The organism is Thioclava sp. GXIMD4216, assembly GCF_037949285.1.
GTDB classification, from domain to species: Bacteria; Pseudomonadota; Alphaproteobacteria; order Rhodobacterales; family Rhodobacteraceae; genus Thioclava; species Thioclava litoralis.
Window position 1 is genome coordinate 145,001 of sequence record NZ_CP149927.1, and the last position, 57,671, is coordinate 202,671.

48 protein-coding genes (1 of these 48 cut by a window edge) are annotated in these 57,671 nt (G+C 62.5%); 28 read left to right on the forward strand and 20 right to left on the reverse strand.

Going from position 1 to position 57,671, the window contains the following annotated elements:
• Positions 1-1,121 precede the first annotated feature (1,121 nt).
• The 6 genes from WDB88_RS14100 (at position 1,122) to WDB88_RS14125 (ending at position 5,861) form a co-directional block, all read left to right on the forward strand.
• A complete protein-coding gene (locus tag WDB88_RS14100) occupies positions 1,122-1,709 on the forward strand; it encodes a HupE/UreJ family protein (RefSeq protein WP_339109761.1) in 588 nt (195 codons plus the stop codon).
• Complete coding sequence (locus tag WDB88_RS14105) at positions 1,699-2,520, forward strand: hypothetical protein (RefSeq protein ID WP_339109762.1); 822 nt, start codon at positions 1,699-1,701, stop codon at positions 2,518-2,520. Before WDB88_RS14100 ends, WDB88_RS14105 begins: the two co-directional genes overlap by 11 nt.
• On the forward strand, positions 2,517-3,110 hold the full coding sequence (locus WDB88_RS14110; protein WP_339109763.1) for a DUF1007 family protein: 594 nt from the start codon (positions 2,517-2,519) through the stop codon (positions 3,108-3,110). Before WDB88_RS14105 ends, WDB88_RS14110 begins: the two co-directional genes overlap by 4 nt.
• 217 nt (positions 3,111-3,327) lie before the next feature.
• Positions 3,328-4,080: a metal ABC transporter ATP-binding protein gene (locus tag WDB88_RS14115; protein ID WP_339109764.1), complete on the forward strand. Its 753-nt coding sequence runs from the start codon at positions 3,328-3,330 to the stop codon at positions 4,078-4,080.
• Positions 4,077-4,949, forward strand: a complete 873-nt coding sequence (locus tag WDB88_RS14120) for a metal ABC transporter permease (RefSeq protein ID WP_330647265.1) — start codon at positions 4,077-4,079, stop codon at positions 4,947-4,949. Before WDB88_RS14115 ends, WDB88_RS14120 begins: the two co-directional genes overlap by 4 nt.
• A gap of 15 nt (positions 4,950-4,964) precedes the next feature.
• Positions 4,965-5,861 (forward strand): metal ABC transporter substrate-binding protein, encoded by an 897-nt coding sequence (locus WDB88_RS14125; RefSeq protein ID WP_339109765.1) that lies wholly within the window; start codon positions 4,965-4,967, stop codon positions 5,859-5,861.
• Between the two features lie 93 nt (positions 5,862-5,954).
• On the opposite strand, the gene WDB88_RS14130 is transcribed toward WDB88_RS14125, so the two are convergent.
• On the reverse strand, positions 5,955-6,443 hold the full coding sequence (locus WDB88_RS14130; RefSeq protein ID WP_339109766.1) for an Lrp/AsnC ligand binding domain-containing protein: 489 nt from the start codon (positions 6,441-6,443) through the stop codon (positions 5,955-5,957).
• A gap of 125 nt (positions 6,444-6,568) precedes the next feature.
• Between WDB88_RS14130 and WDB88_RS14135 the strand changes: the two genes are divergently transcribed.
• Positions 6,569-7,588, forward strand: coding sequence for a 1-aminocyclopropane-1-carboxylate deaminase (locus WDB88_RS14135; protein ID WP_330647262.1), 1,020 nt, complete (start codon positions 6,569-6,571; stop codon positions 7,586-7,588).
• A gap of 10 nt (positions 7,589-7,598) precedes the next feature.
• Here the strand turns inward: WDB88_RS14135 and WDB88_RS14140 are convergent, their stop codons facing one another.
• From WDB88_RS14140 to WDB88_RS14155, 4 genes are all read right to left on the reverse strand, one after another.
• Positions 7,599-10,130, reverse strand: a complete 2,532-nt coding sequence (locus tag WDB88_RS14140; RefSeq protein WP_339109767.1) for a glycosyltransferase — start codon at positions 10,128-10,130, stop codon at positions 7,599-7,601.
• A 194-nt stretch (positions 10,131-10,324) separates the two neighbouring features.
• Positions 10,325-11,518 (reverse strand): FAD-dependent urate hydroxylase HpxO, encoded by a 1,194-nt coding sequence (gene hpxO / locus WDB88_RS14145; RefSeq protein ID WP_339109768.1) that lies wholly within the window; start codon positions 11,516-11,518, stop codon positions 10,325-10,327.
• A 348-nt stretch (positions 11,519-11,866) separates the two neighbouring features.
• Positions 11,867-12,871: an NAD-dependent epimerase/dehydratase family protein gene (locus WDB88_RS14150; RefSeq protein ID WP_330647259.1), complete on the reverse strand. Its 1,005-nt coding sequence runs from the start codon at positions 12,869-12,871 to the stop codon at positions 11,867-11,869.
• A gap of 60 nt (positions 12,872-12,931) precedes the next feature.
• Positions 12,932-14,989, reverse strand: coding sequence for a PAS domain-containing methyl-accepting chemotaxis protein (locus WDB88_RS14155; RefSeq protein WP_339109769.1), 2,058 nt, complete (start codon positions 14,987-14,989; stop codon positions 12,932-12,934).
• A gap of 365 nt (positions 14,990-15,354) precedes the next feature.
• Here WDB88_RS14155 and WDB88_RS14160 point away from each other — a divergent pair, with 365 nt between their 5' ends.
• Positions 15,355-16,671 (forward strand): DEAD/DEAH box helicase, encoded by a 1,317-nt coding sequence (locus WDB88_RS14160; RefSeq protein ID WP_330647257.1) that lies wholly within the window; start codon positions 15,355-15,357, stop codon positions 16,669-16,671.
• A 43-nt stretch (positions 16,672-16,714) separates the two neighbouring features.
• On the opposite strand, the gene WDB88_RS14165 is transcribed toward WDB88_RS14160, so the two are convergent.
• On the reverse strand, positions 16,715-17,389 hold the full coding sequence (locus WDB88_RS14165; RefSeq protein ID WP_330647256.1) for a hypothetical protein: 675 nt from the start codon (positions 17,387-17,389) through the stop codon (positions 16,715-16,717).
• 477 nt (positions 17,390-17,866) lie between these two features.
• On the opposite strand from WDB88_RS14165, the gene WDB88_RS14170 reads away from it, so the two are divergent.
• Positions 17,867-19,174: an AAA family ATPase gene (locus tag WDB88_RS14170; RefSeq protein WP_330647255.1), complete on the forward strand. Its 1,308-nt coding sequence runs from the start codon at positions 17,867-17,869 to the stop codon at positions 19,172-19,174.
• Positions 19,171-20,274, forward strand: a complete 1,104-nt coding sequence (locus WDB88_RS14175; protein ID WP_330647254.1) for a ParB N-terminal domain-containing protein — start codon at positions 19,171-19,173, stop codon at positions 20,272-20,274. Before WDB88_RS14170 ends, WDB88_RS14175 begins: the two co-directional genes overlap by 4 nt.
• A gap of 51 nt (positions 20,275-20,325) precedes the next feature.
• On the opposite strand, the gene WDB88_RS14180 is transcribed toward WDB88_RS14175, so the two are convergent.
• Positions 20,326-21,009, reverse strand: a complete 684-nt coding sequence (locus WDB88_RS14180; protein WP_339109770.1) for a GntR family transcriptional regulator — start codon at positions 21,007-21,009, stop codon at positions 20,326-20,328.
• Between the two features lie 190 nt (positions 21,010-21,199).
• Between WDB88_RS14180 and aroQ the strand changes: the two genes are divergently transcribed.
• The 3 genes from aroQ to WDB88_RS14195 are packed head-to-tail and all read left to right on the forward strand — an operon-like array spanning position 21,200 to position 23,811.
• Positions 21,200-21,637 carry a type II 3-dehydroquinate dehydratase gene (gene aroQ, locus WDB88_RS14185; RefSeq protein WP_339109771.1) on the forward strand — a complete coding sequence of 146 codons (438 nt, stop codon included), beginning with the start codon at positions 21,200-21,202 and terminating at the stop codon, positions 21,635-21,637.
• Between the two features lie 3 nt (positions 21,638-21,640).
• Positions 21,641-22,747 (forward strand): AMP-binding protein, encoded by a 1,107-nt coding sequence (locus tag WDB88_RS14190; protein ID WP_339109772.1) that lies wholly within the window; start codon positions 21,641-21,643, stop codon positions 22,745-22,747.
• A complete protein-coding gene (locus WDB88_RS14195) occupies positions 22,744-23,811 on the forward strand; it encodes a thiolase family protein (RefSeq protein ID WP_330647250.1) in 1,068 nt (355 codons plus the stop codon). Before WDB88_RS14190 ends, WDB88_RS14195 begins: the two co-directional genes overlap by 4 nt.
• Positions 23,812-23,818: 7 nt before the next feature.
• Here the strand turns inward: WDB88_RS14195 and WDB88_RS14200 are convergent, their stop codons facing one another.
• The 7 genes from WDB88_RS14200 to WDB88_RS14230 all read right to left on the reverse strand — a co-directional run bounded on the left by WDB88_RS14200 (position 23,819) and on the right by WDB88_RS14230 (position 29,691).
• The gene (locus WDB88_RS14200; protein WP_330647249.1) at positions 23,819-24,496 is read right to left on the reverse strand and encodes a nitroreductase; all 678 of its coding nucleotides are present in this window, start codon (positions 24,494-24,496) and stop codon (positions 23,819-23,821) included.
• Positions 24,497-24,523: 27 nt separating this feature from the next.
• Positions 24,524-25,072, reverse strand: coding sequence for a biotin transporter BioY (locus WDB88_RS14205; RefSeq protein WP_330647248.1), 549 nt, complete (start codon positions 25,070-25,072; stop codon positions 24,524-24,526).
• Between the two features lie 2 nt (positions 25,073-25,074).
• Complete coding sequence (locus tag WDB88_RS14210; RefSeq protein ID WP_339109773.1) at positions 25,075-25,710, reverse strand: energy-coupling factor transporter transmembrane protein EcfT; 636 nt, start codon at positions 25,708-25,710, stop codon at positions 25,075-25,077.
• Positions 25,685-26,413, reverse strand: coding sequence for an ABC transporter ATP-binding protein (locus tag WDB88_RS14215; RefSeq protein WP_339109774.1), 729 nt, complete (start codon positions 26,411-26,413; stop codon positions 25,685-25,687). Before WDB88_RS14215 ends, WDB88_RS14210 begins: the two co-directional genes overlap by 26 nt.
• 207 nt (positions 26,414-26,620) lie before the next feature.
• Entirely contained in the window at positions 26,621-27,919 is a 1,299-nt protein-coding gene (locus tag WDB88_RS14220) for a TrkH family potassium uptake protein (protein ID WP_339109801.1), read from the reverse strand.
• Positions 27,920-27,969: 50 nt separating this feature from the next.
• On the reverse strand, positions 27,970-28,632 hold the full coding sequence (locus tag WDB88_RS14225; protein WP_330647245.1) for a TrkA family potassium uptake protein: 663 nt from the start codon (positions 28,630-28,632) through the stop codon (positions 27,970-27,972).
• A 105-nt stretch (positions 28,633-28,737) separates the two neighbouring features.
• Positions 28,738-29,691 (reverse strand): GlxA family transcriptional regulator, encoded by a 954-nt coding sequence (locus WDB88_RS14230; RefSeq protein ID WP_339109775.1) that lies wholly within the window; start codon positions 29,689-29,691, stop codon positions 28,738-28,740.
• A 130-nt stretch (positions 29,692-29,821) separates the two neighbouring features.
• Here WDB88_RS14230 and WDB88_RS14235 point away from each other — a divergent pair, with 130 nt between their 5' ends.
• Positions 29,822-30,406: a hypothetical protein gene (locus WDB88_RS14235; protein WP_339109776.1), complete on the forward strand. Its 585-nt coding sequence runs from the start codon at positions 29,822-29,824 to the stop codon at positions 30,404-30,406.
• A gap of 50 nt (positions 30,407-30,456) precedes the next feature.
• On the opposite strand, the gene WDB88_RS14240 is transcribed toward WDB88_RS14235, so the two are convergent.
• The 4 genes from WDB88_RS14240 to WDB88_RS14255 form a co-directional block, all read right to left on the reverse strand.
• On the reverse strand, positions 30,457-33,615 hold the full coding sequence (locus WDB88_RS14240) for a M10 family metallopeptidase (protein ID WP_339109777.1): 3,159 nt from the start codon (positions 33,613-33,615) through the stop codon (positions 30,457-30,459).
• 284 nt (positions 33,616-33,899) lie between these two features.
• The gene (locus WDB88_RS14245; RefSeq protein ID WP_339109778.1) at positions 33,900-35,114 is read right to left on the reverse strand and encodes an MFS transporter; all 1,215 of its coding nucleotides are present in this window, start codon (positions 35,112-35,114) and stop codon (positions 33,900-33,902) included.
• Between the two features lie 69 nt (positions 35,115-35,183).
• Positions 35,184-35,807: a TetR/AcrR family transcriptional regulator gene (locus WDB88_RS14250; protein ID WP_339109779.1), complete on the reverse strand. Its 624-nt coding sequence runs from the start codon at positions 35,805-35,807 to the stop codon at positions 35,184-35,186.
• Between the two features lie 123 nt (positions 35,808-35,930).
• Positions 35,931-36,692, reverse strand: a complete 762-nt coding sequence (locus WDB88_RS14255) for an IclR family transcriptional regulator (protein ID WP_330647239.1) — start codon at positions 36,690-36,692, stop codon at positions 35,931-35,933.
• A gap of 149 nt (positions 36,693-36,841) precedes the next feature.
• Between WDB88_RS14255 and WDB88_RS14260 the strand changes: the two genes are divergently transcribed.
• From WDB88_RS14260 to WDB88_RS14270, 3 genes are all read left to right on the forward strand, one after another.
• Positions 36,842-38,287, forward strand: a complete 1,446-nt coding sequence (locus tag WDB88_RS14260; protein WP_339109780.1) for an NAD-dependent succinate-semialdehyde dehydrogenase — start codon at positions 36,842-36,844, stop codon at positions 38,285-38,287.
• A 69-nt stretch (positions 38,288-38,356) separates the two neighbouring features.
• Positions 38,357-39,523 (forward strand): iron-containing alcohol dehydrogenase, encoded by a 1,167-nt coding sequence (locus WDB88_RS14265; protein ID WP_330647237.1) that lies wholly within the window; start codon positions 38,357-38,359, stop codon positions 39,521-39,523.
• Between the two features lie 103 nt (positions 39,524-39,626).
• Entirely contained in the window at positions 39,627-40,994 is a 1,368-nt protein-coding gene (locus WDB88_RS14270; RefSeq protein WP_330647236.1) for a hypothetical protein, read from the forward strand.
• A gap of 231 nt (positions 40,995-41,225) precedes the next feature.
• On the opposite strand, the gene WDB88_RS14275 is transcribed toward WDB88_RS14270, so the two are convergent.
• On the reverse strand, positions 41,226-42,518 hold the full coding sequence (locus WDB88_RS14275; protein WP_330647235.1) for an HlyD family type I secretion periplasmic adaptor subunit: 1,293 nt from the start codon (positions 42,516-42,518) through the stop codon (positions 41,226-41,228).
• A gap of 1 nt (position 42,519) precedes the next feature.
• Positions 42,520-44,253: a type I secretion system permease/ATPase gene (locus WDB88_RS14280; protein ID WP_339109781.1), complete on the reverse strand. Its 1,734-nt coding sequence runs from the start codon at positions 44,251-44,253 to the stop codon at positions 42,520-42,522.
• A 307-nt stretch (positions 44,254-44,560) separates the two neighbouring features.
• Between WDB88_RS14280 and WDB88_RS14285 the strand changes: the two genes are divergently transcribed.
• The 11 genes from WDB88_RS14285 to tssH form a co-directional block, all read left to right on the forward strand.
• Complete coding sequence (locus tag WDB88_RS14285; RefSeq protein WP_339109782.1) at positions 44,561-45,106, forward strand: exonuclease domain-containing protein; 546 nt, start codon at positions 44,561-44,563, stop codon at positions 45,104-45,106.
• A 173-nt stretch (positions 45,107-45,279) separates the two neighbouring features.
• On the forward strand, positions 45,280-45,885 hold the full coding sequence (locus WDB88_RS14290; RefSeq protein ID WP_339109783.1) for a hypothetical protein: 606 nt from the start codon (positions 45,280-45,282) through the stop codon (positions 45,883-45,885).
• Between the two features lie 60 nt (positions 45,886-45,945).
• Positions 45,946-47,235: a type VI secretion system-associated FHA domain protein TagH gene (gene tagH, locus WDB88_RS14295; RefSeq protein ID WP_339109784.1), complete on the forward strand. Its 1,290-nt coding sequence runs from the start codon at positions 45,946-45,948 to the stop codon at positions 47,233-47,235.
• 48 nt (positions 47,236-47,283) lie between these two features.
• Positions 47,284-48,624 (forward strand): type VI secretion system ImpA family N-terminal domain-containing protein, encoded by a 1,341-nt coding sequence (locus tag WDB88_RS14300; protein ID WP_339109785.1) that lies wholly within the window; start codon positions 47,284-47,286, stop codon positions 48,622-48,624.
• A 129-nt stretch (positions 48,625-48,753) separates the two neighbouring features.
• Positions 48,754-49,296 carry a type VI secretion system contractile sheath small subunit gene (gene tssB / locus WDB88_RS14305; protein WP_330647229.1) on the forward strand — a complete coding sequence of 181 codons (543 nt, stop codon included), beginning with the start codon at positions 48,754-48,756 and terminating at the stop codon, positions 49,294-49,296.
• Positions 49,293-50,786: a type VI secretion system contractile sheath large subunit gene (gene tssC / locus WDB88_RS14310; protein WP_330647228.1), complete on the forward strand. Its 1,494-nt coding sequence runs from the start codon at positions 49,293-49,295 to the stop codon at positions 50,784-50,786. Before tssB ends, tssC begins: the two co-directional genes overlap by 4 nt.
• A gap of 54 nt (positions 50,787-50,840) precedes the next feature.
• A complete protein-coding gene (locus tag WDB88_RS14315; RefSeq protein ID WP_330647227.1) occupies positions 50,841-51,338 on the forward strand; it encodes a type VI secretion system tube protein Hcp in 498 nt (165 codons plus the stop codon).
• Between the two features lie 117 nt (positions 51,339-51,455).
• Positions 51,456-52,049, forward strand: coding sequence for a type VI secretion system baseplate subunit TssE (gene tssE / locus WDB88_RS14320; RefSeq protein WP_330647226.1), 594 nt, complete (start codon positions 51,456-51,458; stop codon positions 52,047-52,049).
• The gene (gene tssF, locus WDB88_RS14325) at positions 52,046-53,974 is read left to right on the forward strand and encodes a type VI secretion system baseplate subunit TssF (RefSeq protein ID WP_339109786.1); all 1,929 of its coding nucleotides are present in this window, start codon (positions 52,046-52,048) and stop codon (positions 53,972-53,974) included. The genes tssE and tssF overlap by 4 nt, the downstream gene beginning before the upstream one ends.
• A complete protein-coding gene (gene tssG / locus WDB88_RS14330; RefSeq protein ID WP_339109787.1) occupies positions 53,971-55,068 on the forward strand; it encodes a type VI secretion system baseplate subunit TssG in 1,098 nt (365 codons plus the stop codon). The genes tssF and tssG overlap by 4 nt, the downstream gene beginning before the upstream one ends.
• 48 nt (positions 55,069-55,116) lie before the next feature.
• Positions 55,117-57,671, forward strand: partial view of a type VI secretion system ATPase TssH gene (gene tssH / locus WDB88_RS14335; protein ID WP_330647223.1) — the 5' portion only. It continues 154 nt past the right edge of the window; only the first 2,555 of its 2,709 coding nucleotides appear in the window; its start codon is at positions 55,117-55,119; its stop codon lies beyond the right edge, outside the window.

Below are 57,671 nucleotides of genomic sequence, written 5' to 3' on the forward strand. Positions count from 1 at the left end.
CAAAAACAGACCAAAAACCCAAAAAATCACCTAACCAGCTGAAATTAAAGTATATATTTCGAACAGTTTTATGACGCCAATCCCCAACACACCCAAAACCACAGGAATCACCCGCCCCAAAACCACCCCACACACCCCTGCCCCGGCCGAACCCTCCCCAACGCGAAAACAAACCCACCTCAAAGAGCCCCTTAACGGCCAAAACAGAAACGGGCGGCCTCATCGCCGCCCGTCCTCACAAGATCAAACCCGCTCAAGCGCGATGGCAATGCCCTGCCCGACGCCAATGCACATACATGACAGCGACGCGGTCCCCGCGCTGACCCCAGCAAGACCAGCGCCTGCCCAACATCCGCCGGACACCCGCGCGCGATCTGGGCCTCGGGGGACCGCTCCGCAGATCATTGGCCCCTTGCGCCCGTCCCTCTCGATCAGCGGCCCCTGCAACCGGCGGGAACACGGTCCGCAAAGCGCGGCCGGTGCAAAGACCCAAAAGGGCTCGTGGCGCTGTCGCATGGGATATCCGTGTCCAATCGCCCTCAACGGTCAAGGCAGGACCGATTCCGATTGATCGGCGGGTGTGGAGGCGGGTGTGGAACGGATACTAAAAGACGACGGTCCCGTATCCATACGAAACCGTCGTCTTCTATTATAGCACGGCAGAGATGTCCGCCCCCCTGACCCCGCTCGACCCCGAGGCATCGGGACGTGCGGCGCTGACGGTTTTTCTACAGTAGATCTTCCATACGCTCGAAGAAATGGGCAGCGCCCTGACCACGCCGATCGCCGCCCAGACAGCCCTCCCAGTTCCGCGCATATTTCCGGCGAAGCTTCGTCACACAGCCCGAGGCGCTGAGGCTCGAAATCCTGCACCCATGCACGCCGTCGCGGCGAGATCGCAGCGGAATGCGGCCTGTAGATCCTGTCCTATATGATCCACGACCCCTTCTGGTGCCGCGTTCTCAATGGTGACGCGCTGGATAGGACGGTGACGGAGCGGCTGATCGCCACGCTGTTCTCGCTCGGCACAATCGCCGCGAAGTGAAGCCCTCCCCGACAGGCGCGCTTGTTCCGTGGCGTCCTTGCCCGTAAGACATCCAAAACCACACGGGACTTGCACCATGACCTTCCGATCTCTCCCCGTTCCCTTATTGAGTGCGTGCCTACTTTGTGCGCCGACATTGGCCTCGGCCCATATCACGGCGGCGGGGTCCGGTGGCTTCACCGCAGGCTTCGAGCACCCGCTGACAGGATATGACCACTTTCTGGCGATGTTCTCGGTCGGGCTATGGGGCGCACAGATGGGTGGCAAACGGGTCTGGACCCTGCCGGTCACCTTTCCGCTGGTCATGGTGTTGGGCGGCATCGCCGGTATTTCCGGCCTGACCATTTCCGGCATCGAAACCGGTATCGCGCTGTCGATCATCGTGCTGGGTGGGGCCATTGCGGCGGCCTGGCGCCCGTGGGAATGGGTCGCGCTGGCGGTGATTGCAGTATTTGCGCTTTGTCACGGCTATGCGCATGGGGCCGAACTGCCGCTGGCAGCCGATCCGGCAGATTATGCCATCGGTTTCGTGCTGGCCACGGGACTGATCCATGTGATCGGTGTGGGGGTCGGGCTGGTGCTCAACCCGCTCTGGAAGGGGCGGATTTCGCGTCTCCTTGGCGCGGTGATCGCGCTGGCGGGGGTCGGCTTCCTTGTCGGATAAGCCCTCCCCCGCCTTGCGAGCCCGCATCAACGCCTTTGTCCTGTGCTTCACGCTCGGGGGGGCGGCACTGCTGGCGGCGATGCAGCTTTCCGAGGCGATCTCGCTCTGGGTCAGCCAATCGGCGCTGAGCGCCCCGATGCTGCTGACGCTTGCGGCGCTGGGATTTGCCGCCGTACCGCTTGCACGCCAAGGCAAGGCCGCCTCTTTCGTTGGATGGGCGCTCGGGTTCGGGCTTGGTCTTTGGGCGCATGTCGGGCTGATGGCGATGATCGAACCTCTGCCCGGTGCGGTCAGCCACAAATTCTACACCCTGCCCATCGGTGCGCTGGCTCTGGGGCTGGTGCTGGCGCCGGGCCAATGGCTGACACAGCGCCTGCTCCCTGTGGCGGCCCTGATCAGCGGGGGCAGCTATGCCGTGGCGCTGAAACTGTCGGACCCCAGCTCTGGCGGCGATCCGACGATCGCGCTCTCGGGTCTGGGTCTTGGAGTCTGGATCCTGCTTTGCGCCGGCTGTCTGGGCCGGATCATCCCGCCACGCGGCACCGTGATCGGCACGCGGATCATTGGCAGCTGGCTGATTGCAATCGCGGTTCTCTATGGCAGTCTCGGCCTGATCGGCAACCGTCTGGCCTCGCCAGTGCCCGCCGACACGCGCCCCATCTGGAAGATGCCCGCCAGCCCCGTCTCCCCCGCCCAACCCCTGATCCAGCAGGCGATCCCCGAAACCCTGCTGCCCCAGCGACAGATCCCCACGGGCCAGATCCCCGCCCCCGACGCCCATAGCCGCCCCGAACTGGGGGTGCAGCCATGAGACGCGCGGCACTGATTGCGCTTGTGCTCGGGGGGCTTGGCCTGTCCCCGCCAGAGGCGTCGGCGCATCCCGAAGACGAGATCGTGGCGCAGCTTGCCCTCGTCATGAATGGCCCAAACGTCACCGAGATTGACGAGACATGGCTGTTCAGCGCGCAGACCTCGCAATGGCTCGTCCAGTCCCTGAACCAGCCGCAACAAGGCCCGTTAGGCCCCGATGCTTTGAACCAGCTGGTGGCCATCGTGCGCGAAAATACGGCCCCCTCGTTATTTTACACAAGGCTGCTGGACGGCGCGCAAGAGCCGCCGCCTCCGGCCGTCTCGGACTTTGCGGCAGAGCTGACCGCCAGCGGCAGCCTGCGGTTTTCCTTCGTGCTCAGGCCGGTGCAACCGCTCGACGCCCGCACCCTGCGCCTTGTGCTGAGCGATCCCGACGCGCTGATGGATCTGCGCCCCGCGCCCGATACGCCGCTTCGCCTGACCGGAGACGGGGCCTCGGCCTGCGTGCCGATCCTTGATCGCAACGCCCCCTCGCCGTTTGACACGCCCGACCCTGCCTCGCTCATCGCCCGCCTGCTGTGTCGGGAATAAAGCTGATCAAGCGTATGTGACTTCCCTTTTCTGTCATCTTGACGGAGATAGGGAACGCCAGAATATGTAATATTATTACATTACATATCAGAAAGGTCACGGATATGCCCAGCTTCCCTCTTTCCACCTTCTCGGCCAGCGCCCTGCGGCGGGGGCTGTTTGCCTGCCTCATCCTGATGGGGATGTGGGGGCTGATCGGCTGGGCGGTGGCGCTGCCATGAACAACCGGATCACCTTCGAGAATGTCACGCTGAGCTATGACAGGCGTCCGGCTATCCATCACCTGTCAGGGGTTTTCCAGCCAGCCAGCAAGACAGCCATTGTCGGCCCGAATGGCGCAGGCAAATCCACCCTTCTGAAGGCCCTGATGCGCCAGCGGCTCGGGGTCGAGGGCAAGATCGATTTCGGCGGCCTGAGACCGCAGGATTTCGGCTATCTCCCCCAGCTTGCCGAGATCGAGCGCAGTTTTCCCGTCACCGTAGCGGATGTCGTGGCGATGGGGGCATGGCGCAAGACCGGCGCGTTCCGCAGCCTCGGGGCGGATCTTTCCGCCAAGGCCGCCGCCGCCATCGACGCGGTGGGCCTGACGGGGTTCGAGGCCCGCCAGATCGCCTCGCTTTCGGGCGGGCAGATGCAGCGCACGCTTTTTGCACGGCTGATCTTGCAGGATGCGCCGGTGATTTTGCTTGATGAACCCTTCACCGCCATCGACGAGGCCACCACAGCCGACCTTCTGGCCATCATCGAAGGCTGGCACAGGGAGGGACGCATGGTGATGGCGGTTCTGCATGACATCGATCAGGTGCGCGCCGCCTTCCCCGAAACCCTGCTCGTCGCGCGCAGGATGATCGGCTGGGGGCCGACGGCAGAGGTTCTGACCGAGGCGAATTTGCGTCTGGCACGCAGCACGACCACCGCGTGGATGGCCAATGCAGGCCCCTGCGAGCCCGCAAAGGGGCGCGCCGCATGAGCCTGTATTCAACCGTTTTACAGCCTTTCGTCGATTACGGCTTCATGCGACGCGCGCTCGTGGCCTCGGTGGCGCTCGGGCTCGGGGCGGGGCCGGTGGGGGTGTTGCTGATGTTGCGCCGCATGAGCCTTGTCGGCGACGCCATGAGCCATGCGGTCCTGCCCGGTGCCGCCATCGGATTTCTGTTGGCCGGTGGCCTGTCGCAGCTGGCGATGGGGATCGGCGGAGCCGTCGCAGGCCTTGGTGTGGCGTTACTGGCAGGGCTGGTCACGCGCGGCACAGGGCTGAAGGAAGATGCAAGTTTTGCCACATTCTACCTGACCTCTCTGGCGCTCGGCGTGCTGATCGTGTCGCTGAAAGGGTCGAATATCGACCTTCTGCATGTGCTGTTCGGCACCATCCTGTCCATTGACGCCGGCGCCCTTTACATGGTGGGGGCAATCACCAGTTTCACTCTGATCGTGCTGACTCTGGTCTACCGCCCCCTTGTGATGGAATGTTTCGACCCGAATTTCCTGCGCTCGGTCGGCGGGCGGGGCGGGCTGTATCACCTGCTGTTTCTGTTTTTGCTGGTCATCAATCTGGTGGCGGGGTTTCAGGCGCTTGGCACCCTGATGGCGGTGGGGCTGATGATGCTGCCCGCCGCCACCGCCCAGCTCTGGGCGCGCAGCCTGCCCGCGATGGCCGCGCTCTCGGCGATGATCGCCATGATCTCGGGCTTTATCGGCCTGCTGCTGTCTTACCATCTGGGCTTTGCCTCCGGCCCGACCATCATCCTGACCGCCAGCGCCTTCTATGCCGTTTCGCTTCTGGTCGCCCCTCAGGGCTTTCTGGCCAGAACTCTCAATCGCCCCCATCTCGAGGGCTAAGCAAAGGATATTTCCATGACGACACTCCGCTTCCTGAAACCCGCGCTTTCGGCGCTGGCCCTTTCGATGGCCATGATGGGCGCGGCCCATGCCGAAACCCTTGATGTCGTCACCAGCTTCACGGTGCTGGGCGATGTGGTGAAAAACGTGGGCGGCGCACATGTGACGGTCCGCAACCTCGTGCCCGTCAATGGCGACCCCCATGATTACGAACCCAGCCCCGAAGACGCCAAGGCCCTCAAAGCCGCGCCGGTGACCTTCCTCAGCGGCGAAGGGCTTGAGAACTGGTTCGACCGTCTGGCCAAGGCCTCGGGAAGCACGGTCCCTCCGGTCATCGTCTCGGAGGGGATCAAAACCCACGAGTTCGAGGAGGATGGCCAGAATGTCACCGATCCCCATGTCTGGAATTCCATCCCCAATGTGCTGATCTGGGTCGATAATATCGAAGCCGCCCTAAGCAAGGCCGATCCTGCGGATGCCGCCGATTTCAAGGCCAACGCCGCCAGCTACAAGGCCAGGCTCACCGCACTGGACGCCGAGATCCGCGCCGAAATCGAGGCCGTACCCGAAGCCAAGCGCAAGGTGCTGACCAGCCATGACGCGTTCGGCTATTTCGGACAGGCCTATGGCATCACCTTCCTTGCGCCGCAGGGGGTCTCGACCGAGACCGAGGCCTCGGCGGCGGATGTGGCCAAGATGATCGACCAGATCAAGGCCGACGGGGTGAAAACCTATTTCGTGGAAAACTCGAACGACCCGCGTCTGGTGAAACAGATCGCGGCCGCCACCGGCGCGGAACCGGGGGGCGAGCTGTATCCCGAAGCGCTTTCGGATGCCTCCGGTCCGGCCCCCAGCTATGAAGCCCTGATGCGCTATAATGCGGCGCAGATCACCAAGGCGATTTCGCAATAACCCGTCGCGGGCAGGGATCCCCCGGACCTTGCCCGCCACCTCCGTCTCCGCGCTCGACCTCCTGCGGTGCCGGAGCATGTTCCAGAGCCTCCCCTAGAACCTTAGCGGAGCGTCGTCCTTGACCTCTTTGATGGCGAAAAACGTGCGGATCTGACGCACCCCCGGCAGGGTAATCAATTCGCGCCCGTGCAGTTTGTTGAAATCCTGCATATTCCCGACACGGATCTTCATCAGATAGTCGAAATCCCCCGCCACCAGAATGCAATCCAGCACCGAAGGCATCTTCTGCACCGCAGCCTCGAATGCGGCAAAGCTTTCAGGGGTCGAACGGTCCAGCACCGCGCCCACCATCACCAAAGCCCCCAACCCGACATGATCGGGCGAAATCCGTGCCCGCACATCCGACATCACGCCGGTCTCGAAAAGCCGCTGCGTCCGGCGATGGCAGGTCGCGGGCGAGATATTGCACCGGCTGGCCAGCTCCGCATTGGTCAGCCGCCCGTCCTGCTGCAAGAGCCGCAAGATCGCCATGTCGATTCGGTCCAGATCCTGGATGGAAGACTCTTCCGCTTTTGACGCCATATTTTCAGCTTTCCTTTCACGAGACTCGGATTCGAACAGAATTCCCTAAAATCGCAAGCCAAATTAGAAAGCACCTTTCTGCAATGCCTTGCTAGCCTGTGGTCATCGTCCAAAGGAGATCCTGCATGAGCCTGCTCGAAAAATTCGAACGCTACCCCCTGACCTACGGCACAACCCCCATCGAATATCTGCCCCGCCTGTCTGCCGCATTGGGTGGCGAGGTCGAGATCTATGCCAAGCGCGATGACTGCAATTCGGGGCTGGCAATGGGCGGGAACAAGCTGCGCAAGCTGGAATATATCGTGCCCGATGCGCTTGCGTCGGGGGCGGATACGCTGGTCTCGATTGGTGGCGTGCAATCCAACCATACCCGCATGGTCGCCGCGACGGCGGCAAAGCTCGGGATGAAATGCGTTGTGGTGCAAGAAAAATGGGTGCCCCATTACGATGCGGTCTATGACCGTGTCGGCAATATCATGATGACCCGCCTGATGGGGGCGGAATCGCGACTGGTGGAGGACGGGTTCGATATCGGCATCCGGCAAAGCTGGGAGGATGCGATCCAGTCGGTCAAGGATCGCGGCGGCAAACCCTATGCCATTCCCGCCGGAGCCTCGGTGCATAAATATGGCGCGCTCGGCTATATCGGCTTTGCCGAAGAGGTGGCCGAGCAGGAGAAAGAGCTGGGCTTCCAGTTCGACTATATCATCGTCTGTGTGGTCACCGGATCGACGCAGGCGGGCATGATCGTGGGGTTTGCCGCCCAGAACCGCGCCGAACGGGTGATCGGCATCGACGCCTCCGCCACCCCCCAACAAACCCGCGCGCAGGTGCGCGAGATTGCCGATAATGCCGCGACACTGGTCGGTCTGGGCCGGAAAATCCGCGAGGACGAGATCGTCATCCACGAGGAATACGCCTATCCGGCCTATGGGGTGCCCTCGGAAGAGACCAATGCCGCCATCCGCCTTGCGGCCCGCACCGAAGCCATGATCACCGATCCGGTCTATGAAGGCAAATCCATGCAGGGGCTGATCGACCTGACCCGTAAGGGCGCCTTCCCCAAAGGCTCCAAGGTGCTTTACGCCCATCTGGGCGGCGCGCCTGCGCTGAACGGTTACAGCTATTACTACCGCGAAGGGTGACGCGCTAGGCTCAGCTCTGGCAGATCCGCCGGAGAACCTGCGCCACATCCTCATCATTTTGCGGCAGCGGCAGAAGGTGCGCCTCCTGCCCTGCCGCGCGCAAGGCATCCGCCTGCGCGCCAAGATCGAAACACCAGACCGGAAGGCCGGTGGCCAGAGTCTCGCGGGTGGTAAAGGAAAAGGTCTCCGGCCAGATCGAGGGGATCAGCCAGCAATCGATCTTGTAGCGTTCGGCCAGCAGGGCAATGTCCTGCCGCGCATAGCTGCCGTGGATCGTGCAGGCCCTGCCAAGCGGATAATTCGGATCGATATTGCCCAACAGAACCAGACGCGCCGCACCGCTCTTGCCCAGTTGGCGGGCCATGATCTGCAAGATCTCCGCCCCCTTCTGGTAGCCGATATTGCCCAGAATCCCGATTGTACGCGGTGCCTCCAGCGGCACGCGCGCGACAGAGGGCACATCCTCCAGCACATCATGCGGCCGCAGCGTGATCTGCGGGGCCAGATCCGGCCAGCAGCCTTGCACGATCTCGCGGCTATTTTCGGAAAACACCACGATCCGCGCCTGGGCAAGCGCGCGATGCCAGAGGTCCTGCCACGCTTGCAACCCGATCTCGCGGCCCTGCGCATCACGCACCTGATGGCAGGCCTGTCCGCCATGCGTCTCAGGGCGTGGCACGCCTTCGAAACGGCCCGTATCGCCCAGCAGCGTATAAGACGGGCTAAGCGGAAAAAAGTCATGGAATTCCACAACAAGCTCGGACCCTTCCGCCGCGCCACGCCATGCCAGCAGCCTGTCGGGAAGCGTTTCGGGACGGGCATCCCCCACGCCGCAGATATAGACAATCCGACGCCGCGGAACCGCCGCCAGAAGATGCGCCAGCACCGCATCGCTTTCCAGATTGGCGACGGTCTCGCCCAAGGGGGTCATAAGCGTCATCCGGTAAGGTGTCGCCCCGCCCAGTTGTAAAACCACCGCCGACTGGCCTTCGGCACAGAGGCGACTGATATCGCGCCGCATCGCGTCTTCGGCACCGCCCCCCAGAGAATGCACGACAAACACCGATAGCGGGGCCTGCTGCATCGCCCCCGCCCATGCCAGCCCGAGCCCCAAACGCGGGCCAATCATCGGATCACGCGCGATGAACCCCTGCACATCCGCATCGAAATGCGGATAGCGGGCCGTAATCCGGCGCCCGTTTTCCTCGATCAGGCGGCGCTTCTCTTCCGACCCGAACGACGTGCCGCCCCGATGTTCGACAAAAAGGCCCGGCACGCCCAGATGCCGCGCGCCCTCGGCCTGCGTTTTGCGACACCAGTCAACCTCCTCGCCATATCCGCGCCCGAACACAGGATCGAATTCGGGAAAACGACGCAGCCAGTCCAGACCGATGCCCATGCAGAACCCTACGCCCGTCGGCAGCTCTGCCAAGGGGGCTTGCGCGAAATACGTGCGCGCGCAGGCATCGAGCCCCTCCGCCACGCCGTCGGACAAATCCCCGCGCTGGCAGATGACCGGCGCATTCATGATTTCCGCATCATTGCTCATCGGGGTTACGCTCGCCACCCGCGGGTCCGCCAAGGGGGCCACCAAGCGGCTGGCCCAGCCCTCGGGCACCAGAGCATCGGAATTCAACAGCACAACCGGCGCATCCCGCCGCAGGGCTTCGGCAAATCCGCGATTGACCGAACCGATAAAGCCCAGATTGCGCGCGTTTTCCAGCAAGCTCACCTGACCGGCAGGGCGGCTTTCACACCATTTGCGCAAAAAGGGCCGGATCTGCGGATCGGGCGAACCATCCTCGATCAGCACCAGATGCCAGTCCAGATCGGTATGGGCGACAAGCCGCGACAGGCAGAGTTGCAGCAGGTCGAAGGCGTTATAGACGGGCAGGATGATCGTGATCCGCTGGGCCGCCGCGCCCCGCTCGGCAGTCCCTGCGCGGGACAAAAGCGGCGAGTCTTCCGCCAAGCCCAGCTGCCCCGCCCCGATCCGCAGAGGCTGGACCATATCTGTCCGGCCCAGAAACAGCGCTTTCAGCCGCGCTTTGGCACGATCCTTGCGCGCACGGTCTGTGCTGCGCAGATAGATCAGCGCCGCAGGCAAGCCCTGTATCCCCGCCCAAGCGAAGGCCGCCGCCAGACGCAGGGTTTCGACCCCGCGACGCAAAGCCGCCGGATCGCGCAGCGCAATCTCGACCGTCTCGGTCCCCTTGCGGATCACAAGCCGCCCCGTTCCCGCAATATAGGGCAATGTCAGCGAAAACCCGACCTTGCCCGTCCCGCCATAGGCGGCCTGCACATCGGCGCGAAACTGCACCGGCTCCACGGCCAGACGATGCCCTTCGCCGCAGATCAGCCCCACCTCATCAGCCTCGACCCAACCGGAAACGCATCGGTGATTGCCACGGATCTCCTGCGATTCCAGCCAGCCTATCCCCTTGCCGCCTGCCGCCCTGATCGCGCGCGGGCGAAAACCGTATTGCCGATGGATCGAACTATACCGGATGAAAAGGGCCTGAAGGCTCCGCAGAGTAATCACAAAATCCGTCCTTGTCCGTCAAACCCTGTCGCGCCGCGAGTCTGCGCCCCTGCGTCCGCAATCGCAACCGGACAGGGACCCATATAGGGCATTCCAAAGCAAACCTAATCCAAAAAGCATATGGAGAACAAAGAGAATTCTGCGAGCGCCGGACATTCCGCCCGCTCGCCACCCGCCCCGAGGCCAGCAAGGGCTCAGCCGGCAGCAAACTCGGCATAGACAGGGCTGCCTTCCACCGTCTTGGCGATCCCCGCCAGAATCGCCGCGCCGGTTTCGTGCCGCAATTCGTCATACCAGCGCTCGGTCACGGCAGGATCAACCCCATGCGTCACATCGCAACGCGCGCGCGCGCGCAAAACCAGATCAGCGCAGCGCGCGGCCCGCGCCTGCTGATAGGCCTGAAGCGCCGCAGGAATATCGTCGGTCCCGCGCAGCTTTTCTTCCAGCACCACCGCATCCTCAATCGCCATGCAGGCCCCCTGCCCCAGATCCGGCGTCGTGTTATGCGCGCTATCCCCCAACAGGCAGATCCGGCCTTTGGCCCAAGTGGAGAACGGATCGATATCATGGATTTCCACACGGTTGATCGCCCCCGCATCCGCTGCGGCAATCAACCTTTGCACAGGCTCGGCCCAGCCGGAAAAACAACCCTGTAACAAGGATTTATAGTCCTCACGCGCGGGGGTGTCTCCGGCAGGCATCGGTTGATCGAAGAAGAAATAGAAACGCCCCTGCCCGTTTTCCCCCGCCCCGATCGGCATGATCGAGGCCCGCTTGCCCTGCGCGACAAACGTCGTCCAGCAATCGGCGGGGGCAATCGCGGCATCCATATCCACGATCCCGTTCCAGTTGACATAGCCGGCATAGCGCCGCTCGAGCGGGCCAAGCAGATGGTCGCGCACCAGACTATGCGCCCCGTCTGCCCCGATCACAAAATCCGCGCGGCTCTCGGTGCCATCCGCAAAACGGGCAAGCACCTGCGCCCCCTCCTCCTGCAGCGCGACCAGACGCATTCCCAGCGCGATATGCTCGCGCCCGAACACGTCCATCAGCATTTCCTGCGTTGCCGCACGCGCCACCGGATAGCCGCGTATGCCCACGCTGTTCCAAAGCGGGGTCAGCGGAAAGGCGCACATCGTCTCTCCGGTCAGGCCGTCGATATAGGCCATCCTCTCCATCTGCCCGCCCAGATCACGGATCTGCGCGCCAAGACCCAGATGGTAGAGACACTGGATACCGTTGGGCCAAAGCGATAGCCCCGCGCCGACAGGGCGCACCTCGCGGACCTTCTCGAAAATCCGCACCTCGAAACCGATCCGGCGCAGCGCAATGCCCGCACAAAGCCCGCCAATCCCTGCTCCGATAATCATCACCGTTTTCGTGGACATGGCTGGCGCTCCCTGTGCAATCTGTTTTGTTCAGGCTAGCTGTCGGCGCAAGGCAACTCCAGCGTGTTCCGGCAGGATTTTTCACTTGTCCGCAAAACCCGTTGGAATTGCCCGTAAATTCGGCAGCAATCGGCAGGGCAAACAAAGCGTGCCCCGTGCCTTCAAGCGCGCGGCAGGCTCCTGCGTTTTGTAGAGCAGATCGTCTTTGTGGCGACCGGCATACGTCCTGTCGCCAAACCCGCACTCCGAAAGCCCAAGCCTGCAGGATTTCGGATGCCCTATCCGCATGAGCCTATCTGCACCATGGCAGATCGCCCCGCGAACGGGAGCACACGCGACATTTACGGATTACAGCGCGTAATAGCTGCGATACCAGTCCACGAAAGACTGCACCCCCTCGCGCACCGACGTTCTGGGCGCATATCCTGTCAGTGATTTCAGCAAGCTGGCATCCGCCCATGTGGCAGGCACATCTCCGGCCTGCATCGGCATCAGATTCTGGATCGCCTCACGCCCGGTCGCCGCTTCGATCGCGGCAATGAATTCGGTCAACTGCACCGCGTTGTTATTGCCGATATTGACCACGCGATAGGGCGCCACCGGCGACAAGCTATCGCCCGCGGGCACATCGGCACAACGCTCGGGCACCACATCGACCAATAAGCGGATCCCTTCAACCAGATCGTCGATATAGGTGAAGTCGCGCTTCATATCGCCGAAATTATAGACATCGATCGGCTTGTCTTCGAAAATGGCACGGGTAAATTTGAACAGCGCCATGTCCGGACGCCCCCACGGCCCATAGACGGTGAAAAACCGGAACATGGTTACCGGTAGATTGAACAGATGGGCGTAAGAATGGGCCATCGACTCGGTGGATTTCTTGGTCGCGGCGTAAAAGCTCATCTGGTGATCCGCGCGATCGGTTTCGCGATAGGGCATCTGGGTATTGGCCCCATAGGCCGATGAGGTCGAAGCCAGCAGCATATGTTTGGGCGGATAGGCCCGCGCGGCTTCCAGCAATTCGAATGTACCGATGATATTGCCTTCAAGATACGCCCGCGGATTGTCGATCGAATAGCGGACCCCAGCCTGTGCCGCCAGATGGATCACCACATCCGGACGTTCCTCTTCCATGATGGACATCAGCAGACCGGGGGTCTCGACCATACCGATAATGTCACGGAAATCGGGCGAAAGGCGCAGCTTTGCCAGCCGCGCCTCCTTCAGAGTGACGTCATAATAATCGGTCATCCCGTCCAACCCGACGACACGCCAGCCTTCGGACAAAAACCGCTGGGACACGAAAGAGCCGATAAACCCGGCAGCACCCGTCACGAGAAGCGTCGGCATGAAAGACCTCCAAATTACCGAGGCCGTTATTGCCCCTTCGGACTGATGTGGCAAGCCTCCTTAACTTGCCAGACGGTCCTCTTCGGCGCCGAGGTCCAGCTCGCTACAGCGGAAATACCCCACATCCTCGCTCATCGTGTTGATTCCACGCTGCAACATCTGGACAGCGGCGGAGCTTTCCTCGGCCATCGCGGCATTTTGTTGCACGGCACGGTCGAGGTCGCTCACGGCGCTGTTCATCTCGTTCAGACCATTGCTCTGTTCCTGCGCCGAAGAGGCGATCTGCTGGATCGAATCCCGGATACCGGTAATCGATTCATCGATCGATTGCAGCGCCTCGCCTGCCTGCCCGACAAGCTCGACCCCCCGTCCGACCTGACGGGTCGACGCCTCGATCAGCGTCGCAATCTCGCGCGCGGCATCCGAAGACCGTTGCGCCAGTCCCCGCACCTCGGAGGCCACCACGGCAAATCCGCGCCCCGCATCTCCTGCACGGGCCGCTTCGACCCCGGCATTCAGCGCCAGAAGATTGGTCTGGAAGGCAATATCGTCAATCACACTGGTGATCCGCGAAATCGACTGCGAACTTGCGGCGATTTCATTCATCGCGGTGACCGCATCATTGACCACAAGGCTCGAACGGTCGGATTGTTCTTTCGCCTTTTCCGCCTTCGCACGGGCGGTCAGGGTCATATCGGCAGCCCCGCGCACCGAGGTGGTCAGCTCTTCCAGCGCAGCGGCACTTTCTTCCAAGGTCGCAGCCTGCCGTTCGGACCGGCGCGACAGCTCTGTCGTGCCCGCTGTAATCGAGGCGGCTTCCTGCGCAATCGAGGCCGTTTGTTCCAAAACCCCGACAATCACACGTTCGATCCGGCTGATCGCATCGTTGAACTGCTGGCGCAGCGTGTTGAATTCCCCCAGATCCTGATCGATGCGCGTGCTCAGATCGCCTTCGGACAACCGGCCCAAGCTCTCGGCCATAACGCGGTTCATACGCATGTAAGGCGTGGTATCCACCGCGAATTTCACCACCTTCACCACCTGCCCTGCGGCATTCTTGATCGGGTTGTAGCTGGCGCGAATATGGACTTCCTTACCGTTTTTACCAACACGCAGGAAATCGCCCTCAAGGGTTTTGCCCTTCCGCAAATCCGCCCAATGATCCTTGTAGCTCTGGCTCTCGCCATAGCCCGGTTCGACAAACATGCGATGCGACTGACCGATGATCTCGGCGCGCTCGTAGCCCATCACCTTGCAAAACAGGTCATTGGCCGAAACGATCTTGCCATAGGGATCGAACTCGATCACCGCCTGCACCCCTTGAATGGCGTGGATCTGCCCTTCCGCATCGGCGGCCAAGTTGCGCGCTTCGGTGATGTCAAAGGCATATTTCACCACCTTGAACGGGCGGCCCTCGGGGTCAATCAGCGTCTCGTAGGTTGCCTGCAGCCAGCAGAATTCACCATCCTTGCGGACACGTTTCACCTGCCCCGATTCCGACGACCCCTTGGCCAGACGTTGCCAGAACTGCGCATATTCGGGCGTATCAAGCGCGTCCTTGGGCATGAATATCCGGTGAGGTTTACCACGGATTTCCTCAATCAGGTAGCCGGTCGCCTTCAGGAAATGATCATTGGCATCCAGCACATTGCCTTTCAGATCGAACTCGATCACCGCCATCGAACGTTTCAGCGCATCGACCTGGCTCCGGTTGTCGCGACGGCGCATATGCATATAGGTGATCTCGCGGGCGGCAATCAGCACATGCTCGCTGACCCCATCCTTGTTCGTGATCGGCGAATAGGTCGTATCCAGCCAGATCTCCTCGCCTTTGGCATTCAGCCGCGGTTCGATCTTGTTGACGGGCGTGCCCTGCTTGAGAACACGCCAGATCTCGTTGAAATCCTCCTGTTCGAGGTCTTTCTCACGCACGAGGGTATCATAGTTGTTCCCAAGGGCGTCCTCACGAGAAATTCCGAAAGTTTTTGCAAACAAATCGTTTAGATACAAAAACTTACGATCAAAATCCACGCGTGCAACCGCATGGGAGTTTTCGAATGCACTGACTTCGCGTTTCAGCTCGTCAATCTCTTGATGCAGTTTCTTGGACTTGAACATCGGCTCTCCCGCGAGTCGTAAGAATCACTTAGTACCCACCGAGGCTACGCAAAATATGTTAAGCTTAGCTTTCCGGATCACGGGGGCCTGCCCCTTCCCCGCGGGGAAGATTGCAAAGAGCAGAATTGACAAAATCGGAAAAACACCGCATATAGGCATTGGTACCGCGCTGCCGCGTGAGCAAGCCGCGTCCGTTTGACGCATCGGCACCAGACCCACCCGTTCCCCATCACGCAGGGTTCGTATCGTCCGGCCAAAGCAGACGGGATCCGCCCGTGGCTTTCGAGGTCGCGGCGTCACACCCCTCAGGCCGCCTCCCCGCGGCCACGCCCAGCCATGATGGCATCGGGTAGCAAAGGATATTTATGTTCGATTTCGATATGCTGGGGCTGTCCCCGGCGCTGAAAGATGCGCTGAAAGCGCAAGGCTTTACCGAGCCGACCCCCATCCAGAACAAGGCCATTCCGCTGGCCATGCAAGGCCATGACATTCTGGGTCTGGCCCAGACCGGCACCGGCAAAACGCTGGCCTTCGGCCTGCCGCTGATCGACCAGTTGCTGCAGGCCCCGGGCAAGCCCGCGCCGAAAACCGCCAAGGCGCTCATCCTTGCCCCCACCCGCGAACTGGTCAACCAGATCGCCGACGGGCTGCGCGCGCTGACCAAAGGCACCCGCATCCATATCATCACCGTGGTGGGCGGCCAGTCGATCAACCGCCAGATCGGTGCGCTGCATCGCGGCTGCGACATTCTGGTGGCAACGCCGGGCCGTCTGATCGACCTGATGGACCGCGGGTCGGTCGATCTGTCGCAGACCAAACATCTGGTGCTCGACGAGGCCGACCAGATGCTGGATCTCGGCTTCATCCATGCGTTGCGCAAGATCGCGCCGCGTCTGGGCACGCCGCGCCAGACCATGCTGTTCTCGGCCACCATGCCCAAACAGATGGAAGAGCTCTCCAAAGCCTATCTCAACAACCCCCAGCGCGTGCAGGTCAGCCCCCCCGGCAAGGCCGCCGACAAGGTCAGCCAGTCGGTCCAGTTCATGGACAAGGCCGAAAAGCCCAACCGTCTGCGCAAGATCCTGTCCAATGATATGGGCGCGCTGACACTGGTCTTCTGCCGGACCAAGCACGGGGCCGAAAAGCTCAAGAAAAGCCTCGAGAAAGACGGGTATCCGGCCGCCTCGATCCACGGCAACAAAAGCCAGAACCAGCGCGATCGCGCAATCGAGAGTTTCCGTGCCGGTTCGACCACCATTCTGGTCGCCACCGACGTGGCTGCCCGCGGCATCGACATTCCGGGCGTGGCCTATGTGATCAACTTCGATCTTCCCGAAGTGCCCGATTCCTACGTCCACCGGATCGGCCGGACCGCGCGTGCGGGCCGCGAAGGTCAGGCGATTGCCTTCTGCTCCGAGGAAGAAGTCGAACTTCTGGCACAGATCGAAAAGCTGATGAAGATCGATATTCCGGTTGCGGCAGGCACGCGCCCCGAAGGCACCTCCCCTGCCCCGCGTGGCCGTCGTCGCGGCGGTCCGCCGAAAGCCGGTGCCGTGCGGGCCTTCAAACCCGCGAATGAGGCCAATTCCGGTGGCCCGCGTCGGCGCCGGAACAAACCGCAGGGGGCCAAACGGGGCCCCGCCGATCCGGGAGCGGCCAAACGCCGCGCACCGCAATCCTGATCTTTCCTGCGCCCTGCCGGTTCTCTGGCGGGGCGTTTTCCTGTCAGACATGCGCGATAATCTGGACGCGCTGGATCTGGGGGGCCACGCTGCGGATTACCGCCTCCAGCGTCGCCCGCAGATGGGTATCGATATAGCTCGCCTGAAATTCGGAGCCTGCCCGCAGGACAAGCGTCTCACGATCCTCCGAAAGCACCGATAACTGGGCAAACCACGCGCCCCAAGCCGTTGGATGATGGCGCTGCAAACGGCGGGCGACCTCAGACCAGATCCCGTCGCTGGGCATATCGGCCACCCGTAGCGGCACCACATTGGTCTGCGGCGCGCTCTGTTCGACCGGAGCCAGCCGCTCCACCAGATCTGGCCCGATCTTGGCCCAACCCTCGCGCGTGTCTTCAAGGATCTGCACCACGTTCAGCCCGTAAAGCGCGACCCTGCCCCGTGCAGCCGGACGCTTTTCAACAAGCCAGCCGCGTTTACGCAGTGCCGCCATCTCGCGTTTGACGGTGCGCACATCCACCGACCACAGTTTCGAGATCTCGTTCTGGCCAATCGAAAGTTCATCACTTTGCCAGTTATATCGCGCAGTTATCAGGCAAATCAGGCGCAGCGCCTGTTTCTGGACATGCTTGTCCTGAGACAATGCATAGCTTCCCAATACAGAAAGCAAATCGTATTTACGTGTGGCCGCACCGCGACCCACTGCCTTTTTCATCATGACACTGCTCCGGCGCTTTAGGGCGCTTCATTCTTCGGACGCTATTTTGCGCCTCGTTAGCCGAGAGTAGCACGATGGTCCACCGTAAGACAACGCTTTCCTCTCGATGTTGGCTATTTGCGTCCGCCAATCCGATTCTGTCAAGCCCGTGGCAATTTCAAGACCCCAACCGATAAATTCAAATCTGAAAAAATGGTAATTATAGGTTAAGGGGGACGCCCTGTATGTCCCCTAAATCGCCCCTATTTGTCACCTTAACTCTGCAAAACGTCGTGGTTTTGTCCCCTGATCCCGGGCGGGCGATTCATCCAAACGGGCCGAATCGAAACAGATTCGATTCGCATTCGGGCAGCGTTATTTCCTTGGGCGCGGACGCTGTTTGAACTTCTCTCTATATTTATAACTTTCTTTTTGCGTCATTGGCAAATCCGGCGTATTTCTGTTGTCAGAGATAATCAACGTCCGAATGAGGCATATATGTTTACGCATGAAAGTCTGGAGGAGCTGCACTCGCGCTCTCTCAAGATGCAGGCAGCGATCCGCAAGCAAACCTTCTCGCCCGAGCACGAGAAGACCCTGCGCCGGTTTTCCAGCTGGGAGGTCTCCGAGCTGATCCTGAAGGTGAACCAGTCCACATTCCGGGGCCGTCTGGCCTCAGACCCCGACCTTCCCGGCGGGGAAGTCGAGGAAGAGGGGCGCCAACGCTGGTTCACTCTGCCCGAGATCAACGAGATGCGGCGCAAGATGAAGGTGAACCGCCGGTCGCTGCAGCCGCCGCGTCCGCATAACAAGCGCGCCATCCGCGTGGCGATCTCGAATTTCAAAGGCGGCGCGGGCAAATCGACTGTCGCCCTGCATATGGCACATGCCGCAGCGCTTGACGGCTATCGTGTGCTGCTGGTGGATTTCGACCCGCAGGCAACCCTCACCCATTCGATGGGGCTGACGGATGTGTCCGAAGAGCTGACCGTCTGGGGGATCATCGCGCGCGACCTCATCCGCGAAACGGAGCGCATGAATAACGCGCCGCGCGCGGCAGAATCCGGCACCGCCCTGCCCCAGCGCAAGCTGCCTGGCTCGATCCTCGATCTCGGGCTCGATACCCTGCGCATCACCGACTTCATCCGCCCGACCGCATGGCCGACCATCGACATGATCCCCTCCTGCGCCAATGCGGCCTTTGTCGAGTTCGCATCGGCCCAGTATCGGCACCTCAACCCCGACTGGTCCTTCTTCGCCGCCGTCGCGCGCTATCTCGATGCCCTGCCCCATGACAGCTATGATGTCATCGTCTTCGATTGCCCGCCCGCCATCGGCTACCAGTCGATGAATGCGGTCTTTGCCGCCGACGTACTCTATATCCCTTCCGGCCCCGGCTATTGGGAATATGACTCCACCACCTCCTTCATCGGCCAGCTTTCCGAGGCTCTGGGCGATCTGGCGCACGGCTTCGAGGGCACCTTCCCCGCGGGGAATATGACATTGCCGAAGGAATTTCTGGATGTCCGCTTCCTGATGACCCGCTTCGAGCCGGGCAACGACCTGCACCGCGCGATGTTTGAAGCCTTCCGTAATGTTTTCGGGGAACGCTTGGCAGACCACCCGATCGAAATGACGCGCGCCGTCGAACAGTCGGGGCGGTTCCTGTCGTCGGTCTACGAGATCGATTACCGCACGATGACGCGCGAGACATGGCGTCGGGCGCGGGCGTCGTTCGATCGGGCCTATGATGAATTCCGCGCCACCTTCTTGGGCGCATGGGACAAATTGGAGGAGATTGAATGAAGAAGCGTCGGACCTTCGCCATCGACCTTCCCGAAGAGGACGAGGCCGAGACCTTCCCCGCGGGGAATAACACCCCCGAGGTGCCGAGCGCCCATCCGCGGCGGTCGCCGATGGCTGCGGCGATCAGCGAGAATGCCGCCAGCCTGCGCGACCGGACTGCGCTGGAAGCGCAGATCCGTGCGGAAAATGATGCGCTGGCGGCAGAGCATGTGCGCATGAAAAAGCTCGGGCTGATCGTGGATATGATCCCGCTCGGGCAGATCGAGACATGGAAACTGGTGCGGGACCGCGCCAAGGATGATGATTTCGAACTGTCCGAGCTGGTCAAGTCGATCCGCGAGATCGGCCTGTCCAATCCGATCCGTGTTGAGGCGCGGGATGATGGAAAATACGAGCTTATTCAAGGCTTTAGGCGTATGTCGGCCTATAAGGCCTTGCTGGAGGAGACCGGCGATGCCGAACGCTGGGGCGCCATTCCGGCGGGCATTCTTCCCCGCGGGGAAGGTCTGGAGGGGCTCTATCGGCGGATGGTCGACGAGAACCTTGTCCGGAAGGATATCTCCTTTGGCGAGATGGCCGGGCTGGCCTTGAATTATGCCAAGGATCCCGGCACCGCACAGATGGACCCCGACAAGGCCGTGGCGGAACTGTTCGCAAGCGCGGGCTATCAGAAGCGCAGCTATATCCGCAGCTTCATCAAGCTGGTGGATCGACTGGGCGAGGATCTGAAATTCATCCAGCATGTGCCGCGCTCGCTTGGTCTCAAATTCGTGGCGGCGATGGAAGACCGCCCCGAGATCGTGACGCAGGTGCGTGAGGCGCTGAAGGGCTGGGACAACCATTCCGCCACCGACGAGCTGGAGGTGCTGCGTCAGGTGATTGGCGAGGAAACCGAGCGTCCGGGGCTGGTGGCGAAAGCCGCCCCGAAGCAGCGCAGTGGCAAGGCGCGCACCGTGTTTCAGGTGCAGACGCGGACGGGGGCGGCCAAGTGTACGGCGTCGAACGGGCGTCTGGAAATCCGGCTGGATCGGGATTTTTCCACGGTGGACCGCGCCAGTCTTGAACGCGCGTTGCGCGATCTTCTGGATGGTCTCAAATAGAACCTTCCCCGCGGGGAAGACGGGGGCGGCAGATTTCTCTGCCGCCTTTTTTCATGGCCGGGTGGCTGGGCGGTTATCGGGGGCGCTCTGCGCGGCGAAATAGCGTGCCAGCAGCACCTCTGTCTCGGCCGCTACGCCATCGATATGCTGGCGCATCACCTCGCAGGCGCGCTCGGTATCGCGCGCAAGGGCCGCTTCGGCCAAGGCGACATGATCGGCGCTGCGGTCGCTGAGCTTGCGGATGTCGATCAGCCCCCGATAGCGGCGCTGTGCAATGGCGATCTGTCCGATCAGGTCATGCAGGCGCGGCATCTTGCAGGCCGAGACGAGGGTCAGGTGGAAGTCGCGATGCGCCATTTCCCATTCCGGCGACCCGAAATTCGACTCGGTGTTCTGCAGCCGATAGAGCGCCGCCGTCACGTTGCTTTCCCATGTCAGGTCGCCATCGCGGATCGCGCGTTCCAGCGCGAAACACTCGCTGTTGCGGCAGATTTCCATAACTTCACGGAAATCTTCCATCGAGACATCGGCCACGGTATAGCCGCGCTGGTCCTCGAACTGGATCAGCCGCGTCGCCGTCAAGCGCGAGATCGCCTCCCGCAGGGGGCTGATGGACACGCCAAGCTCGCCGCGAAGCCTGTCGAGATTGATCTTCTCGCCGGGTTTCAGCTCATTGGCAAGCAGGCGGTCCAGCAGCGACTGGTAAAGAGCCGAGACAAGCGTTGTTTTACGCATGGTCACCCAAAGATACGAGTTATATACATGTTAGCTGGGCAGTATATAGAAAGCGGGGGCCATCTGGCAATATCATCCACGAAATCGGGATCGTCGATGTTGTCTCACCTGCCTCCGCAGTCCTGCTGATGGGGCTTTGACGCGCGCGCCTGCGCGGGGTAGATCTGGGCGAATGTGAAAGGAACGGTCTATGGCCAAGCTCATCTATATCCTGAACGGACCCAATCTGAACCTGCTGGGAAAGCGGCAGCCGGAGATTTATGGCACCGATACGCTGGCCGATATCGAGATCCGCTGCCGGCAGTTGGCGCAGGCGCAGGGGGCGGAGATTGCGCTGTTCCAGTCCAACCATGAGGGCGAGATCGTCGAGACCATCCACGAGGCGCGCGAGAAGGCGGCGGCGGTCATTATCAACCCTGCGGCCTATAGCCATACCTCGGTTGCGATTCTGGATGCGCTGAACGCCTATGAGGGCAAGGTGATCGAGGTGCATATCTCGAACATCCACAAGCGCGAGAGCTTCCGCCATCATTCCTATGTGTCGGCGCGGGCCGACGGGGTGATCTGCGGTTGCGGCACCGAGGGCTATGAACTGGCGCTGCGCCATGTGCTGAGCCTTCTGGGCTGACGCATGGGCAAGGGGCTGAGGTGGCGCGGGCCGGTTCTGGCCGATGACCGTGGCACGATCCGTCACCTGCAGGAGACCGTTACTGCGGGCGGCGGCGTGCGGGTCGGTGAGGGCGCGGTTTGTGCGATTGCCCCGGGATGGATCGAATGTGCCACCTCCGGCAGCAGCGGTGCCCCGAAACGGATCCGCCGGACCGTTGCAAGCTGGACCACGAGTTTCGCGCTGAACGCTAAGCTTTTCGGCCTCGACGCGCGGTCGGTCGTGGCGCTTCCCGGAACCATGGCGCAATCCCTGACCCTTTATGCAGCGCTTGAGGCGCAGTGGAACGGGGCCGCGCTTGTGGATCTGTCTGTCCATCGCGGGGATCGGCAGCTGGCGCAGATGGCGCGGTGGGGCACCACGCATGTCTATGCCACGCCAGCGCAGGTGGAGGTGATGCTGAAAGGGCAGGGGGGCTGTCCTTCGCTGCGTTATTGGATCATCGGGGGCGGGCGGTTGTCGGCGGATCTGCGGGCGCGGCTTGCGCTGCGTGTGCCTCAGGCGCGGATCATGCAGTTTTACGGTGCCTCCGAGACAAGTTTTATCACGCTTGACCGCGGCGATGCGCCGGAAGGATCGGTCGGTCGGGCCTATCCTCAGGTCGAGATCGCGGTGGGTGCGGCGGGCGAATTGCGGGTGAAAAGCCCCTATCTGTTCACGGAATATGCGCTTGGCAGCAGCCCTGACACCTGCTGGCATGCCGACGGGTTTCTGAGCATTGGCGAGATCGGGCATGTGGATGCGCAGGGCTTTGTCTATATTCGCGGGCGCAAGGGGCGGATCGTGCAGGTGCTGGACCATCTGGTCAGCCCCGAACCTGCCGAGGCGCGGCTGGCAGACTGGTTGGGCTGTGACGTGGCCGTTGTGGCGCAGCCCGATCCGCTGCGCGGGGCACGGCTTTGGGCGATGGTCGGGGAGGGGCCTGCCCCCGAGGCCGTCGAGGCGGCGCTGGTCCGGTTGCGGCAGGAATTGGGGGCGGTGGCCTCTGCGCATGGCTGGCAGCGGGTTGCGCCCTTTCCTCTGCTGCCGACAGGCAAGCCCGACATACGGGCTTTGGAGGCGCGGCTATGAGAGCGGTGCGCGTGGTGGCGGCGCGGCGCTCGGCGGTGGTGCCGCGTGGCGGTGCCTTTGCCGGATTGGACCCGCATCAGCTTGCCGCGCCGGTGATTGCCGCCTGTCTGGCCGATGCCGGTCTTGCGGCGGGGGCGGTTGACGAGCTGATCTGTTCCAACGCCATCGGGCCGGGCGGCAATCTGGCGCGGGTCGTGGCCTTGGCGGCGGGGCTGCCGCAAGAGGTGGCGGGGCTGACGGTTGACCGGCAATGTGCGGGCGGGCTGGATGCGCTTTTGCTGGGGCAGGCGCTGATTGCCGCGGGGCAGGCCGATGTGGTGATTGCGGGCGGCGTCGAGAGCTACTCCCGCCGCCCTTTGCGTGCTTTTGACGGGCCGGAGGGGCCTGAATTCTATACGCAGGCCCCGTTTACGCCCTGGCCAGAGCGCGACCCCGATATGGCCGGAGCGGCGGACCGGCTGGGCCAGATCTGCGATATTCCCCGTGGGGAAGCCGATGCATGGTCCGTAATAAGTCATGAAAAAGCAATGGCTTCGCAATTTCCTGAAATCGTGGAAATAGCCGGTATCGCAACCGACCCCTATCCCCGGCAGATGGCCGCAGGGGTGATGCGGCGGGCTCCGGTTCTGGCCGGAGCGGTCACGGTTGCCAATACGGCGGTGGCGGCGGATGCGGCGGCGTTTTTCGTGCTGATGGCCGAACCGCTGGCGCGGGGCAGGGGGCTTGTGGTCGGGCGCGGGCGCAGCTTGGGCGGGCAGCCCGACCTGCCGGGGTTGGCGCCTGTTGCCGCGATCCGCGCGATTGACGGTGCGGGCGCGGATCGGGCCGAGATCATGGAGGCCTATGCCGTTCAGGCGCTGGCCTGCGTGCGGCAGGCGGGGCTTGATCCGGCGCGGGTCAATCTGAAGGGCGGAGCCTTGGCGCGGGGCCATCCGATCGGGGCCTCAGGGGCGATTCTGGTGGTGCGCCTGTTTCACGACCTGTTGCCGGGGGAAACCGGACTGGCGGCGATTGCCGCCGCCGGCGGGATCGGCACTGCACTGCTTTTGCACCGCGATCCCTGAGACAGGTCTAGTCGAAGCCGCGCAGCGTGGCATAGCTGTCCAGCGGCTCGCGTTCGGTGCGGAAGCCGTTGATCACCGCATGTTCGTCGGGATAGCCGATGGCGATGCCACAGAGCACCATTTCATCCGGCGGCAAAGCCAGCGTTTCATGCACGACATCGGCGTAATTGGCCATCGCGCCGATGCCCACGGTGCCCAGCCCGCGATCCTGCGCGGCCAGCATCAGCGCCATGATGGACATGCCAAGATCCATGAACCCGCCTTCGCCCATGTGCCGGTCGATCGAAACGATGATGCCCAAGGGCGCGTCGAAGAAGCGGTAATTGGCCTTGAACTGCCGCCGCCGCCCGTCGATATCGCGGCGCTCGATGCCGAGTGCCTGGTACAGCGCATAGCCCGCAGCCCTTTGGCGGGCCTTCAGATGTGGCGGGATAGGGCGCGGAAACCATTCATATTCCGCGACCTGTGGCCGGTTGTCGTCGATGGCGGTGGTCAGGTTGGTGACCAGCCCCGCCAGCGCGCGGCCTGTCAGGGCGTGAAAGCTGCCCGGTTGCAGATTGGCCCCCGAGGGCGCACGTCTTGCGGCCCAGAGCAGGTGCTCGGTTGTCTCGCGCGAGACCGGATCGGGCAGGAAGGCGCGGGTGGATTGGCGCGCCTTCAGCAGGTTTTCCACGCTTGTCGGCATGCGGTGGGGTCGTCCTTGTTTGTGGCGTTATTTCGCGCGCGAGAGAACGCTTTGTGGGCGGGCTTTGGCGAGCCCCTGAGTGATGAAGCCCGCCAGCACTGCCTTCACAATATCGCCCGGAATGAAGGCAGTGGTGAGCCATGTGGCTTGCAAAATGGTTTTGTCCAGAACAATCGACATACCGATGATGCCCGCTGCATAAAGCACGACGACCCCGCCCAGTACCGAGCCCAGAATGCCCGAGACCGTCAGCGACAGGCCGCGCGTTTTTTCAACGAAGAGGCCGGTGACGAAGGAGGCGATGGGCCAGCCGATCAGGAAGCCCGCCGTCGGGCTGGTGAAAACGCCCAGACCGCCGCGTCCGCCCGACAGAAGCGGCAGACCAAGCGCGACAAGCATGATGAACAGCAGCGAGGACAGCGCCCCCCGTTTGGCCCCCAGCACGGTGCCGGCCAGCATCACGCCCAATGTCTGCGCGGTGATCGGCACGCCAAAGCCCAGCGTGAGGTTGGGCAACAGGCCCAGAGCGGCGGTCAGGGCGGCAAAAAGCGCCACCAGCGTGATAGAGCGTTCCATAGTCAGTTGTCCTCCCTGACAGGTGGGGATTTGGCGGGCGGAATGACCCCGCCCCGCGCGCGCAGGGCTTCGGCTACATGTTCCGCATCGTCTAATGCCAGAATCCCCAAGGGAAGCACAAGATGCCAGTTGGTCCGTCTTGGCGAGCGGGCGCGCCAGCTTTGCGCCAGAAGCTGGCCTTTCTGCGCCAGAATCGGGGTGAAGCGGATGGTCAGCGCCATCGCCAGTTCCAGCGCACGGGAGTTCAGCCCCAGCCGTGCGACGGGGCGCAGCAGCGTATTGAGCGCGTCGATCATATCTGCCAGCCGCGTGGTCATGGTGACCAGATTGGCCAGCGCCACGGCGGCGCTGAAACGGGCCACGATCCGCAGCCCTTCTGCCCAATCGGCGGTCAGCCCGTGCCAGAGCGCCAGCACCAGCACCAGCGGCCAGAGCGGGCGCAGGGCGCGCAGCCCCGCCCGCGCAAAGCGCCCCCCGCCTGCCAGATACAGCCCCGCAGCCCCCGCCAGCGCCAACAGCGGCGGCCAGAGGCCCGGCGTCATGAACAGCAGGGCCGTGGCCAGACACAGGGCGACCAGCTTGGGGCCTGCGGGCCAGTGATGGGCGCGGGTCTCAACCGGCGAGGTCAGAGAGATCATCGCCCAGCCCCGCTTGGTTCATATAGGCCAGATAGTCGGGAAGCACGGTCTTGGCATGGCCCGAACGGTGGATGCGGCCCTCATGCACCCAAAGCACATGGTCATAGCCCGCAAGGCAGTCCGGATCATGGGTGATATGCACCAAGGCCTGCGGCAAGGTCTCGAACAGGCGCATCAACTGGCCGCGGATTGCCAGATCAAGGCCGGAGAAAGGTTCGTCCAGCACGATGAGCTGCGGCTGCATCAGCAGGATCGCCATCAGGCAGACCAGTTGCTTCTGGCCCTGTGACAGGGTCGAGATCGGGGCCTCCTGCCAATGCGCCTTGCCGAACCGCTGCAGCATCGCCCGAACAAGCTCTGCGGTTTCGGTCTTGCCATGCCCCTGTTGGCGCAGGCCGAAAGACAGCTCTTCCTGCACGGTCGGGAAGATGATCTGGTGATCGGGATTCTGGAACAGGATGCCGATGCGGTTGAGCGCGGCATGGCGGTCCCTGGCGGGATCGATGCCGTCAAGGCGCAGGCTGCCCGCATCGGGGGCGATCAACCCCGAGATCACCCGCGCCAGCGTCGATTTGCCAGAGCCGTTGCGGCCCACGATACCGAGCCTGCGCACCTGTAGATCAAGGGTGATGTCCGACAGAACGGTTTTGCCCGCAAGGTCGAGCCGGAGATCGGTCAGGGTAAGGCGGGGGCACTGCGCCATGAGTATCAAGTCACCGGATCTTGTCAAAAGATGCCCTGTCCTGCCGCAAAGCCGCAGCTTTTGCAAGAAGCGGCACGCTGCGGGCCGCGGTCAAGGGGGGCAAAAGGGGGGGGCAAAAGGGGGGCAGATCCCGCGCCCCGCTGCCGCATGGCGCGAAAGGCCGCCCCGCCGGTGTGACCGGCAGGACGGTTTCGGGGCATGGAGGCGTTACCCCAGATGGATCTCGCCTTTGGGGTAACGCAGCCTTGGCACGGAACGGGTGGCCAGAAAGAAGCCGAGGGTCAGCGGGCCGACCCGCCCGAGGAACATCACCAGAATGATCACCGCCCGACCGAAGCCGTTCAGCTCGGGGGTATAGCCGCGCGACAGGCCGACCGTGCCGAAGGCGCTGGAGACCTCGAAGGCGATATCGAGGAAGGTGCCGTCATGGGTGATCAGGATCAGGAAGGTCGCCACAAAGACCAGCACGGTGCTGATGGCGGTCAGCGCCATGACCTTGAGCACGGCCTCGAAGCCGATCGAGCGGCCAAAGGCGTTGAGCTGGGTCTGGCGGCGGAAGAAGGCGATGGTGGCAAGGATCATCACCACGAAGGTCGTCACCTTGATGCCGCCCGCCGTCGAGGCCGGTCCGCCACCGATCAGCATCAGCGAGATGAACATCAGCACCGTGCTGTCATGCATGGCCCCGATATCGGTGGTGTTGAACCCTGCGGTGCGGGTGGTGACGCCCTGAAACCAGCTGATCATCAGCTTGCCCCAGACCGAATAGGGGCCAAGCGTTCCGGGATTGCTCCATTCGAGCACGGCGAACATGATGACCGACCACGGGATCAGCACACCCGTGCCCAGCAGCATGATCTTGGTCGACAGGCTATAGCGTTTCCAGCCCTTGCCCGAGGCGACCTCGCGCAGGACCGAATAGCCGATCCCGCCCAGAATGAAGAGCGCGGGGATCACCAGATTGATGACCGGATCGGTGGCATAGCCCACCAGCCCGTCGGAAAAGGTGGAAAAACCGGCATTGTTGAAGGCCGAGACCGAATGGAAGACCGCCTGCCACAGGCCGTTCCAGAAACCGAGCCTTGGCACGAAACTCAGGCACAGGAGGGCTGCGCCAATGGCTTCGCAGATCAGCACCGCTTTCAGGATGACCCCGACAAGCTGCATCAGCCGGTGCATCGAATTCTGGTTGAGATCCTCACGCAGGTAGATCTGGCCGGTCAGCCCGATGGGCAGGCCAAGCGCCCCCAGCACCAGAACGGCAAAGGTCATCAGCCCCAACCCGCCAAGCTGGATCAGGAAGGTCAGCACGACCTGCCCGAAAAAGGTCAGTTTGGTGCCGATATCAAAGACCACCAGCCCCGTCACCGTGACCGCCGAGGTGGCGGTGAAGATGGCATCGGACCAGTTGATTTTGGCGGTATGGGAGACCGGCATCATCAGGGCGGCCGCCCCCAGAAGGATCGCTGAGGCATAAAGCACCGACAATAGCAGCGGCGGCGGCATATGGATCAGCTTGCGCTGGCATTTGCGCCAGACAAGTTGGGTGGTTTTTTTCACAGCGCATCCCCGAAAGCGCGCAGCTCGGGGCGGCGCCCCAGCACCAGCAGCTTGTCCTGCGCGGCCAGTTCCAGTTCGGGGGTGGTGCAGGGCAGGAATTCGGTGCCGCGCATCAGCCCCAGCATCCGCACGTCATGGCGGCTGCCGATTTCCAGCGAGGCAAGTGTCCGGCCCTTCAGCCGCTCCGGCACCGCCATTGTCACGACGCTGAACCCGTTGCCCAGATTGACGTAATCCTGCACGACGGGGTTGTTCAGCCGCTGGGCGACATGTTTGCCCATCTCCTGTTCGGGCAGGATGATCCTGTCCGCCCCCAGCTTGGAGAGGATGCGGTGATGGGTTTTGTTGATGGCTTTGACCCAAAGCTGGTCCACGCCAAGCACGCGCACATTCATGGTGGCGAGGATGCTGGATTCGATGTCATGGCCGATGGCCACCAGCGCCACATCATAGCGGTCCACCCCTGCCTCGCGCAGGGCCTGTTCGTCTGTCGCGTCCAGAATGATGGTCGAGGTCAGGGCTTCGGCCAGCTTGGCCACGCGGGATTCGTCTTGGTCGATTCCCATCACGGTATTGCCGAAGCGCGCCAGTTCGCTTGCCACAGCCGAGCCGAAGGCCCCGAGGCCGATAACTGCGAAAGTGCGGTTTTGTTTGGGCATAGGCTATCCATTGGCCGTTTCGAGATGCTGGGAGGTTTGGCGCAGAATAAGGGAAAGTCAATTCACGCTCGGTTTTGCGAGAGGCGGACGCGGGAACGCGGGAGGTCAGCGTTTCTGGACATGGCTGCGGTCGGCCTGCGGCGGGGTGCCGAAACGGGCCCCGTAGCGCGTGGTGAAATGGGCCTGCGAGGCAAAGCCCGTCATCTGCGCGATCTCGCTCAGCGGCAGGGCGCTGCGCTGGACAAGGGCACGGGCCACATCAAGGCGCATGTGGCGATAGACCTCCATCACCGGCGCCCCGAGCGTGGCATTGAACTGGCGTTGCAGCTGGCGCTCAGACAGGCCAGCCAGATCGGCCAGTTGCGCCGGCGAGAGCGGGTCGGCGATATGGGCTTCCATCAGTTCCAGCGCCGCCTCGACCATCGGGGGCAAGGCCCCGTAACGCGCGGCAATCGAGCTTTTCTGCGGTGTTTCGGAGGGGCGGACCTGCGCCTGAATGAACCAGTCCGAGATCTCGTGGGCAAAACGTGCGCCATGATCGCGGGCAATCAGCATGTGGATCATGTCCAGCGGTGCCGAACCGCCCGCGCAGGTATACCGGTCGCGGTCGATGACGAAAAGTTTGCGCTCCAGCAGGAGGGTCGGGTCGATATGCGCGATGTCGTCATAATGGTGCCAGTGCACCGTAAAGCGCCGCCCCTCCAGCAGCCCCGCCCGCGCCAGCAGCACCGCGCCGCCCGAGATGCCGCCAAGCTCGACCCCCGCACGGTCGGCGCGCCGCAGCCATGTGTCAAGCGCGGGCAAGCGCAGCCGCATCGGGTCGCCCCCCGCCACGACGAAGACCAGATCGAAGGCCATGCCCGCCTCCGCCAGCGGGATGGCATCAAAGCGCGCCCCCAAGGACGAGGTGGCAAGCGTCCCTTCGGGCGTGAGGATGCGGACATCGTAAAGATCGCGCCCCGCAAAGCTGTTGGCGGCGCGCAGCGGATCAAGCGCCGCCGCCGTTGACAGCATGGCATACCCGTCAATCAGCACGAATCCGATACGTCTGATGGTCATCTTTGTCCCTAAGTGAAAACAGAATGTCCGTGGCGCGAAAATATCACGGGTTTGAACGCGCTACTATCCCCCTCGTTCCAGTGGCAAGGCAGGCCCCGAGGGAGCTTGTGAATGTAAGGAGATTGCCCAGATGACCGATGCGCGCACCGCAGATACTATCGCAGCCCAGACTGTCCGAGAAACCCGCGTAGGGACGATGGTTTTGTCGGAACGTTCCGATATGGCGCTGATTTCGCTGGGTGTGAAACGGGGCGCGCAGGTGCCCGTGCCGATGGGGGTTTCCCTGCCGGGGCCGGGGGCATGGCATGGGGGCCGTGGTCTGGGGGCGTTCTGGACTGGTCCGGGCCAATGGATGCTGGAAGCCGAGCATATGTCCGAGGTCGATATGACCCGCAATCTGCGTCACGGCATGCCGGGCCTGTCGATCAGTGCGCAGGGCGCCCATCGGGTGATGCTGGAACTGGTGGCCTGCGATGCCCAGACGGTCGAGGCGCTGATGGCACGGCTGACGGATCTGGAGATCGACAGTTTCGCACCGGGTTCGGCACGCTCGGCGCATCTGGCCGGTAGCGAGGTGTTTGTGATCCGTCGCGCCCCGAACCGTCTGGCGCTCTTGGTGGCACGTAATGACAGTAGCCGTGTCTGGCAGGTGATGAACCGTGCGATGGTCGAGCGGGCTGCAGGCCTGCGCGGTGCGCTCGAGCCGGTTCTCTAGGGGCAGGCACAGAGGAAAGGCCCCGAAAACGGGGCCTTTTTCACAGGCTGTTACAGCAGCAGATCATCGGTCAGGATTGACAGGTCGGGGATATTGGCCGCGACACTGGTCGTTGTGTCATCATTGAGGTCGGTCAGGTCATACCGTCCCTCGCCAATCGTCAGCCACGAGACGGTTTCGTAGACATGGCCGAGCTCGCCATCGCGCGACTGTTCTTCTTGCAGATACAGTGCGGTGCCTTTGGCGGTGTCGAGGCTGCGCAGCACGATTGTGTCACCGCCCAGATAGGATTGCACATCCGCGAAGAGCACCTGATCCTCGTTCGCGTCAATCAGGCTGGCCAGATGATTGACCGAGCTGGTATCGCCCGTCACCAGAGACCCCGAGGCGTCTTCCACCGCGGCCCATTGCACGACACGGCTTGTGCTGCTGGAGACACCGGAATCGGCCTCTTGCGCGGCAAGGCGCAGCGTGGCGCTGTCGCTGTCGACATCGCTGATCCGATGGGTCACCGTCTGGCCGCCTTCGCCCGAGACCGAGGCCAGAATGGTCGGTGTGCCGTCAAAGCCGTCATAGCCGAGGGTGACCTGTTGGCTGCCGGTCACCTCTTGCGTGCCCAGAGTGATCTTCGTCCCGTCCGAGAGCATATGCGCCCCTTCCGTGCCCGCCATCCACGAGATGGTTTCGCCGGTATGGTTGCCATCGAGATAGCTCCATTCGGACAGGCGCAGGTCGAACCCTTCATCGGTGATATTGCGCAGCTCCGTCGTGACCGCATGGCCGCCATTGGTGGTGATCGGACCCAGCACCACGACCGCATCGGGAATAGCCTCGCTGAAGCTGACATGGGCCCAGCCATCGGCACCTGCCGTGCGACCCAGACTGAGCGTGCCAACCTCCAATGCGCCCTCGGTGGTGTTGGACAGGACCGGATCGCTTTTGACTTCTGTCTCGCCCGTTGCCTGTAGCGTATAGCTGCCGGTGGCCAAGGCGCTATAGGCCACATTTTCCGCAACATGGCCCGTTTCGGCATCGCGCGACTGTTCTTCCGCAACTCTCAGATAGGTCGAGCCGTTGCTGGTGGTCTGACGCAGGGTCGCGGTGTCACCGCCTGCCATAGACTGCATATCGGCAAACAGCGCGGTTGCGCCGGTCGCGCCGATGGATTGCCACCCGCCGGCCAGCCCGACCGAACCGGAGGTCATCAGCGTGCTGCCGTTCTCGATCACCACATAATCGAAGCTGCGGGCCTCGGTGGCCTCGGTGCCGCGCTCGGCTTCTTCTGCCTGCATCCGCACCTGAAGCTGATCGGCGGAGACATCCACCAGACGGTGGGTCAGAATCTGGTCGCCCGTGCCGACAAGCGAGCCATAGGCCGTGACAGAGCTGCCCGCCTCATAGCCGTCCAGCGCGATGGTTGTGTTTCCGGCGCCCGAAATATCGGCCGAGCCGAAGGTGATCTTCGTGCCGTCGCTCAGGAAATAGTCCCCCGCTGTTCCGGCCATCCACGAAACCGATTCAAGCGTATGGGCGCCGTCGAGATAGGCCCATTCGCTCAGGCGGATGTCGAAGCCCGTGCTGGTGACGTTCTGGATTTCGGGGACAAGCGTATGCCCGCCGTTCGAGGTGACGGGGCCAACCACAACCACTGCATCGGTAATTTCGGCGCTAAAGCTGATATGCACCCAGCCATCCGTATTGGCATGGCGCATAAGATCGGTCACGCCCACTTCCATCCGTGCCGTGCTGGCCGTGCTTGTGGTGGGCTCGCTGGTGGTGGGGGTGGTCGTGCTGGGCGTCGTCGTGCTGGGGGGGATGATTGTCACCGGTTGCAGGGCGGTTCCGTCAAGAATGCTGCTGGCCGCAATCCAGCCGCTGCCGATCACGGGGTCGAGATCGGAGACATTGCAGCTTCCATCCGCGAAAGACAGCGTTTCGATATTGGTCAGGATATCGGTATCGGTGCCGTTCCTGATCTGGAGCTGTGTGCCGCTGAAGAAGACCAGCGCATCATCGGAGGCGAATTCGTAATAGGCGGTATCCTGGCCTGCGCCGCCATCCAGTGTATCGCTGCCAGCATTGCCGATCAGCGTGTCATTGCCCGCATCCCCTGCCAGCAGGTCATTGCCATCCCCGCCCTGCAACAGATCGCTGCCCTGCCCACCGCTGAGCTGGTCGGCGCCGGTGCCGCCCGAAAGCTGGTCATTACCATCGCCGCCGGAAAGCTGGTCCGCCCCCGCGCCGCCGAAGATCTGGTCTGCTCCGGCCCCGCCTGACAGCACGTTATTGGCGCTGTTGCCGGTAATCGTGTCATCCCCGCTGCCGGTTGAGACATTCTCGATGACGGTGCCGACCGCGATGGCGAGGTTCATCGTGCGCCCCCCGATATCGGAGAAGCTGCCCGGGGTCAGGTCGATGCGCTGGTCCGCGCTGCGGCTGTGCAGGTCGATGAAATCGGTGCCGCCTGCATCGACAATGGTTTGCGCGCGGGCATCCAGCAGGGTCTCGCCGCTATCGCCATAGGTGGTATTGCCGCTATGGACCTTGCTGGAGGTGCCATAGAGTTGCTGGATGGCAAAGACATCCGCAATCTGCGGCGTGACCACATAGGAAAAGCTTGCCCCCGTATCAGCGCTGAGCGTCTGATAGAAATAGGACATGATCGAATATTGCCATGTATCATTGGCAAAGGCGGCATCCGAGGCAAAGGTGGCCGAGCCGTTATAATTGCCGGTATGGCCAAGACCCAGCGCATGGCCGATCTCGTGGATATAGGTCTGCAGCATATAGGCGCTGGAGGCGAAGCCCTCGTCGATATTGACCTTCGCGGATTTGGTGATTCCGGAGGAATAGACCGACGAGGTCCATGCCCCCGAGGCACTGTCGCTAAAGGTGATCTGCGCCGATCCGGTGGTTTCGACAAAGCTGATCCCCGACGCATCGGTCCATGCCGAAAGCGCATCGCGGGCATAGGCCTGACTGGTGGCGCTCAGCGCGGAAAGATTGACCGTCAAAGAGCCCGAGGCCGTAATGTTGAACTTGTGGCTGCTGCTGCCCTTGTCCTCCCAGTAGCCGTCCTGAAGATAGGTGGCGATTTGCTCCACGCTCCAGACCGGTTTGCTGCTTGAGGTGCCCGAGGCAGAGGTCGTGGCGGTTGCCAGATCCGTCAGAGGCGCGAAATGGAGTGGATTGCCGCAAAGTGAGCACATGGAACAGATCCCTGAGGAATGACCGAGGTGAGAGCAGCTTTGCTGCAATCTGTACGCACGTTTTGCGCGCTTCCGCGGGGAAGGGTCGATCTTTGCCGCTTCCCGATAGCCTCTGGATCCCATTTACGGGTGGTCGCGGCGTGCCCGAATTCGGGCGAAAATCGGGCAGTTGGATTCAGCTTTAATAGAACATGAAATGTTTTTGCGCCCCGTTCGCAGGCGGGGCGCATTCTGGTTGGGGGAGCGGAAGGCCGTTCGCTCCGGAGATCGCGGGGCAGGGCGGATCAGCCGTGCCGTTTCTCGGTCAGGGCGTAAAGGAAGGCCAGCGCGGGGGCGAAAAGCCCCAGACCCGCCGCCAGAGACCAGCCTCCGGCCACATAGGCCCAGACCCCTACTGCCGAGCCCAGAGCCCCGCCAAGGAAGAAGCTGGCCATGTAGATTCCGTTCAATCTGGCACGGATGCCCGCATCCAGCAGGAAGATCTCGCGCTGCCCCAGCACCAGATTGGTGGTCACGGCGAAATCCAGTATCAGGGCGGCGGTGACCAGCCCTGCGAGGGCGACGATCCGGTTGTGCGGGACCGCGAGGCACAGCACGAATGCCGCCATGCCTGCCAGCAGCGCAAGCCGTGTGGCCGGATATCCCCAGCCGCGATCGGCGATCCGGCCTGCGACGGGCGAGGCGACCACGCTGGCGGCACCGACTAGGGCAAAGATCGCGATCCCGCCTTGGGTCAGGCCGATGGCGGGGCTGGCCAGCAGCAGCGGGGTGACCGTCCAGAACAGGCTGAATGCGCCGAACATGGCCGCATGATAAAGGGCGCGGCGGCGCAGGACAGGGGTCGTTATGGCGATATGCCCGATCGAGCGCATCAAAGCGCCATAGCCCATCCGGCTTGCGGGGTGGCGCTCGGGCAGGCGGCGGGCCAGCACGATGCCAAGGATCACAAGCGCGAGCGCGGCCAGCACAAAGACGGTTTGCCATGCGAAAGAACCGGCAATAAAGCTGGAGACGGGGCGGGCCAGCATGATGCCCGCCATCAGGCCGGACATGACATTGCCTACCACTTTGCCGCGATGGGCGTCATCGGCAAGATGCGCGGCATAGGGCACCAGAACCTGCACGGCCACCGCCCCGAGCCCCGTGCAGAAACTCGCGGCAAAAAACAGCCATTGGCCGGGCGCGAGGGCCGTTCCCGCAAGGGCCAGAACGCTCAGCCCGATCAGGGTCAGGACCAGACGCCGGTTCTCGAAGATATCGCCCAGCGGCACCAGAAGGATGAGGCCCAGACCATAGCCGAGCTGTGTCAGCGTCACCACAAGCCCTGCAAGCCGGTCGGGGATCTGCACGGTCTGGGCGATCAGGCCGACCAGTGGCTGCGCATAATAGATATTCGCGGCAAGGACACCGCAGGAGAGTGCCAGAAGAAACGAGATCCCTGCGCCGGGTGCCTTGTTGGGGGCAGGGGCTGGAGCGGTGGCACGTCGGGGATGGGGCATCGGGTTTTACACTTTATAAAACGATCATTCCCTAATTTGGCGCAGGGCAATGACGAGGGGCGGAAGGGATTAGGCGAAGAGTTGCAGCAGGGTATCGATAGGGTTGGCGGGGTCGCCTTCGGCATAGCCGATCTTGCCCGCAAGGCGCATGCCTTGCAGTGTATACAGCAGAAGACGCGCGGTTATGCGCGGGTCCGTGGTGAGCGTCAGGCTCCCATCGGCCCGCCCCGCATCGAAAATCTTCAGCAGGGTCGCTTCAAGGCGCTCATAGGCTTTCAGGACGGGCAGAGCCATCCGCTCGTCAAATGTGGTGATCTCGGTCAGGGCCGAAATCACCATACATCCGGTGCGCCCTTCACGGCCCTGGCTTGCATCGACATAGACCGAGATGAAGGCACGAAGCTGGTCGCGCCCTGTCTGGCCCTGTGCCATACGCGCAGTCAGCGCCGCGTTTCGGGCGGTCAGATAATGGTCTAGCGCCGCAAGGAAAATGCCGAGTTTGTCTTTGAACGCCTTGTAGAGGCTGCCTGATGTCAGGCCTGTGGCCTGACACAGATCGCCGATCGATGTCGCGTTATAGCCCTTTTCCCGAAACACCAGCACGGCCTGATCAAGCACCTGCGGAAGATCGAACTCGCGCGGGCGGCCGGGGCCACGTTTGGAATGCGGGGTCTGGGCGGTGGAATCGGTCATGACTCCTCAATAGGAAATGACCTGTTCCAAATCAACCGGATATGTACAGGGTGCCGCAAGGAGAAGCGGGGCCGGTCCGCAGGAGGGCGGTCCCTAAGCGCCTCGCGCGCGGACGGGCCGGCTTTAGCCGGTGTAATGCTGCGCCAGAGACTTGGCGATATCGCGGATGGCGGCGCCGAGTTCGGTCTGTTTGACCTGACTGGCTTCGGCGCTGGTCATCGAGATGGCGATACCCGCGACGGGGCTGCCCGCGGGGCCGAGGATTGGGGCGCCAAGGCAGACCATGCCCTCGCGGATTTCTCCGTTATCGATGGCATAGCCGTTCTGCCGCCAGATCTGCGCGTCGGCCTCGAAGGCGGCGATGTCGCGCACGCTATTGGGCGTGAAGGGGGCGGGCCAGGGCAGATGCAGGATGGCTGTCCGCTCGGCCTCGGGCAGATGGGAAAGCATCGCCTTGCCTGTGGCGGAATAGACCGCCGGAAGGCGCATTCCGATCTGGAAGGTAAAGCCCAGAGGGCGGTCCGAATTGCGGCAGGCCAGATAGACGACCTGCCCCTGTTCGAGGGTCGACAGGGTGACGGTATAATTGGCCAGCCGGTCATCGCGCGACAGAACCCGCTGGAATTCCGAGATCAGCGAGGAGCGTGTCAGATAGGCGCTGCTCCAGCGCAGGCAATGGGCGCTGAGGCTATAACCGTCTGGCTCCGAATGCAGCACACCGGCTGCGACAAGTGTCTCGCAGATTCCGTAGACCGAACTTTTGGGCAGGCCCATTTCGCGGGCCAGTTCCGAGACCCCCAGCGGCGAGGGATGCGCGGAAAGCTTGTCCAGTATCAGGATTGTCCGCTCTGCGGCGGGGGCGCGTCGTTTGGAGGGTTCTGCCATCTGCCATTTCCTTTGAGCCGCAGTCTTACGCGAAGATGTGAGCGATTGACATAGGTGTATACATCGGCATACGTTCCATATAGCAAACGTCGTTTCATATATGGAACGATACTGCAAGACCTACGCAACTCCAAACGATGAGGCCCGCAATGTCCCAACTCAAAGACCCGTCGCTGTTGAAAGATGCCTGCTTGGTCAATGGCCAGTGGGTGCATGCCGCCTCCGGCGCAACGATCGATGTTCTCAATCCCGCTGATGGATCCGTTGTCGGGACGGTGCCCGCGCTCGCCCCCGAGGAGATCCCTGCCGTGATCGAGGCCTCGCGCAAGGCGCAGGCCGAATGGGCGCGCTGGACCGCCAAGGAGCGGGCCGCCGTCTTGCGTAAATGGTTCACGCTGATGGTCGAGCATACCGACGATCTGGGGCTGATCATGACGCTCGAACAGGGCAAGCCCCTGAAAGAGGCCAAAGGCGAGATCGGCTATGCGGCCTCGTTTGTGGAATGGTTCGCCGAGGAAGCCAAACGCGTTTATGGCGACACGATCCCCGCTCCGGCGCGCAACCAGCGCCTGACCGTGCTGCGCCAGCCGATTGGTGTCACGGCGGCGATCACGCCTTGGAATTTCCCGGCCGCGATGATCACCCGCAAAGCCGCGCCCGCTCTGGCGGCGGGCTGTTCGATGATTGTGCGTCCGGCCGATCTGACACCGCTGACCGCGCTGGCCCTGGGCGTTCTGGCCGAACGTGCGGGGATTCCGGCAGGCGTGTTCCAGATTGTGACGGGACCGGCGTCGAAAATCGGTAAGGTGCTGACCGATAGCGATATCGTGCGCAAGCTCTCCTTCACCGGTTCGACCGAGGTGGGGCGTCTGCTGATGGCGCAATGTGCCGACACGATCAAGAAAGTCTCGCTGGAACTGGGCGGCAATGCGCCGTTTATCGTGTTCGACGACGCCGATCTGGATGCGGCGGTGGAAGGGGCGATGGCCTCGAAATACCGCAATGCCGGTCAGACCTGTGTCTGCGCCAACCGCATTCTGGTGCAGCGCGGGGTCTATGAGGCCTTCGCGCAGAAACTCTCGCAGAAAGTCTCGGCGCTCAAGGTCGGGAATGGCACCGAAGAGGGCACTGATATCGGTCCGATGATCGAGGCTAAGGCGCTGGATAAGGTCGAAAGCCATATCGAGGATGCGGTGTCCAAGGGCGCGACCCTGCTGCAGGGCGGCACACGTCTGGGCGGGCTGTTCTTCGAACCGGCGATCCTGACCGGCGTCACCCCCGAGATGAAGGTCGCCAAGGAAGAGACCTTCGGGCCGCTGGCGCCGCTCTTTGCCTTCGACACCGAGGAAGAGGCCGTGGCGATGGCCAATGACACGATCTTCGGGCTGGCCGCCTATTTCTACACAAAGGATCATGCGCGGATGGTGCGTGTGTCCGAGGGGCTGGAATATGGCATGGTTGGCCACAATACCGGCCTGATCTCGAACGAGGTCGCGCCTTTCGGCGGTGTCAAACAGTCCGGTCTGGGGCGCGAGGGCTCCAAGTACGGCATCGAGGAATATCTCGAGCTGAAATACATCTGTAGCGCGCTCTGACCCTTTTGGTAAGTCCCGCGGCCTTCCGGGCGCGGGACAGTTGTGTTTTTCTCTTCAAGGACAAGATCAATGACTGATGGTATCAAACCGTTCTCCTTCGACACACCCGGCTCCACCTTGGTGGAATGGGGTGGCGCGAAGCGGATGGGCGAACTTCTGGGGGCGTGGTTCCCGGAACGTAACCTGTTGATCGTGACCGACAAGTTCCTGCATGAAAATGGCTTGCTCGATCCGGCGATTGCGTCTCTCAAGGCGCATGGCTTCAGCGTCACCGTATTTGATGATGTGGTTGCCGATCCGCCGGAGGCCGTGCTGATGGCCTGTGTCGAACGTGCGAAATCGGCAGGCTCCGATATTGTCATGGGGCTGGGGGGCGGCTCGTCGATGGATATCGCCAAGCTGGTGGCGGTGATGCTGGTCTCCGAACAGCCGCTGTCCGAGCTGTATGGGATCGGCAAGGTCGAGGGCAAGCGCACGCCCTTGGTGCAGGTGCCGACCACGGCGGGCACCGGATCGGAAGTGACCAATATCACCATTCTGACCACCGGCGAGACCACCAAGATGGGCATCGTCTCGCAACAGCTTTATGCCGACCGCGTGCTGCTGGATGCCGAACTGACCACCGGCCTGCCGCCGGTGCAGACGGCCGCCACCGGTATCGATGCGATGGTGCATGCCATCGAAGCCTTTACCGGCCAGCACAAGAAGAACCTGATGTCGGATGTCTTCGCCAAGGAAGCGCTGCGTCTGATGAGCGCGAACCTGATCACGGCCTGTCAGGATGGCACCAACCGCGCGGCGCGTGAAGCGATGCTGCTCGGGGCCAATCTGGCCGGTCAGGCGTTCTCGAACAGCCCCGTGGGCGCGGTCCATGCGCTGGCCTATCCGCTGGGCGGGCATTACCACCTGCCGCACGGGTTGACCAACGCGCTGATGCTGGGCCCGGTCCTGCGCTATAACATGGCCGGTGCCGCCGCGCTTTATGCCGAGCTGGCGGATGTGGTGATCGGGCCGTCCGACGAAGGCACGCAAGCCAAATCGGCCAATTTCGTGAACTTCATGCAGGATCTGATGGACCGCTCCGGCGCGCCGCTGAAGCTGCGCGATGTCAAGGTACCCGAGGCCGATCTGCCGATGCTGGCACGTGATGCGATGCTGCAGACCCGACTGTTGGTCAACAACCCTGTCGAAGTGACGGAACAAGACGCGCTCGCGCTGTATCGCGAAGCGTTCTGACCCTCTTGTCAGGCGCCTCGACGCATCGCAGGTGGGGCGCCTGACACAAAACATTCTCGCCCGGGAGGGAAGGGCGAACTGCGTAGATTACGAGGAGACTTCTGTGAGACAACAACGCATCGACGGGCAGGAAACGCCCTATTGGCCGGCGGGGCCGTTCAAAATCCGCCTGCCATTCCTTCACTATCGGTTTGAATGGCCGGACTATTTCCAGGGCCTTCTGATGTGTGCCGTGGATCTTGCGGCGATCCCGCTGATGGTTGAGCTTCTCAATATGCCGTTCGAGGTCGCGCTGGCGGTCGTGATGATGAACGGCATTCTGTATCTGACCCACCACCTGCTGGGTGACCCCGTCGTGCCGGGCTGGATCACCCCCGCGATCCCGCTGCTGATGGCCTATTGCGCGGCCTTCCCCGAAGGCCCCGAGCGGGTGCATGCGCTGATCGCCTTCCAGTTGATGCTCGGGGTGTTCTCGATCTTTATCGGGGCCTCGGGGCTGGCGCATCGGGTCGTGCAACTGATCCCTCAAGCCATCAAATCCGGTATCATCATCGGTGCGGGGATCGCGGCGGTGATCTCGGTCTTCAAGGTAGGGGGGCGCTTTGACAGCTTTCCCTTCACCATCTCCATCGCGGTCGGTATCGCCTTCTATGTGATTTTCTCGCGCCATTTCGCCAAGCTGAAAAATGTCAGCCCCTTCTGGGGGATGGTCGGCAAATTCGGGATCTTCCCGATTGTGGCACTGGCTATCGTGATCGCGCCGGTCTTCGGCGAGGCCCCCTGGCCCAAGATCGAATGGGGGATCTCCAAGCCCGATTTCGTGACGCTGTGGAAAGAATATACCGTGTTCGGGCTTGGCTTTCCGCCACTGCATATGTTCGTGTCCGCCGTTCCGACGGTGCTGGCGGCCTATATCGTGCTGTTTGGTGATGTGCTGCAAAGCAAGGCCATTCTGGACGAGGCCGATCACGAGCGTCCCGATGAGGTCGTGCATTACAATCCTGACCGCGCGCATATGATTTTCGGGGCGCGGAACTCGATCATGTCGATCATCGGTCCCGATGTCGCGATGTGTGGTCCGCTTTGGGCGGCGATGCATGTGGTGATTGTCGAGCGGTTCTCGCAAGGCAAAAAGGCGATGGATTCGATCTTTGGCGGGGCGGGGTCGTTCCGTTGGGGGACGAATACCGGCCTTCTGCTGATGCCGATCGTGACCCTCGTGCAGCCCATCCTCGGCATTGCGCTGGCGCTGACCCTGCTTATTCAGGGCTATGTCTCCGTGCGGATCGGGGTGATGGAAGCCCGCTCGCAGCGCGATCTTGGTATCGCGGGCATCGTCGCCGCTGTTCTTGCGACGCGGGGTGCGGCCTGGGCCTTCGCGGTTGGGGTTGTGCTGTGCATTCTTGTCTATGGTCGGGATTTCTTCCGCGGCGAAACCGACAAGACCTTCGTCAAGGACCAGCAAAGCTGAGCCATATGGCGATGATCCGGAACGGGGGCCCGCAGGCCCCCGTTTTCATTGGCGATAGAGGCCTGTCCTTTCAGGACGGCCTGCTATCAGGCTGCAGCGCGGCCGAAGAGCGACCGGAGACGGTCAGATCATATGCCGGATGCCCATCGGTATCGGATTGTGACCGCAGACCGGTCCTCCTTTGTCCGTGTGCGACCGGCGTGCGGCGCAAAGGGGGGCTCTCCCGCAGGGTCAGTCTTCGCGCAGGGCATAGGCCATATAATCGGAGAGCGGTTTGACCAGAACCGAGGCGGGGCTGCGTGCGCCTGTCCGGATGAAAGCTTCAAGCGGCATACCGGGTTGGAGCGGCAGATCGCCAAGCGCCTCATTCGCCTCCGGCGTCAGTTCAAGCTCTGCCGTGTAATAGGTGCTTTGCGTGTTCGGGTCGGTGATTGTGTCGGGCGAGACGGTCCGCAAGGTGGCGGAAAAGCTCGGTGTCGTGCGGCTGTTGAAATTCGGGAACCGCACCATCGCCGATTGTCCGGCATGGATCCGGTCAATCTGCAGCGGGTCGATGCGGACCATGAAGATCAGCGGCACGTCTTGCGGCACGATGGACACGACTTCCTGTCCGGCCGCGATCACCCCGCCAATCGTGTGGATTTTCAGCCCGAGCACGCGTCCCGACATGGGAGCCCGCAGGACCAGCCGTCCCAGACGGGTCTCTGTGACGCCAAGCTGTTCGCGGATTTGCAGCTCGTTGGGCTGCTCGCTGCGCAGCGCGTCTTGCGATTCCTCCCTGCGGGAGGCTTGGGTGCGCAGTCCCTCGATCTCATATCCGGCAATCGAGCTGCGAGCCTCGGCGATCGAGGCTTCGAGCTGGCCGATATTTCCTTGCAGTTCCGCTTCCTGCCGATACAGCGCCGAGACACGGCTTGCCTGTGTCAGCCCCCGATCCAGCAGGCTCGCCTGATCGGTCAGTTCCTGCCGGATCAGTTGCAGTTGGCGGTTGCCGGCCTGAACCTGACGCTGATAGCCCCCGATCAGGGATTGCGTCTGTTTCTTGCGCTCTGTCAGCTGTTCCAGCGTGCGGGCCTGCGTATCACGGCGGGAGTCGAACAAGGCGGTTTCCGAGGCCAGAAGCCGTTGAGTCTGGGCATTTTCCGTCGCATCCGCCAGAAGTTCCTCATCGAATGTGATGGTTTGTGCATCGCTGACCTCGGCCTGAAGCCGGTCGATCCGCGCCAGTGTTTCGGTCAGATTGGCATGCAGAAGGGCGCGTTGCGCCAGCAGTTCGGAATCGTCGAGCCGGATCAGCGGTGCCCCCGCTTTTACGGTCTGGCCGTCGCGCACGAAGATTTCGGCGACCATCCCGCCGTCCGGATGCTGGAGCGTCTGGCGACGGGCTTCCACCTCGACACGGCCTTGGGTCACCACTGCGCCGTCGATTTCGGTGGCGACGGCCCACGCCACGAAGCCGCCGCAGCCCAAAGCCAGCACCGCAAGCCCTGCCATCATCGGTCCACGAACAGAATAGCGTGTCATGTCAATTCTCTCCAACTGCTTTGGGGCGCACGAAGTTGCTGGCATTTTTCACGTGGCTGCGCAGGACCTCGTCACGCGGGCCGAAGGCGCGGATCTGTCCTTTGTCAAGCAGCAGCACCTTGTTGCAATGTGCCAGTGCCGAAGGACGATGGGACATCACAAGGGTGATCTGCCCCTGTTTGCGGGCGATCGAAATCGACTGGTTCAGCGCCTTCGTGCCCGCATCATCCAGACTGGAATTGGGCTCGTCGAGCACAAGCAGGATCGGGTTGCCGAAGATCGCGCGGGCCAGCCCGATCCGCTGTCGCTGACCGCCGGAAAGTTCGGGCGCCCCGTCGCTGAGCGGGGTGTCATAGCCTTGCGGCAGCGACAGGATCAGCTCATGGGCAGCGGCCGTCTGGGCCGCGTAGACGATGTCCTTCGGGTCGGCATTGGGGGTGAAGCGGGCGATGTTCTCGGCCACGGTTCCGGCAAAAAGCGTGACCTCCTGCGGCAGATAGCCCAGCAGCCGCCCAAGGGCCTCGCGGTCGAAATGCGCCAGCGCCGCGCCGCCAAGGCGGATTTCGCCATGCAGGGTGGGCCAGAGCCCGACCAGCGCACGGGCCAGCGTGGATTTTCCCGATGCAGAGACGCCGATGACAGCAATCGCGTCCCCTGCAACCGCTTCGAAACTGAGCTGGTGGAGGGTGGGCGTGCGGCTGCCGGGCGGGGCCACCAGAATATCGCTGACCGTCAGCTCCGGCTTGGGGCGGGGCAGCGACATCGGGGCTTCTTTTTCGGGGGTCTCGTCCAGCAGGCGCGACAGGGATTTACGGGCATTCCACGCATTCTGGATCGCGGCCCATTGCCCGACGGTCTGTTCGACGGGGGCAAGGGCGCGCCCGAGCAGGACCGAGCCCGCAATCATCGCGCCCGCCGTGAGCATATTCTGCAAGACCAGCCATGCGCCCAAAGCCAGCATGGCCGACTGGATGAACATCCGGAATGCTTTCGTGGCCTGTGTGAAGCCACCGCTGCGATCGGCGGCCTTCATGCCATGCAGCAAGGCGCGATCACGGGCATTTTGCCAGCGGTCGAGCATCTGGCGGCTCATACCCAGTCCGCGCAGGGTTTCCAGCCCGCTGCGCATGACCGTGCTGCGCATCTCGGCTTCGGCGGCGGCGCGATTGGCCTCGGCATGGGCGGCGTGGGTATAGCGCTGGTTGAGCACCGCAAGCGTGAACACAATGACCGAAGAGGCGATGGCAAACCACCCCATCAGCGGATGGAAGAAAAACAGCAGGGCGACGAAGATCGGGGTGAAGGGCAGGTCGAATACCGCCCCGAGCGCCGGAGACCCGAAAAGCGCATTGATCCGGCTGAGCTCTGTCGCGCCGGTGGCGGGCTGGTTGCGATAGGTGGCCGAAGCCGTGCGTTCGAGCGTGGCGCGCATGATGCGGGCATCCAGCCGTTCAACAAGCTGCGCGCCGATCCGCGCCAGAATGCGGCCACGGAAATAGTCCAGAAGCCCCATGACGGTGAACAGGAACCCGACGATCAGGAACAGCACCAGCAATGTCGAGCTTGAGCGCGAGCCGATCACACGGTCATAGACCTGTAGCATGAAAAGCGGTCCGGTCAGCAGCAGCACGTTCACTGCAACGGAGAATAAGGCAATCGCCCAGAGCGCCCCACGGGCGGGACCAAAGATGTGGCGTAGCTCGCCAGACGGCTTGCTATTTCGTGGTGCGACCATGCGGAGCCCCCGTTTGTGTCGATTAGCCTTAATGCGCCAGTATTAGGCGCGTTTGGGTTAAGGATGTCTTGTGATGTGATCGCGCGTGGACGGATCACTAAAGATGCTAGCATTTTTCTGCAGGGCTGGCAGGCCCACAACTGCCTTGCAACCGTCGCGTAAGCGGATATATGCGCGCCGAGTGACGGCACGTTATTTCGGGTCTTTCGGGAATTCCCGTATGACGGGAGCCATGCCGCCCATGCTTGCGCGCTTGGATTTTATGGGTTCTAAGGCGGTTATGATACATGTCCCATCAGATCCCTTTATGCCGCCCTTGCCGCAGGGCGGTTTCCGTTTTGTCGCTCTGGATGTGGAGACGGCGAACCGTGATCGCAGCAGTATCTGCCAGATCGGGCTGGCCTTCGTGCATCCGGGTGTGGCCCCTGCCAATAAGATCGAGACATGGTCCTGTTATATCGATCCGGCAACGGCGGACTGGTCGTGCAGCTGGGTGCACGGGATTACGGCCCAGACCGTTCTCGGGGCGCCGTCTTTCGCGCAGGTGATCGAGATCTTGCGACCCGCGTTACAGGGGCTTGTGATCTATCAGCATTCCGGTTTCGACCGGAGTGCCATCGGACGGGCCAGTCTGCAGGCGCAGTTGCCCGCGCCTGATTGGGAATGGCGCGACAGTGTGATCGTGGCGCGTAAGGCCTGGCCGCAGCTCAAGGGACGGGGCGGGCACGGGCTTGCCTCGCTGAAAGACCATCTGGGGCTGAGTTTCGTGCATCACGATGCGGGCGAGGATGCACGGGCGGCGGCTCTGGTGGTTTTGCATGCCGAAGCCAAGACGCCGGTCATGGCGGGATGATCCGCGCGGGGGCGGGGCGCTGTGTCGCGGGTCACGCGACGGCCGTCGGGGGCACTTGCTATGTGGCGAGCTTGCTTTTAGGGTTCGCGGCGATTGCTAGGCTTTATTGAGAGGTGGCCGTCTGGTCCTGTCGTGGTGCAGGTCCGGTTGCCTTGGATTTGATGGATACCCCGATGGATCTGCCCGAACCGTTCCGTTCTGAAGACGAAATGTCGGATAAAACCCAGCCGCCCATCCGTTTCTTGCGCTTTGATACCCCTGCCGAACTCTACGGGGCCGAACCCTATCTTACACGGATGACCCAGCTTCGGCCCGGAGCCGAGGAAACCGGATTGAATTTCCTGTTGCGGCTGCGCGGCTCGACCACGCCGGAAGAGGCCGTGATTTATACGGCGTTTGCGGCGGTGCCCCATCTGGTGGTCTGGTGGGCCTATGAGTGCCTGCGCCGGACCCTGCCCGAGCCCACCGCGCCGGACCGCGCCATTCTGGCGCTGGTGGCCGATTGGACGCGCTCGTCGGATGCGACTAACCGCTGGCGGGTGATGCAAAGCGCGCTTTTTGCGCCGGTGCGCAGTCCGGCGGTCTATCTGGGTCTGGCTGTCGGCTGGTCGGGCGGTGCCATCGCGCCCAATGATCCGGCCCCCGTCCCCAGCCACCGGATGCCGCAGGCGATCAATGCCGCCATCCTGTCTGCCGTTGCCATGCAGGATCTGCGCGACCGCCCGATCCTGCTTGCGAAGATCATTGACGAGGCCGCGCGCCTTTTTGCGGCACATTGACGCCATGGCCCGGCCCCTGTCCGTCTTTCGCCCCTGTTTTGTTAAAGCTGTTCAAACCCGATGACCCTGATCCTAACTCTCGAGAATGTCGATCATCTTGACACTGGCGGACCGGTTTCCCTGCCGCTGGATGGCCGTGAGCTGCATGTGGGGCGGCGCAATGCGATGGATTGGGTGCTGCCCGACCCCTCGCGCCTGATTTCCGGCCATCACTTCACGTTGCGGATGGAAAACGGGCAGTATTGGCTGATCGACATGTCCACCAACGGCACCTATCTGCAGGGGCAGTCGCATCGTCTGCAGGCACCGCACCCGCTACGGGCAGGCGAGCGCTTTCTGGTCGGGCGCTATGTCATCGTGGTGCAGGAACAGGGCGCGGCGCTGCCGCCCTCTACGGGCCATGCGATGCCCGCCGCCGAACCCGCAGCGCCAGCGTCGGATGACCCTTGGGATTTCGGTTTCGCACCGGCCGTTGCGGCCACGCCTTTGGCGCCCGCATCGCGTTCGGGCGATATCGACCAGTCTCTGGGCGGCTTCGTGCCGCTCGCGTCTCCTGCACCGCAGGCGCAGCCGCAAGGCTGGCCCGCGCCCGCGCCCATGCCCATGCCGGCCTTCCCGCAAGGCCCGGAGGGGGCGGCACCGCGCCCCGATCCGATCCCGCCGCTTTCGCCACCGGAATTCATGTCCGGTGCCGGTCCGCAGGGTGGCCCGCCCAATGCGCCCGAACCGCGGCCTTTCGTGCCGCAGCGCAGTGCCGAAGCGCCGCCCCGCGATCAGGGGCAGGATATTCTGCAGGCCTTCTGTGAAGGCGCAGGGCTTGACCCGGAGCTTGCCAAAACAACCGATCCGCTGGCCTTGGCGCGCAGCCTTGGCGAGGCCAGTCAGGTGTCGACCGCGCTGATCATGGCCATTTTGCGCGAACGCGCGCATGTCAAACAGTTCACCCGCTCCGGAGAGCGCACCATGCGTGCCGCAAGCGGGAATAACCCGCTGAAATTCATCCCGAATGTGGATGAGGCGGTGACGGCGCTCTTCTTGCAGCCGCGTGACGGTTTCCAGAGCGGTGCCGAAGGTGTGGGGGCGGCGCTGCGGGATATCCAGCGCCACCAGCAGGCCATTTTTGCGGCCTTGCAGCCCGCGCTGAGCGCCGTGCTCAAGGATCTCTCGCCCGAAGAGGTGGAAGAGGGATTGCAGGGGGGCATCCTGCCGGGGGCGCGCAAGGGGCGGGCATGGGATGAATATGTGTCCCGCTGGGACAAACGTGCGGCAAGTGGCGAGAACGGAATGCTGGATGTCTTTCTGGAGGCTTTCGCGCAGGCCTATGCGCAGGCTCATAGCGATCATGGCTAAGGCGGGTCTTGGCCATCCGGTCCGCAACTCTATTCTGGGAGAGCGATCATGAATATGGAAAAGCTGCTGACCCCCGTCAGTGCAGAGGCCCCTTGCGGTGCCGATCTGAGCGCGTTGATGGATCCGGATTACGACGAGTATTATTTCGGCGCGCTTGGCCGGTTGCCGGATCGTTACTTTGTGCCCGGTGTCTCGCGGCCCGATGGCAGTTTGTCGCCGGATCGGGTTTTCGACCCCTCGGAAGTGGATCTGGCCGCCGAGCTGAAACAGATCGACACATTGCTGGCGCGCAGCCGCGACCTGCGGCTTCTGGTGCTGCGCGCGCAATGGCAGGCGCTGGCCGGTCGTTTGCTGGATCTGCCCGAGACCTTCGAGACAATCGCCGCCCTGATGAAGACTTTCGGCGACGATCTGCACCCCTCGATGCAGGACGGGCCAAGCGAACGGCGCGAGGCGCTGAATGATCTGGCGGCGCCGGTGACGATGGTGCAGGCGCTGCAATTTGCCGGTTTGACCGGCTCGACCGAGGTCACTTTGCGCAAGTTGCGCGTGGCCTCGGGAGAGCTGACCGCGTTGCAGAACGAACAGGATCTGGATGGCGAGGCCATGACATCGCTGCTGGCCGATGCCGGTCAGGCCTCGCGCGTCGAAAAAATCGCGGATGCCGTGGATCGGGTGTTGGCCGCCATTGCGGAAATCAGCGCGGCCAGCCTGCGCGGCAGCCATCCGATCACGCTGGGATTAACGCCGCTGACGGCGGTGCTGACGCAGATTTACGATGTTCTGGCCCATGCCCGTCCGGGAATGGTGCGCCGCGCCGATCAGGACATCGCGCAGGCGGCAGCGGAGCCCGCGCCGGAGATCGCCGATCCGGCACCACAACCGGTTCCGTCCGCGCCCGTCAACCCTGCGGCGGGGCCACGGGTGGAAAGCCATGACCATGCGCGGGCGGTTCTCGAGAAGGTCGAGCAATATTACCGCCAGTCCGAACCCTCATCGGCGGCGCTGGTTCTGGTAACGCAGGCGCGGCTGCTGATTGGGAAATCGCTTCTGGAGGCCATCGAGACCCTGATGCCCAACCGTCTGTCCGAGGCGCATATCGATTTTGGTCCGGCAACGGGCTTCGTGCTCGATAGTGCAAGGCTGCAAAAACTCAGCGCCACATTGCCCGAGACGGCGGTGGCCGAGAAAAAGCCGCCCCTGCCTGCCGTGGCCGATATCCTGGATGGGCAGAAAGCCGCCGAAGCCATTGCGGCTGTCGAGGCGTATTTCCGCCGAAGCGAAAAATCGAGCCCCGTGCCCCTACTCCTTGCCCGAGCGGCAAGCTATATAGGACGGGACTTTCAGGGAATCCTGAAGGAATTTCTAACGAAAAAAGCAGACGGGTAGGAAATTATACGTTTCAAATCAAATTTTTCGCAGAAACTTCATGCTGTCTGCCTAAACAGAGATTGACAAGAAACGCCTCTCGGGGTTCTTACTCACTACATTAATTAATTATCAAGGAGTTGGTTTTCCATGGCTTCAGATTCTGGTTCCAATTTTGTAAAGCGCAACCGTCCGCCGCGCGTTCAAATTCAGTATCAGGATCCCTACGACAGCGAGAAAATGGTCGAGTTGCCGTTTGTCATGGGGGTGATGTCTGATCTGTCAGGCAACAATCCCGGCGTGGAAAAACCTGCTGTTGAAGATCGTGGCTTCTCGGATGTGACCAGCGCGACGCTTGATGACTATATGGGCTCGGTCAAACCGGGCGTCAGCTTCGTCGTCAAGAACACTCTGGACCCGAACTCCACCGACCGCATGGGCGTAAATCTGCAATTCGAGAAAATGGACGATCTCGAACCGGCTGCGATCGCCCGTCAGGTTCCGGCACTGAACAAGCTGTTGCAGGCGCGCGAGCAACTGGCCAACCTGCAGCGCTATCTTGCCGCGAAACCCAAGGCGCAAGAGCATATCCAGCGCCTTCTCGAAGACCCCGAACTTCTGGCCGCGCTGGCAGATCGTGCAGAGCGCGAGGCTGCCGAAGCGGACGCAAAATCCGGAGATGACGCGCAATGACTGATTCCCTTCAGGCCCAAGGCGGCCAGCCCGCCGCAGCTCTTGACGAGCTCTCGGAGTTCTCCGACATCCTCAAGCAGACCATCAAACCGCGCAGCGAAGTGGCCGCGCGCGAGGTGGATAATGCAGTGGGTGCGCTTGCGCGTGAGGCGCTTCTTTCGCAGGATCTGATCTCGGAAGATGTGGTTGATACGCTGGATGCGATGATTGCCAAGCTCGACGAGCAGCTGAGCAATCAGGTCAACGAGATCATGCATGCGGAAGAGTTCCAGAAGATCGAGTCCGCATGGCGCGGTCTGGCCTATACGGTCAATAATTCCGAAACCGATGCCTCGCTGCGGGTGAAGGTCCTGAACATGTCCAAACCGGAACTGCAGGCGATGATGCGCCGCTATCCGGGTGCAAAATGGGACAAGTCGCCGCTGTTCAATGCGGTTTACGAGCAAAATCTCGGCACGCTGGGCGGCAAGCCCTTCGGCTGTCTGATCGGGGATTACTACTTCGATCATTCCTCGCCGGATGTGAATCTGCTCAATTCGCTGGGCAAGATTTCGGAGGCCGCCCTTGCGCCCTTCATCTCTGGCACGGCCCCCGAGCTTCTGGGTCTTGATAGCTGGAACGAGATCGGCACCCCGCCGGATCTGTCCGAGGTCTTCGAGACCCCCGAATATGCACAGTGGAACAGCCTGCGTGACAGCGAGAATTCGCGCTTTCTCGCGCTGGTGGCCCCCCGTGTTCTGGCGCGCGAGCCCTATGGCCCGAACTCCAATTCAGTTGTTGAAGAGTTCAATTTCGAAGAAGAAACTGACGGTCATGACGGCAAGAAATATGCCTGGATGAACGCGGCCCATGCGATGGCGACCAATATCAACCGCGCCTTCAAGGAATACGGTTGGACGGTGCGTATTCGTGGTGTGACTTCGGGTGGCGAAGTGGCAAACCTGCCGACCCATCTGTTTGACACCGGGGACGGCTCGAAGGACATGAAATGTCCGACCGAAGTGTCGATCACCGATCGTCGCGAGGGCGAGCTGTCGAAAGCCGGTCTGATCGGGCTGATCCATCGTCAGCATACCGACAAGGCCGCCTTTATCGGTGCGCAATCGCTCTATCGTCCGAAGACCTATGTCGATGACCTTGCAACAGCCTCCGACAATATGTCTTCGCGCATTCCCTACATCTTTGCTGTGTCTCGGTTTAGCCATTACCTGAAGGTGATGGTGCGCGATAAAATCGGGACAAGCCCCGACCAGCTTCAGCTGCAAAAACAGCTGCAGGCCTGGATCAACAAATATGTTTCGGGCAATCCTGAAAGCGCGAGCGAGCTTGAAAAAGCCCGTAAACCGCTGGCAGGTGCAAAGGTGGAGGTCGTCGAAGACGAGCTCAACCCCGGCTATTACCAGGGTAAGTTCTACCTTCGGCCTCACTTCCAGCTGGAAGGCATGGATATCGGCATGTCGCTGGTATCGAAGCTGCCGGCAGGGAAGTAAGCATCGCACAAAACCAAGTTTTTCTGAAAGCGCAGCAAACTAGGAGACCGCGCTATGGCAATTGATTGCTTTTTGAAACTCGAAAACAACATCAAGGGCGAGTCCCATGATGACAAACACAAAGACTGGATCGACGTCCTGTCGTGGAACTGGGGCCTGAGCCAATCCGGCACCACCCACCAAGGCCACGGTGGCGGCGGCGGTAAAGTCGATGTTCAAGACATTACCATCACCAAATACGTCGATGCGGCAACCCACGACCTGATCAAGCGCTGCTGCTCGGGCGAGCACATCACCGGCGGTCAGCTGGTCGTGCGTAAATCGGGCGGCACCGCACCGGTGGACTACCTGAAAATCGACCTCAAAGACGTGATGATCACGTCCTACCTCACCGGTGGCACCAAGGATGGTCTGGACCGCGTTCAAGAGACGCTGACCCTGAACTTCCGCGCCTTCCAAGTGACCTACACCATGCAGGAAGAAGATGGTGGCGCAGGTCCGGAAAGCGCAGCCGGTTGGGAAATCGCAGAAAACATCGAGTGGTCGGCCTAATCCGCCCATTCGGATCTGTGATCCAGATCACTGCGGGAGCCGGCTTGTCCGGCTTCCGCTTTCTGACGCTCTGGCAGGCCTTCTGGGGTGGGCCGGACTGTGCGAAGGGGACGTGTGATGGCCGCCCGTGATCCAGCGCAGCCGAAATCCGGTTTCAAACACTGGAACGGACATGAACGCGCCAAAATCTCGATCTTTCAGGTGTTCCGCTCGGCCTTCGAGGAACATGATGCCCGTCGTGCCAACGGTCCGGCGCAGGGCGGCGAGGTTGAGGTGACCCAGCGTTCGAAGCCCCGCCGCGAAGGGGTGTCTGCCGATCAGTTGCGTCGCCATCTCAAAAGCGATCTCGACGCGCTCCTCAACACGATCCGTCTGGATGCCGCACAGGATCTGGACGACGCCCCCTATGTGGCCGATTCGATCCTGAATTACGGGTTTCGCGACCTGTCTTCCGTGTCGCTGGCCGAATTGCAGCGGCAGGATCTTGTGCAATCCATTCGTGAAAGCCTTCTGCGCCACGAGCCGCGCCTTCTGGCCGAAAGCCTGCATGTGCGCGTGGTGGAGCCCGATGGCAATGCCCGCCAGCGGCTGTCCATTTCGGTCGAGGCCGAGATGGCGGGGGATCCTGTCGATATTCCGGTCGATTTCGATGCCGAGGTCGATCTCGGATCGGGCAATATGAAGATGTCGACGCTCAGGGTGAAAGCATGAACCGCGCGTTCCGTGATGCCTATAACCGCGAACTGGCGCTGCTGAAGGAACGCACGGCGGAATTTGCCGCCGATTATCCCGGCCTTGCGGACCGCCTGGGCGGCCTGCTGGCCGAAAATCTGGACCCGACGGTTGCGGGGCTGCTGGAAGGCTCTGCCTTTTTGGCGGCACGGGTGCAGCTGAAGATCGATGAAGAGTTCAAGACATTCACCGAAACGCTGCTGGAGCAGATTTTCCCGCAGGCGCTGGCCCCTGTGCCCTCGGTGCTGCTGGCCGAGGCCAGCATTCCCGCGGATGCTTCGGCGATTACCGAGGGGCTGCGCTTTGCGCCCGGGGCCTATATGGATGCCCGCTTCCGTGATGCCGACCGTCGCATTGCCTGCCGCTTCACGCTGGCCGCGCCGCTGACCATCTGGCCGATCGCCCTGACGGGAGTGACCTATCACGGCGGGGCAGGGCCGATCGGAGCCTTGGGGCAGGAGCCGCATTCCGACACCCGTGCGGGGCTTGTGCTGGATCTGGCACGGGTTGGCACGAATGGTCTGACAGACGGCTCCGCGCCTTTGGCGGAACTTGCGATGGACCGGCTGGACCTGCATCTGACCGGCCCGATGGCCGAGGCCTGCGCGCTTTATGAACAGCTTCTGGCCGATACGACCCGCACCAGTCTGCGCTGGCTTGATGGCAACGGCGATGCCTGCTTTGCCCGCCTGCCGAAAGAGGCGCTGGAGCAGGGGGGCTTCGATCTGGACGAACGGCTGCTGCCGCATCATGACCGCCTTTTTGACGGCTATGCGCTGCTGCGCGAGTTCTTCATTTTTCCGCGCAAATTCCTCAATCTGCGCCTTACGGGGCTGGCGGCCTATCTCAAGCGTCTGCCGGGCTCGGAGCTTCAGGTGATCTTCGAATTCGACCAGCCCAATGGCCGTCTTGCCCAACGGCTGGGGCGGCGCGATCTGGCGCTGCACTGCGTGCCTGCGGTGAATCTCTTCGAGGAAATGGCCTCGACCGTGCGGGTGGACGAGCGCCATAGCGAATTTGTCGTCATGCCCAATTCGACGCCGATGACGCATTACGAGATCCATGCGATTACGGGGGTGCAGGCGCATTTTGCCAGCCTGCAAAGCAAGGCCGATGTGCTGCCGCTTTACGCCCAGCCCGAAGGCGGCACCGACCCGCGCCAGAGCTATTACTACACCTCCCGCCGTAAACAGCGCCGTCTGACGGCGAAGGAGCGCCGTCTGGGGATGCAGCGGTCGCAGTATCGCGGGACCGAGACCTTCATCTCGATCTATGAACCGCCCGGACAGGAAGAGGTGCAGCGCCTGCAGGTCAAGGCTTTGGCCTCGAACCGCCATCTGGCCGAAAGCCTGCCGATTGCCGAAAGCCGTGATGATTTTACGCTGAACGATGACCAGTCCGTCACCTTGGGCGTGCGCTCGGGCCCGTCGGCGCCGCGCTATCCGCTGGCGCAGGACGCGACGCTGGCGGGGGTGCGCGGTCAGGAGGGGCATGTCTACTGGCGGCTGATCTCTTTCCTGTCGCTCAACCAGTTCGGGCTGAGCGGGCAGGGGCGCGAGGATGGGGCGGCGGCGCTGCGCGAGATCCTTTCGGTGTTTGCCAATCATGCCGATCCGGCCGCACGGGCCGCCGTGGCAGGGGTGACCCATCTTGCCACACGCCCGATTACCCGCACCGTGGCGATGGCCGATGGCTTCCATGCCGCGCGGGGACTGGAAGTCACGCTGACCTTCAATGACGATGATTACGAAGGCTCCGGTCCCATTCTGATTGGCGCGGTGCTGGACCGGTTTCTGGCCGAATATGCGGCGGTCAATGCCTTCACCCAAGTCAGGATCGAGACCCGCCAGCGCGGTCACATCCTGACCTTCCCCCCGCGCACCGGACGGGGGCCCTTATTGTGAGCGCCGAGACCGCCCCTGTTCTGGACACCACGCGCAGTGCGGTGTCGCAGGCCAGCACCGTGCTGGCACGCCGCGAGGGTGAAATGGCGCGGGCGGTGGGCAGGGGATTGCTGGCGGCGCTGCGCCGGATCGAGCGCGAGGCCCCCGCAGGTCGGCCCCGTATCGGGCGGAATACGCGGCTCAAACAGTCGCTTGTGCGGCTGGGGCAGGATCCGTTCCTGAGCTTCCCCGCGCAGGATCTGGCGCGGATGGGCGAGCGCGGGCAGGTGCCCTCGGTGCGGGCGCAGTTTCTGGGGTTCTTCGGGGCCTTCGGGGCGCTGCCGCTGAACTGGACCGAAGAGGTGCTGCGCTGGTTCGAAAGCGGCGATGGCAGTTTTGCCGCCTTTACCGATATTTTCGCGGCCCGCTTTCAGGAGCTGTTTTTCCGCGTCTGGTCGGATGCGCGCGCGATCACCCAGTTCGATCATCGCGACGACAGATTTACCGCGTTCCTGCAGGCCTTTACCGGCACCGCGACCCCCGACAGCTACCCCGATCAGGCGCTGCCCGCCACTAGCCGTGCCTATCTTGCGCCTTTTGCGATCGGGCGTGTGAAAAGCCCCGTCAAGCTGCGCCAGATGCTGTCGGTGCATTTCGGCGCGGGCCTGCGTGTCGAGGTTGAAGAGATGGTGCCGACATGGCTGCGCATCGAACCCGAGGCGCGCAGTGCGCTGGGGCTGCAATGTGCGGGGCTCGGGCGCAATCTGCATCTGGGGGCGCAAGTGCGCTCGATCGGAGAGAAGATCACCATCCATCTGCATGTGCCGGATATGGTGCAGTTCAACCATATGTTGCCCGGCGCACAGGGGCATGCCGAGTTGCGTGACCTCGTGCGCTGGTATCTGGGCGTTGTGACCGAGGTGGATGTGGCGCTCTGGTTGCCCAAACCGCAGATCATGCCTGCGGTGCTGGGGCAGTCGACGCGGATCGGCTGGATGGCGTGCATCGCCCCCGATCCGGGCCGTCCCGAGCAGCAGGTCCATGCCACGCGCTACACGCTCAGCCTTCCCGACGGCGATCAGACGCCGCCCCGACCCCAAGGGATCGCGGCATAGGCCGCGCCCCCTTTCTTACATTTCCAGTTCCAGACGAAAGCCCTTTTGATGACAGAAATCACCATTGAAACCTATGCCGGCAAGATGAACCGCGTGGGCTATGATGCCTTCTTGCAAGGGATGCGGCAGGCGCGTTCGGAAGGGCATCGCCATGTCGATCTGGCACATTGGGTCTTTGCCTCGCTGTCCAACCAGCAAAGCGATCTGTCCCTGACGCTGACGGGTTTGGGGCTGGATCGTGGACGCGCGCTCAAGGACCTCGACCGTATCCTGTCCGAGATGGACCGCAATGTGACCACCATTCCGGGGATTTCGGAATTTCTGGCCGATGCGCTGAACCATGCCTGGACCTATGCGACGCTGTTTTTCGCCGAGGCGCAGATCCGCACCGGCCATGTGCTGGTGGCCCTTTTGTCGGACCCCACGCTGAAACGGCAGTTGATCTCGCTGTCGTCGGTCTTTGCGCAGATCCCGCCCGAGCAGGTGGCTTCCGAGGCGCGCAGCCTCTGGGCCGGTTCGGATGAAGAGGACATGCGCCCGATGGACGGCTCGGGGCTGGTGGCAGGCGGCGATGCAGCCTCGACCGCCTCGGGCAAGGGGCAGACGGCTTTGGGGCGTTTTGCGCAGGATCTGACGGCAGAGGCGGAAGCGGGGCGTCTTGATCCGGTGGTGGGCCGTGATGACGAGATCCGCCAGATCACCGATGCGCTGTTGCGCCGCCGCCAGAACAACCCGATCCTGACCGGCGAGGCCGGTGTGGGCAAGACCGCCGTGGTGGAAGGTTTCGCGCAGGCACTGGCACGCGGCGAGGTGCCGCCCGCGCTGAAGGGCACGCGGCTTTACATGCTGGATATTCAGGCGATGCAGGCGGGGGCCTCGATGAAGGGCGAATTCGAGCAGCGCCTGAAGGCGGTGATCGACGAGGTGCAGGCCTCGCCCGTGCCGATCATCCTCTTTATCGACGAGGCCCATACGCTGATCGGCGCAGGCGGGCAGGCGGGCACCGGCGATGCCGCCAACCTGCTGAAACCGGCGCTGGCGCGCGGCACCCTGCGCACGATTGCCGCCACCACTTGGGCCGAATACCGCCAGTATTTCGAGAAAGACCCCGCGCTGACCCGCCGCTTCCAGCCGGTGACGGTGGACGAGCCCGACGTCGCCACCTGCTGCACCATGTTGCGCGGCGTGCTGGCACCGATGGAAAGCCATCATGGCGTGCGTATTTCCGACGAGGCGGTGGTGGCCGCGGTTGAACTGTCGCAGCGCTATATCCCTGCGCGTCAGCTGCCCGATAAAGCCGTGTCGCTTTTGGATACCGCCTGTGCGCGGGTGGCCGTCTCGCAGGCCTCGACGCCTGCGCGTATTGCCGATCTTCAGGCCAAGATCCGCGCGCTGGACACCGAGATCGGCGCGAAAGAGGCCTCGGGTGATCTGGGCGAGGATGGCTCGGCCCGCATTGCCGAGGCGCAGGCCGAACGTGCCGAGGCCGAGGCAAGCCTTGCCACGCTAGAGGCGCGTTTTGCCACGCAGAAAAAGCTTGTGGACCAGATCATTGCGCTACGGGCGAAGATTGCGGAAGGCGCACCTGCCCCCGAGCCGGTTCTGGAACCCGCCGAAGCGGCGGAGGGGCCGGCCCCTGAAACGGATGCGCTGCAGGTACAGGACGACCCCGCCCAACTGCGGGCCGATATGCTGGCGCAGCTGGCCGAGCTTGAGGCCGAAGACCCCGAAAACCGCATGGTCTTTGCCCATGTCGATGCGCAGACCGTGGCGCAGGTGGTCTCTGACTGGACGGGCATCCCGACGGGGCGCATGGTGCGCGACCAGCTTGAGGCCGTGCTGACGCTGCAGGACACGCTAAAGGACCGCGTGATCGGGCAGGACCACGCTTTGGGGGCCATCGCGCGCCGGATCGAGACCGCGCGGGCAGGGCTTGCCAACCCCGAAAAGCCGCTGGGGGTCTTCATGTTGGCAGGCCCCTCGGGGGTCGGTAAAACCGAAACCGCCGTGGCGCTGGCCGAGGCGCTTTACGGTGGCGCGCAGAACATGATCACCATCAATATGTCCGAATTTCAGGAGGCCCATACGGTCAGCCTGCTGAAAGGCGCGCCTCCCGGATATGTGGGCTATGGCGAGGGTGGCCGGCTGACGGAGGCCGTGCGCCGCAAGCCCTATTCGGTGGTGCTGCTTGACGAGATCGAGAAGGCCCACCCCGATGTGCATGAGCTGTTCTTCCAAGTGTTCGACAAGGGCGTGATGGAAGACGGCAATGGCCGTGCGATCAATTTCCGCAATACGCTGATCCTGCTGACCTCGAATGTCGGCACCGAGGTGATCATGGAGATGGCCGATGAGGGACGCAAAATTCCTGACCTCGATCAGGTAACCGAGGCCCTGCGCCCGCATCAGCTGACGGTCTTCCCGCCTGCGCTTCTGGGCCGCATCGTGACCATCCCCTATCTGCCGCTCTCGCAGGAGGTGCTGGGTGGTATCACCAAGCTCAAGCTGCAAGCGGTTGAAAAACGGCTGAAATCCGCCCATGATGCAGAGCTGTCCTATACCGGTGACGTGATCGCGCATATTGTCTCGGAATGCCGTGACCC

What these genes read in the sequence shown, in the direction of transcription:
- WDB88_RS14100 (WP_339109761.1), top strand. Translation starts at nt 1,122, where the DNA reads ATGACCTTCCGATCTCTCCCCGTTCCCTTATTGAGTGCGTGCCTACTT.
- WDB88_RS14110 (WP_339109763.1), top strand. Translation starts at nt 2,517, where the DNA reads ATGAGACGCGCGGCACTGATTGCGCTTGTGCTCGGGGGGCTTGGCCTG.
- WDB88_RS14115 (WP_339109764.1), top strand. Translation starts at nt 3,328, where the DNA reads ATGAACAACCGGATCACCTTCGAGAATGTCACGCTGAGCTATGACAGG.
- WDB88_RS14120 (WP_330647265.1), top strand. Translation starts at nt 4,077, where the DNA reads ATGAGCCTGTATTCAACCGTTTTACAGCCTTTCGTCGATTACGGCTTC.
- WDB88_RS14125 (WP_339109765.1), top strand. Translation starts at nt 4,965, where the DNA reads ATGACGACACTCCGCTTCCTGAAACCCGCGCTTTCGGCGCTGGCCCTT.
- WDB88_RS14130 (WP_339109766.1), bottom strand. Translation starts at nt 6,443, where the DNA reads ATGGCGTCAAAAGCGGAAGAGTCTTCCATCCAGGATCTGGACCGAATC.
- WDB88_RS14135 (WP_330647262.1), top strand. Translation starts at nt 6,569, where the DNA reads ATGAGCCTGCTCGAAAAATTCGAACGCTACCCCCTGACCTACGGCACA.
- hpxO (WP_339109768.1), bottom strand. Translation starts at nt 11,518, where the DNA reads ATGTCCACGAAAACGGTGATGATTATCGGAGCAGGGATTGGCGGGCTT.
- WDB88_RS14150 (WP_330647259.1), bottom strand. Translation starts at nt 12,871, where the DNA reads ATGCCGACGCTTCTCGTGACGGGTGCTGCCGGGTTTATCGGCTCTTTC.
- WDB88_RS14155 (WP_339109769.1), bottom strand. Translation starts at nt 14,989, where the DNA reads ATGTTCAAGTCCAAGAAACTGCATCAAGAGATTGACGAGCTGAAACGC.
- WDB88_RS14160 (WP_330647257.1), top strand. Translation starts at nt 15,355, where the DNA reads ATGTTCGATTTCGATATGCTGGGGCTGTCCCCGGCGCTGAAAGATGCG.
- WDB88_RS14165 (WP_330647256.1), bottom strand. Translation starts at nt 17,389, where the DNA reads ATGATGAAAAAGGCAGTGGGTCGCGGTGCGGCCACACGTAAATACGAT.
- WDB88_RS14170 (WP_330647255.1), top strand. Translation starts at nt 17,867, where the DNA reads ATGTTTACGCATGAAAGTCTGGAGGAGCTGCACTCGCGCTCTCTCAAG.
- WDB88_RS14175 (WP_330647254.1), top strand. Translation starts at nt 19,171, where the DNA reads ATGAAGAAGCGTCGGACCTTCGCCATCGACCTTCCCGAAGAGGACGAG.
- WDB88_RS14180 (WP_339109770.1), bottom strand. Translation starts at nt 21,009, where the DNA reads ATGCGTAAAACAACGCTTGTCTCGGCTCTTTACCAGTCGCTGCTGGAC.
- aroQ (WP_339109771.1), top strand. Translation starts at nt 21,200, where the DNA reads ATGGCCAAGCTCATCTATATCCTGAACGGACCCAATCTGAACCTGCTG.
- WDB88_RS14190 (WP_339109772.1), top strand. Translation starts at nt 21,641, where the DNA reads ATGGGCAAGGGGCTGAGGTGGCGCGGGCCGGTTCTGGCCGATGACCGT.
- WDB88_RS14195 (WP_330647250.1), top strand. Translation starts at nt 22,744, where the DNA reads ATGAGAGCGGTGCGCGTGGTGGCGGCGCGGCGCTCGGCGGTGGTGCCG.
- WDB88_RS14200 (WP_330647249.1), bottom strand. Translation starts at nt 24,496, where the DNA reads ATGCCGACAAGCGTGGAAAACCTGCTGAAGGCGCGCCAATCCACCCGC.
- WDB88_RS14205 (WP_330647248.1), bottom strand. Translation starts at nt 25,072, where the DNA reads ATGGAACGCTCTATCACGCTGGTGGCGCTTTTTGCCGCCCTGACCGCC.
- WDB88_RS14210 (WP_339109773.1), bottom strand. Translation starts at nt 25,710, where the DNA reads ATGATCTCTCTGACCTCGCCGGTTGAGACCCGCGCCCATCACTGGCCC.
- WDB88_RS14215 (WP_339109774.1), bottom strand. Translation starts at nt 26,413, where the DNA reads ATGGCGCAGTGCCCCCGCCTTACCCTGACCGATCTCCGGCTCGACCTT.
- WDB88_RS14220 (WP_339109801.1), bottom strand. Translation starts at nt 27,919, where the DNA reads ATGCCGCCGCCGCTGCTATTGTCGGTGCTTTATGCCTCAGCGATCCTT.
- WDB88_RS14225 (WP_330647245.1), bottom strand. Translation starts at nt 28,632, where the DNA reads ATGCCCAAACAAAACCGCACTTTCGCAGTTATCGGCCTCGGGGCCTTC.
- WDB88_RS14230 (WP_339109775.1), bottom strand. Translation starts at nt 29,691, where the DNA reads ATGACCATCAGACGTATCGGATTCGTGCTGATTGACGGGTATGCCATG.
- WDB88_RS14235 (WP_339109776.1), top strand. Translation starts at nt 29,822, where the DNA reads ATGACCGATGCGCGCACCGCAGATACTATCGCAGCCCAGACTGTCCGA.
- WDB88_RS14240 (WP_339109777.1), bottom strand. Translation starts at nt 33,615, where the DNA reads ATGTGCTCACTTTGCGGCAATCCACTCCATTTCGCGCCTCTGACGGAT.
- WDB88_RS14245 (WP_339109778.1), bottom strand. Translation starts at nt 35,114, where the DNA reads ATGCCCCATCCCCGACGTGCCACCGCTCCAGCCCCTGCCCCCAACAAG.
- WDB88_RS14250 (WP_339109779.1), bottom strand. Translation starts at nt 35,807, where the DNA reads ATGACCGATTCCACCGCCCAGACCCCGCATTCCAAACGTGGCCCCGGC.
- WDB88_RS14255 (WP_330647239.1), bottom strand. Translation starts at nt 36,692, where the DNA reads ATGGCAGAACCCTCCAAACGACGCGCCCCCGCCGCAGAGCGGACAATC.
- WDB88_RS14260 (WP_339109780.1), top strand. Translation starts at nt 36,842, where the DNA reads ATGTCCCAACTCAAAGACCCGTCGCTGTTGAAAGATGCCTGCTTGGTC.
- WDB88_RS14265 (WP_330647237.1), top strand. Translation starts at nt 38,357, where the DNA reads ATGACTGATGGTATCAAACCGTTCTCCTTCGACACACCCGGCTCCACC.
- WDB88_RS14275 (WP_330647235.1), bottom strand. Translation starts at nt 42,518, where the DNA reads ATGACACGCTATTCTGTTCGTGGACCGATGATGGCAGGGCTTGCGGTG.
- WDB88_RS14280 (WP_339109781.1), bottom strand. Translation starts at nt 44,253, where the DNA reads ATGGTCGCACCACGAAATAGCAAGCCGTCTGGCGAGCTACGCCACATC.
- WDB88_RS14285 (WP_339109782.1), top strand. Translation starts at nt 44,561, where the DNA reads ATGCCGCCCTTGCCGCAGGGCGGTTTCCGTTTTGTCGCTCTGGATGTG.
- WDB88_RS14290 (WP_339109783.1), top strand. Translation starts at nt 45,280, where the DNA reads ATGGATCTGCCCGAACCGTTCCGTTCTGAAGACGAAATGTCGGATAAA.
- tagH (WP_339109784.1), top strand. Translation starts at nt 45,946, where the DNA reads ATGACCCTGATCCTAACTCTCGAGAATGTCGATCATCTTGACACTGGC.
- WDB88_RS14300 (WP_339109785.1), top strand. Translation starts at nt 47,284, where the DNA reads ATGAATATGGAAAAGCTGCTGACCCCCGTCAGTGCAGAGGCCCCTTGC.
- tssB (WP_330647229.1), top strand. Translation starts at nt 48,754, where the DNA reads ATGGCTTCAGATTCTGGTTCCAATTTTGTAAAGCGCAACCGTCCGCCG.
- tssC (WP_330647228.1), top strand. Translation starts at nt 49,293, where the DNA reads ATGACTGATTCCCTTCAGGCCCAAGGCGGCCAGCCCGCCGCAGCTCTT.
- WDB88_RS14315 (WP_330647227.1), top strand. Translation starts at nt 50,841, where the DNA reads ATGGCAATTGATTGCTTTTTGAAACTCGAAAACAACATCAAGGGCGAG.
- tssE (WP_330647226.1), top strand. Translation starts at nt 51,456, where the DNA reads ATGGCCGCCCGTGATCCAGCGCAGCCGAAATCCGGTTTCAAACACTGG.
- tssF (WP_339109786.1), top strand. Translation starts at nt 52,046, where the DNA reads ATGAACCGCGCGTTCCGTGATGCCTATAACCGCGAACTGGCGCTGCTG.